The 57,671-nt window shown below is 33.9% G+C and carries 61 protein-coding genes and 1 pseudogene; 46 read left to right on the top strand and 16 right to left on the bottom strand.

What is annotated here, in order from left to right; translation table 11 throughout:
* The first annotated feature begins 35 nt into the window (after window positions 1-35).
* Window positions 36-635, top strand: coding sequence for a TetR/AcrR family transcriptional regulator (locus tag ACQKN4_RS06810; RefSeq protein WP_079560842.1), 600 nt, complete (start codon window positions 36-38; stop codon window positions 633-635).
* 68 nt (window positions 636-703) lie between these two features.
* Here ACQKN4_RS06810 and ACQKN4_RS06805 read toward each other — a convergent pair whose 3' ends face one another.
* The 3 genes and pseudogenes from ACQKN4_RS06805 to ACQKN4_RS06795 form a co-directional block, all read right to left on the bottom strand.
* A complete protein-coding gene (locus ACQKN4_RS06805; protein WP_427482965.1) occupies window positions 704-1,501 on the bottom strand; it encodes an ABC transporter permease subunit in 798 nt (265 codons plus the stop codon).
* A pseudogene (locus ACQKN4_RS06800) lies at window positions 1,476-2,385 on the bottom strand (ABC transporter ATP-binding protein). The gene ACQKN4_RS06805 and the pseudogene ACQKN4_RS06800 overlap by 26 nt, the downstream one beginning before the upstream one ends.
* Window positions 2,386-2,575: 190 nt before the next feature.
* Window positions 2,576-3,475: a hypothetical protein gene (locus ACQKN4_RS06795; protein WP_427482964.1), complete on the bottom strand. Its 900-nt coding sequence runs from the start codon at window positions 3,473-3,475 to the stop codon at window positions 2,576-2,578.
* Between the two features lie 230 nt (window positions 3,476-3,705).
* Between ACQKN4_RS06795 and ACQKN4_RS06790 the strand changes: the two genes are divergently transcribed.
* The 4 genes from ACQKN4_RS06790 (at window position 3,706) to ACQKN4_RS06775 (ending at window position 7,323) form a co-directional block, all read left to right on the top strand.
* Window positions 3,706-4,272 (top strand): class I SAM-dependent methyltransferase, encoded by a 567-nt coding sequence (locus ACQKN4_RS06790; RefSeq protein ID WP_079560845.1) that lies wholly within the window; start codon window positions 3,706-3,708, stop codon window positions 4,270-4,272.
* A complete protein-coding gene (locus ACQKN4_RS06785; RefSeq protein WP_079560846.1) occupies window positions 4,272-4,868 on the top strand; it encodes a DedA family protein in 597 nt (198 codons plus the stop codon). The genes ACQKN4_RS06790 and ACQKN4_RS06785 overlap by 1 nt, the downstream gene beginning before the upstream one ends.
* 252 nt (window positions 4,869-5,120) lie before the next feature.
* Window positions 5,121-5,822, top strand: coding sequence for a response regulator transcription factor (locus tag ACQKN4_RS06780; RefSeq protein WP_079560847.1), 702 nt, complete (start codon window positions 5,121-5,123; stop codon window positions 5,820-5,822).
* Window positions 5,806-7,323 carry an ATP-binding protein gene (locus tag ACQKN4_RS06775; protein ID WP_427482963.1) on the top strand — a complete coding sequence of 506 codons (1,518 nt, stop codon included), beginning with the start codon at window positions 5,806-5,808 and terminating at the stop codon, window positions 7,321-7,323. The genes ACQKN4_RS06780 and ACQKN4_RS06775 overlap by 17 nt, the downstream gene beginning before the upstream one ends.
* A gap of 31 nt (window positions 7,324-7,354) precedes the next feature.
* Here the strand turns inward: ACQKN4_RS06775 and ACQKN4_RS06770 are convergent, their stop codons facing one another.
* Entirely contained in the window at window positions 7,355-7,663 is a 309-nt protein-coding gene (locus ACQKN4_RS06770; RefSeq protein ID WP_079560849.1) for a hypothetical protein, read from the bottom strand.
* Window positions 7,664-7,684: 21 nt separating this feature from the next.
* Between ACQKN4_RS06770 and ACQKN4_RS06765 the strand changes: the two genes are divergently transcribed.
* On the top strand, window positions 7,685-8,176 hold the full coding sequence (locus tag ACQKN4_RS06765) for a hypothetical protein (protein ID WP_427482962.1): 492 nt from the start codon (window positions 7,685-7,687) through the stop codon (window positions 8,174-8,176).
* Between the two features lie 48 nt (window positions 8,177-8,224).
* Entirely contained in the window at window positions 8,225-9,064 is an 840-nt protein-coding gene (locus ACQKN4_RS06760) for a hypothetical protein (RefSeq protein WP_427482961.1), read from the top strand.
* A gap of 63 nt (window positions 9,065-9,127) precedes the next feature.
* Here the strand turns inward: ACQKN4_RS06760 and ACQKN4_RS06755 are convergent, their stop codons facing one another.
* Entirely contained in the window at window positions 9,128-9,988 is an 861-nt protein-coding gene (locus tag ACQKN4_RS06755) for a YitT family protein (RefSeq protein WP_079560851.1), read from the bottom strand.
* 33 nt (window positions 9,989-10,021) lie between these two features.
* Window positions 10,022-10,567, bottom strand: coding sequence for a helix-turn-helix domain-containing protein (locus ACQKN4_RS06750; RefSeq protein WP_427482959.1), 546 nt, complete (start codon window positions 10,565-10,567; stop codon window positions 10,022-10,024).
* A gap of 175 nt (window positions 10,568-10,742) precedes the next feature.
* Here ACQKN4_RS06750 and ACQKN4_RS06745 point away from each other — a divergent pair, with 175 nt between their 5' ends.
* The 4 genes from ACQKN4_RS06745 to ACQKN4_RS06730 all read left to right on the top strand — a co-directional run bounded on the left by ACQKN4_RS06745 (window position 10,743) and on the right by ACQKN4_RS06730 (window position 13,144).
* The gene (locus ACQKN4_RS06745; protein ID WP_079560853.1) at window positions 10,743-10,994 is read left to right on the top strand and encodes a PLD nuclease N-terminal domain-containing protein; all 252 of its coding nucleotides are present in this window, start codon (window positions 10,743-10,745) and stop codon (window positions 10,992-10,994) included.
* Window positions 10,978-11,880: an ATP-binding cassette domain-containing protein gene (locus ACQKN4_RS06740; RefSeq protein WP_427482956.1), complete on the top strand. Its 903-nt coding sequence runs from the start codon at window positions 10,978-10,980 to the stop codon at window positions 11,878-11,880. The genes ACQKN4_RS06745 and ACQKN4_RS06740 overlap by 17 nt, the downstream gene beginning before the upstream one ends.
* Window positions 11,881-11,884: 4 nt before the next feature.
* Entirely contained in the window at window positions 11,885-12,664 is a 780-nt protein-coding gene (locus ACQKN4_RS06735) for an ABC transporter permease (RefSeq protein WP_427482954.1), read from the top strand.
* Between the two features lie 99 nt (window positions 12,665-12,763).
* The gene (locus ACQKN4_RS06730; RefSeq protein ID WP_427482952.1) at window positions 12,764-13,144 is read left to right on the top strand and encodes a GntR family transcriptional regulator; all 381 of its coding nucleotides are present in this window, start codon (window positions 12,764-12,766) and stop codon (window positions 13,142-13,144) included.
* Between the two features lie 48 nt (window positions 13,145-13,192).
* Here ACQKN4_RS06730 and ACQKN4_RS06725 read toward each other — a convergent pair whose 3' ends face one another.
* The 4 genes from ACQKN4_RS06725 to ACQKN4_RS06710 all read right to left on the bottom strand — a co-directional run bounded on the left by ACQKN4_RS06725 (window position 13,193) and on the right by ACQKN4_RS06710 (window position 16,524).
* Window positions 13,193-13,747 (bottom strand): GNAT family N-acetyltransferase, encoded by a 555-nt coding sequence (locus ACQKN4_RS06725; protein WP_427482951.1) that lies wholly within the window; start codon window positions 13,745-13,747, stop codon window positions 13,193-13,195.
* Window positions 13,748-13,850: 103 nt separating this feature from the next.
* Entirely contained in the window at window positions 13,851-15,248 is a 1,398-nt protein-coding gene (locus ACQKN4_RS06720) for a hypothetical protein (RefSeq protein ID WP_427482950.1), read from the bottom strand.
* Between the two features lie 487 nt (window positions 15,249-15,735).
* Window positions 15,736-16,056 (bottom strand): DUF4183 domain-containing protein, encoded by a 321-nt coding sequence (locus ACQKN4_RS06715; RefSeq protein ID WP_427482949.1) that lies wholly within the window; start codon window positions 16,054-16,056, stop codon window positions 15,736-15,738.
* Window positions 16,057-16,104: 48 nt separating this feature from the next.
* On the bottom strand, window positions 16,105-16,524 hold the full coding sequence (locus ACQKN4_RS06710) for a DUF4183 domain-containing protein (RefSeq protein WP_240518178.1): 420 nt from the start codon (window positions 16,522-16,524) through the stop codon (window positions 16,105-16,107).
* A 938-nt stretch (window positions 16,525-17,462) separates the two neighbouring features.
* Between ACQKN4_RS06710 and ACQKN4_RS06705 the strand changes: the two genes are divergently transcribed.
* The 8 genes from ACQKN4_RS06705 (at window position 17,463) to ACQKN4_RS06670 (ending at window position 26,592) form a co-directional block, all read left to right on the top strand.
* Window positions 17,463-17,636 carry a hypothetical protein gene (locus ACQKN4_RS06705; protein WP_170938884.1) on the top strand — a complete coding sequence of 58 codons (174 nt, stop codon included), beginning with the start codon at window positions 17,463-17,465 and terminating at the stop codon, window positions 17,634-17,636.
* Window positions 17,626-19,335, top strand: a complete 1,710-nt coding sequence (locus tag ACQKN4_RS06700) for a methyl-accepting chemotaxis protein (protein WP_170938885.1) — start codon at window positions 17,626-17,628, stop codon at window positions 19,333-19,335. Before ACQKN4_RS06705 ends, ACQKN4_RS06700 begins: the two co-directional genes overlap by 11 nt.
* Before the next feature lie 274 nt (window positions 19,336-19,609).
* The gene (locus ACQKN4_RS06695) at window positions 19,610-20,689 is read left to right on the top strand and encodes an EAL domain-containing protein (protein ID WP_427482946.1); all 1,080 of its coding nucleotides are present in this window, start codon (window positions 19,610-19,612) and stop codon (window positions 20,687-20,689) included.
* Between the two features lie 968 nt (window positions 20,690-21,657).
* Window positions 21,658-22,335: a response regulator transcription factor gene (locus ACQKN4_RS06690; RefSeq protein ID WP_079559827.1), complete on the top strand. Its 678-nt coding sequence runs from the start codon at window positions 21,658-21,660 to the stop codon at window positions 22,333-22,335.
* A gap of 380 nt (window positions 22,336-22,715) precedes the next feature.
* Window positions 22,716-23,747 (top strand): siderophore ABC transporter substrate-binding protein, encoded by a 1,032-nt coding sequence (locus ACQKN4_RS06685; protein WP_079559829.1) that lies wholly within the window; start codon window positions 22,716-22,718, stop codon window positions 23,745-23,747.
* 18 nt (window positions 23,748-23,765) lie between these two features.
* Complete coding sequence (locus ACQKN4_RS06680; protein WP_427482944.1) at window positions 23,766-24,782, top strand: ABC transporter permease; 1,017 nt, start codon at window positions 23,766-23,768, stop codon at window positions 24,780-24,782.
* A complete protein-coding gene (locus tag ACQKN4_RS06675) occupies window positions 24,779-25,843 on the top strand; it encodes an iron chelate uptake ABC transporter family permease subunit (protein ID WP_427482943.1) in 1,065 nt (354 codons plus the stop codon). The genes ACQKN4_RS06680 and ACQKN4_RS06675 overlap by 4 nt, the downstream gene beginning before the upstream one ends.
* A complete protein-coding gene (locus ACQKN4_RS06670; RefSeq protein ID WP_079559832.1) occupies window positions 25,840-26,592 on the top strand; it encodes an ABC transporter ATP-binding protein in 753 nt (250 codons plus the stop codon). Before ACQKN4_RS06675 ends, ACQKN4_RS06670 begins: the two co-directional genes overlap by 4 nt.
* Window positions 26,593-26,683: 91 nt before the next feature.
* Here the strand turns inward: ACQKN4_RS06670 and ACQKN4_RS06665 are convergent, their stop codons facing one another.
* A complete protein-coding gene (locus ACQKN4_RS06665; RefSeq protein ID WP_368483747.1) occupies window positions 26,684-26,770 on the bottom strand; it encodes an IS3 family transposase in 87 nt (28 codons plus the stop codon).
* A 154-nt stretch (window positions 26,771-26,924) separates the two neighbouring features.
* Here ACQKN4_RS06665 and ACQKN4_RS06660 point away from each other — a divergent pair, with 154 nt between their 5' ends.
* A complete protein-coding gene (locus ACQKN4_RS06660; RefSeq protein ID WP_427482941.1) occupies window positions 26,925-27,287 on the top strand; it encodes a hypothetical protein in 363 nt (120 codons plus the stop codon).
* A 207-nt stretch (window positions 27,288-27,494) separates the two neighbouring features.
* Here ACQKN4_RS06660 and ACQKN4_RS06655 read toward each other — a convergent pair whose 3' ends face one another.
* Both ACQKN4_RS06655 and ACQKN4_RS06650 read right to left on the bottom strand, forming a co-directional pair.
* A complete protein-coding gene (locus ACQKN4_RS06655) occupies window positions 27,495-28,262 on the bottom strand; it encodes a TerC family protein (protein WP_427482940.1) in 768 nt (255 codons plus the stop codon).
* A 564-nt stretch (window positions 28,263-28,826) separates the two neighbouring features.
* The gene (locus tag ACQKN4_RS06650) at window positions 28,827-29,018 is read right to left on the bottom strand and encodes a hypothetical protein (RefSeq protein WP_427482939.1); all 192 of its coding nucleotides are present in this window, start codon (window positions 29,016-29,018) and stop codon (window positions 28,827-28,829) included.
* A 176-nt stretch (window positions 29,019-29,194) separates the two neighbouring features.
* Between ACQKN4_RS06650 and ACQKN4_RS06645 the strand changes: the two genes are divergently transcribed.
* Genes ACQKN4_RS06645 through ACQKN4_RS06635 form a run of 3 tightly spaced genes read left to right on the top strand, consistent with a single transcriptional unit; the run spans window position 29,195 to window position 30,045 of the window.
* The gene (locus tag ACQKN4_RS06645; protein WP_427482937.1) at window positions 29,195-29,488 is read left to right on the top strand and encodes a 3-isopropylmalate dehydrogenase; all 294 of its coding nucleotides are present in this window, start codon (window positions 29,195-29,197) and stop codon (window positions 29,486-29,488) included.
* A gap of 36 nt (window positions 29,489-29,524) precedes the next feature.
* Entirely contained in the window at window positions 29,525-29,749 is a 225-nt protein-coding gene (locus ACQKN4_RS06640; protein ID WP_427482935.1) for a hypothetical protein, read from the top strand.
* Window positions 29,728-30,045 carry a GNAT family N-acetyltransferase gene (locus tag ACQKN4_RS06635; RefSeq protein WP_303048852.1) on the top strand — a complete coding sequence of 106 codons (318 nt, stop codon included), beginning with the start codon at window positions 29,728-29,730 and terminating at the stop codon, window positions 30,043-30,045. The genes ACQKN4_RS06640 and ACQKN4_RS06635 overlap by 22 nt, the downstream gene beginning before the upstream one ends.
* Window positions 30,046-30,536: 491 nt before the next feature.
* Here the strand turns inward: ACQKN4_RS06635 and ACQKN4_RS06630 are convergent, their stop codons facing one another.
* Window positions 30,537-31,007, bottom strand: a complete 471-nt coding sequence (locus ACQKN4_RS06630) for a hypothetical protein (RefSeq protein WP_079559835.1) — start codon at window positions 31,005-31,007, stop codon at window positions 30,537-30,539.
* Window positions 31,008-31,729: 722 nt separating this feature from the next.
* On the opposite strand from ACQKN4_RS06630, the gene ACQKN4_RS06625 reads away from it, so the two are divergent.
* From ACQKN4_RS06625 to ACQKN4_RS06580, 10 genes are all read left to right on the top strand, one after another.
* Complete coding sequence (locus tag ACQKN4_RS06625) at window positions 31,730-32,266, top strand: RNA polymerase sigma factor (RefSeq protein ID WP_427482934.1); 537 nt, start codon at window positions 31,730-31,732, stop codon at window positions 32,264-32,266.
* Complete coding sequence (locus ACQKN4_RS06620; protein ID WP_427482932.1) at window positions 32,259-33,869, top strand: DUF4179 domain-containing protein; 1,611 nt, start codon at window positions 32,259-32,261, stop codon at window positions 33,867-33,869. Before ACQKN4_RS06625 ends, ACQKN4_RS06620 begins: the two co-directional genes overlap by 8 nt.
* A 582-nt stretch (window positions 33,870-34,451) precedes the next feature.
* Entirely contained in the window at window positions 34,452-34,778 is a 327-nt protein-coding gene (locus ACQKN4_RS06615) for a hypothetical protein (RefSeq protein WP_427482930.1), read from the top strand.
* 345 nt (window positions 34,779-35,123) lie between these two features.
* Window positions 35,124-35,483, top strand: a complete 360-nt coding sequence (locus ACQKN4_RS06610) for a response regulator (protein ID WP_094075061.1) — start codon at window positions 35,124-35,126, stop codon at window positions 35,481-35,483.
* A gap of 8 nt (window positions 35,484-35,491) precedes the next feature.
* Window positions 35,492-36,121, top strand: coding sequence for a chemotaxis protein CheC (locus ACQKN4_RS06605; RefSeq protein WP_139376935.1), 630 nt, complete (start codon window positions 35,492-35,494; stop codon window positions 36,119-36,121).
* On the top strand, window positions 36,114-37,013 hold the full coding sequence (locus tag ACQKN4_RS06600; protein WP_079559841.1) for a diguanylate cyclase domain-containing protein: 900 nt from the start codon (window positions 36,114-36,116) through the stop codon (window positions 37,011-37,013). The genes ACQKN4_RS06605 and ACQKN4_RS06600 overlap by 8 nt, the downstream gene beginning before the upstream one ends.
* Before the next feature lie 651 nt (window positions 37,014-37,664).
* Window positions 37,665-38,708 (top strand): Fic family protein, encoded by a 1,044-nt coding sequence (locus tag ACQKN4_RS06595; protein WP_427482927.1) that lies wholly within the window; start codon window positions 37,665-37,667, stop codon window positions 38,706-38,708.
* 741 nt (window positions 38,709-39,449) lie between these two features.
* Window positions 39,450-40,769, top strand: coding sequence for an HBL/NHE enterotoxin family protein (locus ACQKN4_RS06590; RefSeq protein WP_427482925.1), 1,320 nt, complete (start codon window positions 39,450-39,452; stop codon window positions 40,767-40,769).
* Window positions 40,770-40,801: 32 nt separating this feature from the next.
* Entirely contained in the window at window positions 40,802-42,034 is a 1,233-nt protein-coding gene (locus ACQKN4_RS06585) for an HBL/NHE enterotoxin family protein (RefSeq protein WP_079559844.1), read from the top strand.
* Window positions 42,035-42,063: 29 nt separating this feature from the next.
* Window positions 42,064-43,176, top strand: coding sequence for an HBL/NHE enterotoxin family protein (locus ACQKN4_RS06580; RefSeq protein ID WP_079559845.1), 1,113 nt, complete (start codon window positions 42,064-42,066; stop codon window positions 43,174-43,176).
* A gap of 100 nt (window positions 43,177-43,276) precedes the next feature.
* Here ACQKN4_RS06580 and ACQKN4_RS06575 read toward each other — a convergent pair whose 3' ends face one another.
* Window positions 43,277-44,044, bottom strand: coding sequence for a sulfite exporter TauE/SafE family protein (locus tag ACQKN4_RS06575; protein ID WP_427482922.1), 768 nt, complete (start codon window positions 44,042-44,044; stop codon window positions 43,277-43,279).
* 104 nt (window positions 44,045-44,148) lie between these two features.
* Between ACQKN4_RS06575 and ACQKN4_RS06570 the strand changes: the two genes are divergently transcribed.
* Both ACQKN4_RS06570 and ACQKN4_RS06565 read left to right on the top strand, forming a co-directional pair.
* Window positions 44,149-45,033, top strand: coding sequence for a LysR family transcriptional regulator (locus ACQKN4_RS06570; protein WP_079559847.1), 885 nt, complete (start codon window positions 44,149-44,151; stop codon window positions 45,031-45,033).
* Window positions 45,034-45,204: 171 nt separating this feature from the next.
* On the top strand, window positions 45,205-45,600 hold the full coding sequence (locus ACQKN4_RS06565) for a VOC family protein (protein WP_079559848.1): 396 nt from the start codon (window positions 45,205-45,207) through the stop codon (window positions 45,598-45,600).
* A 152-nt stretch (window positions 45,601-45,752) separates the two neighbouring features.
* Here the strand turns inward: ACQKN4_RS06565 and ACQKN4_RS06560 are convergent, their stop codons facing one another.
* Window positions 45,753-46,610, bottom strand: coding sequence for a LysR family transcriptional regulator (locus tag ACQKN4_RS06560; protein WP_079559849.1), 858 nt, complete (start codon window positions 46,608-46,610; stop codon window positions 45,753-45,755).
* Window positions 46,611-47,104: 494 nt separating this feature from the next.
* Here ACQKN4_RS06560 and ACQKN4_RS06555 point away from each other — a divergent pair, with 494 nt between their 5' ends.
* The 11 genes from ACQKN4_RS06555 to ACQKN4_RS06505 all read left to right on the top strand — a co-directional run bounded on the left by ACQKN4_RS06555 (window position 47,105) and on the right by ACQKN4_RS06505 (window position 57,425).
* Window positions 47,105-48,076: a DMT family transporter gene (locus tag ACQKN4_RS06555; RefSeq protein ID WP_427482919.1), complete on the top strand. Its 972-nt coding sequence runs from the start codon at window positions 47,105-47,107 to the stop codon at window positions 48,074-48,076.
* Window positions 48,077-48,324: 248 nt separating this feature from the next.
* Entirely contained in the window at window positions 48,325-49,569 is a 1,245-nt protein-coding gene (locus ACQKN4_RS06550) for an NtaA/DmoA family FMN-dependent monooxygenase (RefSeq protein WP_427483022.1), read from the top strand.
* 180 nt (window positions 49,570-49,749) lie between these two features.
* Window positions 49,750-50,835 (top strand): sensor histidine kinase, encoded by a 1,086-nt coding sequence (locus ACQKN4_RS06545; RefSeq protein ID WP_079559851.1) that lies wholly within the window; start codon window positions 49,750-49,752, stop codon window positions 50,833-50,835.
* A gap of 189 nt (window positions 50,836-51,024) precedes the next feature.
* Window positions 51,025-52,386, top strand: a complete 1,362-nt coding sequence (locus ACQKN4_RS06540) for an ethanolamine ammonia-lyase subunit EutB (protein ID WP_079559852.1) — start codon at window positions 51,025-51,027, stop codon at window positions 52,384-52,386.
* Window positions 52,387-52,401: 15 nt separating this feature from the next.
* Window positions 52,402-53,268, top strand: a complete 867-nt coding sequence (gene eutC / locus ACQKN4_RS06535; protein ID WP_079559853.1) for an ethanolamine ammonia-lyase subunit EutC — start codon at window positions 52,402-52,404, stop codon at window positions 53,266-53,268.
* 30 nt (window positions 53,269-53,298) lie between these two features.
* Window positions 53,299-53,760: an ANTAR domain-containing response regulator gene (locus tag ACQKN4_RS06530; RefSeq protein WP_094075062.1), complete on the top strand. Its 462-nt coding sequence runs from the start codon at window positions 53,299-53,301 to the stop codon at window positions 53,758-53,760.
* Between the two features lie 322 nt (window positions 53,761-54,082).
* Window positions 54,083-54,544, top strand: coding sequence for a hypothetical protein (locus ACQKN4_RS06525; RefSeq protein ID WP_079559854.1), 462 nt, complete (start codon window positions 54,083-54,085; stop codon window positions 54,542-54,544).
* Window positions 54,545-54,561: 17 nt separating this feature from the next.
* Window positions 54,562-54,870, top strand: coding sequence for a hypothetical protein (locus ACQKN4_RS06520; RefSeq protein WP_079559855.1), 309 nt, complete (start codon window positions 54,562-54,564; stop codon window positions 54,868-54,870).
* Complete coding sequence (locus ACQKN4_RS06515; protein WP_427482916.1) at window positions 54,870-56,138, top strand: glutathionylspermidine synthase family protein; 1,269 nt, start codon at window positions 54,870-54,872, stop codon at window positions 56,136-56,138. Before ACQKN4_RS06520 ends, ACQKN4_RS06515 begins: the two co-directional genes overlap by 1 nt.
* Window positions 56,139-56,204: 66 nt before the next feature.
* Window positions 56,205-56,618, top strand: a complete 414-nt coding sequence (locus ACQKN4_RS06510) for a DUF350 domain-containing protein (RefSeq protein ID WP_079559857.1) — start codon at window positions 56,205-56,207, stop codon at window positions 56,616-56,618.
* 366 nt (window positions 56,619-56,984) lie between these two features.
* Window positions 56,985-57,425, top strand: coding sequence for a GNAT family N-acetyltransferase (locus ACQKN4_RS06505; RefSeq protein WP_079559858.1), 441 nt, complete (start codon window positions 56,985-56,987; stop codon window positions 57,423-57,425).
* Window positions 57,426-57,671: the final 246 nt, after the last annotated feature.

Genomic DNA, 57,671 nt, shown 5'->3' with positions numbered 1-57,671 from the left:
AACGGAATAAAGTGATAATACAATGGGGGTTCTAAATGTCTATTCACGATATCATGAATTTTGAAACGAAACGAGCTATAAAACTTGCATTACTTGTACAAATAGAGAAAGTAGGTTTTGAGCGAGTAACAGTAAAAAACCTAGCTATTACTGCAAATATTAATCGAGGAACTTTTTATCTACATTATAAAGATAAATTTGAAGTGATGGAGGATTTGCAGCAGGAATTATTAAGTGGACTAGAGAGCTATGTAAAAAACGTTCAACCACTAGATGCTTTTCACTCGATAAAAATAGGCCAACTATATCAGCCATTTATTGCAGTATTTCAATTTATTAAAGAGCATGCAAGAGCTTTTCGAATTATTTTAGGAGAGCAAGGGAGCCCCGCCTTTAACAGGAGAATGAAGAAAGTTTTTAGTAATCATATTTTGGATAGAATCTCGGTGATTCGAGAAGAAGGGCTTGACCCAGAGTTTCTACAATACTTTGAGGCTTTTTTAACTTCCGCGATTTTAGGTGTTATTCAGGAGTGGTTACGCAGTGGAGATGAGAATTTAAACGTGGAGGAGTTAGCCATGATTCATTTTAGGTTATTGCGCTTCCTTGGTAATTTGGCATCTTTGCAGCAATGAGTTTTTATATTCCTAAGTTTAAGAATCTGCTTGCTACAAGATAAGCAAGCAGATTCTGACGTTTAGCTTTACAAATGCAAATCACGTTTAACAAAAACACGAATAGCTAGCATATAGCATAACAGCCCAATTACAAACAATGCTCCTAGCATCCAAATGGACGAGCTATTTTGAGTCATTAATTTTTCAGGTGCAAACAATGAGTAAATGGTGAAGTACTTAAGCTTTTCTAAAGAACCCCCCATATTACTAAGTGCTTGAATTAAATAAAAAAGAATAGGAATTCCTGTACTATATGCATAAGAGGTTCTTAAATCTTTGCTACTGCAGGATACTAAAAAGCAGTAGCCACTAATGGCAAAGTGTAAGAAAAAAAGACCGATATTTAATGTCAAAAAAGCACTTAAATCCAGTTCATTTGGAAATAGAATCCCTGAAAATAAGATGGCTATTAAAGTTGTTACCGTGAGCAGTATAAAGATACTGGCAACCAAAAAAAATGCTTGCGTGAAGACAATTTTAAAACGTGTATTCGGTGTTGCAATTAAGTATGCCATGGAACCATTATCGATATAGCCCATCATTAGTTTATTTGCCAACATAATAATAAAGACTAACGGCAAAACAAGTAATAAAAATCCATATAAATAAGTAGATAGAAATTCAATTAACGAATTGCCTATGTTACTCATCCCAAATGCTGACATCAATTCTGGCATTGTTTCAGTAAGCTTATTAAGAGTATTGCTCATTTCAGGGTTATACATATAGACAATACTAATGATATAGAGCATTAATACAGCGAGTATAATACTAAAAAGTTTAATAGTAGCTAGGATTTCATGTTTTAGCAAAGTAAAGTTCATGACTCTTTCCCTCCACTTTCGTAGTAATGCATGAATATATCTTCAAGTGATTGTGAAATGATATCGAGGTCATTGATTTTATAGTCTGCTAATGTATGCAGTAATGTTTGGACATTACCCTGAACTTTTATAATTGCTCGTGTTGGTCCAGTTTGTTCTATAGTATGTGGCTCGCCTAAAAAACGAGATAGTTCTTGCTCGCTTTGAAATTCAATTAAAAACTTTTTAGATTTTCGCTTTTTTAAGTCAGCGATTGCTTCCGTCGCTACAATCTTGCCGGCATTAAGGATTGCTACACGGTCACAAGTTTTTTCAATTTCTTCAATCATATGAGAGGACATGAATATGGTCGTTCCTTTTTCTTTTTCAGCTAAAATATAATCGATAAACTTTGTTTGTATAAGAGGATCTAATCCACTTGTCGGTTCATCTAGAATGACTATCTCTGGGTTATGCATAAATGCGCAGATGAGACCTACTTTTTGCTTCATACCCTTCGACATTTTCTTAATAAGCCCAGTAGCATTTAATTCAAAGTATTGCATGAGTTCATGAGCTCTTGTTAAATCATTTAACCCTCGCATTTGGGCAATAAATTTGATGAATTGTTGTCCAGTCATTTTATCGATGAATGCAATTTCACCAGGTAAATAGCCTACGAATTTTTGAATTTCAGCTGTAGATTGGCGACAATCTAACCCTTTAATAAAACACTGACCTTGTGTCGGCTGTAAGAAGCCCATTAAGTGCCGAATTGTTGTAGATTTACCTGCACCATTGGGTCCTAAAAATCCGAACACTTCACCTTTTTCGATTTGTAAGTCCACATTCTGTACACTATAAAAATCTCCAAACTTTTTTGTTAGATTATTGACCTCAATCATTGCCATACATTTCACCCCTTCGACTGTTCTTTATAATGATTATAAGACTAATTTTCAAAAAATAAATTACTATAAAATGCAACTCTAAACAGTGGGGCTAAATGGCTGTGCGATATAAAAAAGAACATGAATGGCTTCTTTAAAAAGACTCCATCATGTTCTACGCCAAGTGAGGGCAGCTTGAAGATATTTATTCGCCATAATAATTATTCAGTGCTACTTCTAAACGTTCTTCTAGGTGCTTCGAAATATAACCCAACACAAATTGTTCTTTTTCCATCTCAATTTGGGAGGAACGAAAAAGTTTTCTGAAATAGCCTGCATTATTCTCTATAGAATATTGCTGTAATGCTTCTGTCCGTAATGTCGACACAATTTCATTTTCAATATGACGCTCACGAATTTTTTGCACAATTTCCTTCACGCTATTCTCTTGCAGTTCTGAAATTTGTTTTTGTAAATTTTCGTTTTCTAGCTTAAGCTCAGCTGTTTCTTTTTGAATTTCTTCTACTTGAAGGTCCGATTCAGAGGATACTAATTGAATTTTTTGTGCGAGAAAATCTTGATTGATCGTCACTTGTAGGGCGCCATGTTCTTCGTCTGGGAGAATATTAAAAAGCCCAGTTTGAATCATTTGCTGAAGCACATTTCCAAGAACATCAACCTTATTCGCTAAATCATCAGTACCCATAGTTGTTGCAGTTATTTGGTGTTTAATGAGTTGATCATTGTCATCAATTCCTAGTAAAAGCTTTAAGCCTTTGACGCGGTGTTCATCTTTTAGCAGTAAAATCATTCGAAGTCTTAAGATGGCAGGAAGGTTCAAACGAATATTAGTATTAGGGCTATTCGTAGCATTATCAAAAATATACTGTTCGAACGGTTTAATATAATAGCGAAGCATCGCATCCGTTATTTCAAACCAGCTAGCGACTTCTGAAGTAGAATAATAATTTGGTTTCTCAATATGTGCTAAATAGCCGTCATTATAAAGTATTTCTTCTGAAGGTGTATTTTGTATTACGGCAAACAATGGATCATGTTGTATCATTCCGAGTACCAATTCTTTTGCATTATTTAGTTTAAGCATCCTTTCACACCCCACTTATTTTTCCGTATCAATTATTCCTTATATAGGTTTCTATTCTATTGGAAGCAATTGTATGACTATTTTGTAAAGGAAATAATCATTAGAACCAATGACCTAACAACCTTTTTTTGGACTCTTAAGAAAAATTTAAGAAATCTCCTCGGAAATCTTTAAGAAATGCTCTTTATATTAAAAGTATTCAAATAATACTTTGATCGGGGAGAAAATGTATGTTAACGTTCCTTACTGAATTTATAAAACATCCAAAAACGATAGGTGCGATTTCGCCTAGTTCTAAAAAATTAGCAAAAAAAATGGTCGGCCAAATATGTTTTGAAAATGCCCGATGTATTGTTGAGCTAGGTCCGGGTACGGGTTCATTTACGAAAGAATTAGTGAAAAGAAAAGAGCAGTCAACAAAGTTAATTCTTATTGAAAATAATAAAGTTTTTTGTGAAAAGCTTCGTGAACAATTTGAACATGAGCCGAGTATAATCGTAATACATGGATCAGCTGAGGATTTATGCGATTATATGTCAGCATTAAATATTAAAAAAATTGATTATGTCGTATCTGGATTACCTTTTACATCATTGAATCCTGCCATTTCATCACGTATTTTACAAAATGTAAAGGAGTGCTTAGAAGATGGAGAATTTATCACATTCCAATATTCACTTGTTAGGAAATCCTTTATCCAAAATTATTTTAAGGACATTTCACATGAAAAAGTATGGATTAACCTTCCACCAGCCTATGTACTCAGCTGCAAACTTGGAAATGTGAGGGCTAGCTAATGGGATTACAAGATCTTTTATCATATATTGAGCAATACGGTTATTTTGCTTTATTTTTTAGCTTATGGCTAGGAATCGTTGGTATGCCCCTTCCGGATGAGATGATTGTTATGAGTGGTGGACTTTTATCATCGTTAGGAAAAATGAGTGTGTTGAAAGCTTTTGTACTAACTTATCTTGGCGCAGTTTCAGGACTTTCCTTAGGGTTTATCCTTGGAAAGGTGTTTGGTCATAAAATACTTGATAAATTGGTGAAAAAGAACAAGGCTAAATATTTATTACAGTCAAAAGAATTAATAGATAGGTATGGTCATTTTGCTTTAGTGATAAGCTATTTCATACCAATTGTGAGACATATACTTCCGTATTTAGTAGGTATGAATAACATGTCATTTAAAAAATACGCTTTGTATTACTACACAGCAGGTTTTGTTTGGACATTGATTTACTTTACACTTGGTTTGTTCTTTGGAAAACACATTGAAAGCATTTCCACGCTTGCGACGAAATACGGTATTTACTTTGGTGCTTTCGTTAGTATTGCAGGATGTTTTTATTATTTATATACACGAAAATTAAAGTCGGTATCAGAATGAATTTATTATTTTTATATACGAAAAATAAAAAAATAGTTAAAATTAGGAACTGTAATTATGAATAGGAATATTTTGCATGAAATAGGTTGATTGGAGCGAAGACTGAACGCCCTAGGAAGCTTTGCTCTGTGCGAAAGCGAAGCGACAGCAACAAAGCGCCAAGTTGGAACGAAAATCAACCTCATGTTATGATGCTAGGTCTGATTACATACAACTGACAATTTAAAATACTTTGAAATTTGGTGGAATTAGATGACGAAAGAAACAATACTGATAGTTGATGATGAAAAAGAGATTAGAAATCTTATTGCTATTTATTTAAAAAATGAAGGCTACGATATTCTAGAAGCAAGTGACGGAGAGGAGGGCTTAAGTCTTTTAAAGAAACATAAAGTGCATTTAATTGTTCTAGATATTATGATGCCGAACGTGGATGGCATTGAAATGTGTATGAAGGTAAGGGAAATAGCCGAGATGCCTATTATTATGCTGTCAGCAAAGTCTCAGGATATGGATAAAATCGTTGGATTATCAATAGGGGCAGATGATTATGTAACAAAGCCCTTTAACCCTTTAGAGCTAATTGCGCGCATAAAATCTCAACTTCGTAGATATATCAAAATGAATCGACTAGATAGTATGAACGAAAGTGAGTTAGAGATTGGTGATCTGCGAATTAATACCGACACACATGAAGTAATCGTCAACAATGAAAAGGTAAAGCTTACGCCAAGGGAGTTTTCTATTCTTGAATTACTTGCAAGAAATCAAGGCATAGTCATGAGCGCTGAGCAAATTTATGAAAAGGTTTGGAAGGAAGAGGCTATACAGTCTGAAAATACGGTAATGGTGCATATACGAAAAATTCGAGAAAGAATTGAGACAAATCCAAGAAATCCTCAATATATTAAAACCGTATGGGGAGTAGGTTATAAAATTGAGAAAGATCATTAAGCCATTTAAATACGTACTAAGTAAACTAAAAATACTCATTGTAAAGGCTATTACGAAAGTACGAGAAAGTATTAGAGTCCAACTATTAACGACTTTTATTTTTTGTGCATTTTTAGGACTACTTGCTGCACGGGTCACGCTCCCGTTTGTTTTAAATATCAATGAAACAGCTACAGTTGATTATAGTCAAGGAATGCAGCAGATAAATTTTCAAGCGCAGCAAGTTGCAGAATTAGCTGTCAATGATAATAGTATAGAATCCTTACAGCAAATGATTGAATCAGAAAATGACAAATTAGCACTAAATCAGGGTGCGTTGAAAGTGTTAGTTACCGATGAGAGCGGAAAGGTATTGTATAAGACGAAACAAGTGGAAGAGGAACAAATCGATTTACATAATAAAATTAGAAATGTAATGGATTTTGCGATAAATCACCCACTTTATAATTATGAAATACCGGCAATCGAACAATCGCGGCAAGAATTTATTGCCTTTTATCCATTAACTTTAGATAATAAAAACTTTTATTTGTTCGTTAGTGGAATTCCCGAGGGGACGGTTATTGCAAAGTCGACAGAGGGTATTATCCCTTTATTTATTGGAATTGTTGTATTTGCTTTCTCATTCTTCTATATAACGAAAAGAAAAATGAAACAAATCGAGGCGCTGGCTAAGGGGGTTAAGGAAATCGCAAAAGGAGATTTAACCTATCGGATTGAGAAAAAAGGAATTGATGAAATCGCTTTATTAACAGAGAATGTAAATCATATGACCGAAGCTATTATGACCAATATAGAGATGGAACGGAAGATTGAAAAACAAAAAAATGAATTAATTACGAATGTTTCACATGACCTACGAACACCACTTACTTCGATTATGGGCTATTTACGATTATTAAGAGATGAAAGGTATGACACAAAGGAGCAATATGATGAGTATATAAAAATTGCTTTCTCAAAATCTGAACAGTTAAAGAACCTGATTGAAGATTTATTTGAATATACGAAGCTAACGAATGACAGCATTGTCCTTGGGCAACAGGAGGTATGTATGAATGAGCTTCTCGATCAGTTAATTGAGGAGTTGATTCCGCAAGCGGAGGAAAATCATCGTACATTTATTAAAAATTTCTCAGAGGAGAGGATTTTTGCTTCAGTGGATTCTGAAAAAATTGTCAGGGTCTTTGATAATTTATTAATGAATGCCATTAAATATTGTTCGGGTGACGGTGAGATTTTTGTTTCTCTTGAAAGAAAACAAAGTAATGTTCAAATCTGTGTTGCAAATGAAAGTGATGAATTTACATCTGAAGAGCTAACGAGCTTATTTGAGAGATTTTATAAAAAAGATCAATCTAGAACTAGTGTAGCGGAAGGCTCAGGACTTGGACTTGCTATTGCAAAGAGCATTGTAGAACTACATGGTGGCGAAATCGACGCGAAGTATAAGGATGGTATGCTGCAGTTTATCATCGAACTGCCTGTTACAGCTTTGTAAGAAAGGTAGCATTAGAGCAATGCTACCTTTTTTATGGGCGAATTAGTTGCTCAATAGTGAGAATATGATTGATATTAGAGTCGGGGAGGCTCTTTTGTAAGTGCATAAAATTATTTTTGTCCTTAATAATAATTTGAATTTCTGTATAGCTATATTGTTTTTGGACTTCTTGAACATATTCTGTAATTTTCAATAAATGATGTGGGTTTTTTATTTCTACTTCTACAAAAAAGGGCAGCGTTAATTGATGAAAACTTAAGCAACCGCGACGAATCCAAATCGCTTCATTGACGTAATAACGGATAGGTAATTGACGATTACTTGCGATAAATAAGTCCATTTATGTCTCCTTTTTTATATCATGATGTTAATAGTGATGGATAGAACCATCGAAGTGATGGATAGAACCGTCAAAGTGATGGATAGAACCATCGAAGTGACGGATAGAATCGTCAAAGTGACGGATAGAATCGTCAAAAAGACGGATAGAATCGTCAAAGTGACGGATAGAATCGTCAAAATGACGGATAGAATCGTCAAAATGATGGATAGAATCGTCAAAGTGACGGATAGAACCGTCAAAATGACGGATAGAACCGTCAAAATGACGGATAGAACCGTCAAAATGACGGATAGAACCGTCAAAATGACGGATAGAACCATCAAAATGACGGATAGAACCATCAAAATGATGGATAGAACCATCAAAATGATGGATAGAATCGTCAAAGCGACGGATAGAGAACCCTCAAAGACAGATACGCATACATCAATCGTCGTCTCTAGAAAATATTTTAACGCAATTGATTGCACTTCGTCATCTTGCAAGTTTATTGAAGAATTTCATTTCTAATTACGTCAATACTATATGTTATATTTGGCTGTAAAAGGGGACATTTTGATGAAGAAAATGATGCTATTTACATTATTGCTACTTTTTGCAGTTTGCTTTACTCCAATATTTGTTCACGCTAAGGAGAACCAGGAAGAAGACTTAGTTAGTAGATTTATGCCATCGAATGCGTCACTTATAAGCCCTGAAAAACCTTTCTCCACACGGCCAATTCAACTTTATGACTTTGACCACGATGGACAGAAAGAAATAATATTCACTTATAAAATTAAAGCAAAGGATTACCCTTCTCAGTTTGGATCAATAGTGCTAAAAAAACACAATACAGATTGGCGAAAGATTTGGGAAACCAATCTGCAAGGTGTCGATTTGGATTTTTCTGGTTTGGTAGATATTACTGGTGATGGCACAAAAGAATATTTATTTGGTGTGACAATTGGAGCGGCAATGGGAAGCAATCTGGAAGTGTTCCAATGGATCAATAACTCATTCCAAAAGATTGCTGAAGTTCCTTATCATAAAATGGACATTGTAAATGGTATACAAAAAGTCGGTCTAGCAGTTTGGCAAATGTATATTGGTGATAGCTATTTAGTGGATGTACTAAAATGGAATGGTGAAAAGTTAGTCTATAACGAAGAATTATATTCTAATTACTATCCAATCATCGAAAAGTTTTATAAAGAAAAAATTTCAAAAATGGATGCCTGGTTTTATTGGTATTGCCTTGCAGATGCCCAGATCAAAGCAAATAAATTTGAAGAAGCAACTAAATCTATTCAAAAGGGGATTGCATTAGGTAAAAAATTATCAATGAAGGATGTAATCGAAGACTTTAATGATTTAAAAGAAAGACTAGATAATAAACAAAAGCATTCGCCAAAATAAAAACGCACATTACTAAAAATCATTTAGCAATGTGCGTTTTTTTATTTGGATAGGGAGTAGATTTTAGTGAATATCACGTTTTTTGAAGTTACCACCACGTACCTCTGAAACATCAGAAATAACTACGAAGGCTCCTTCATCAATATCTTTAATAATCGATACAAGTTTATTTTCTTCCATACGGTTAATGACACAGTTTAATATATCAGTAGGTTCATTGGAGAAACCGCCACGCCCTTTTGTATATGTAACCCCACGTCCTAATCGAGCTTGGATCGCATCACCAATTTCCTCTGATTTTGCGCTGACAACACGAACATCTTTTGATTTTTCTAAACCTACTTGAATAATATCGATAACGTTTTTCGCAATGTAGTACGTTAAAGCTGAGTATAGTGCGCTCTCTAAGCCAAAAATAAAGCTTGCCCCTAAGAAAATAAAGGCATTAATAAATAATATAATATCCCCGACTGAAAACGGAATTTTACGTGATAACAACACGGCTAAAACTTCAGAGCCATCTAAAGCGCCACCATTACGTAAGACAATCCCAATCCCAACACCTAATAGCATACCACCAGATAAAACAATTAATAGTGGATCACTCGGACCTAAAATTGTTTTAACATCATGCATAAGCACTGTGGAAATAGATAGAGCTGCAATCCCAGCAGTACTCATTAATGCAAAAGTTTTACCTACTTGTTTGTAGCCAATATAAATAAACGGAATGTTTAATACAAAGAGCAGTACGCCTAATGGTATACCAAAAAGAGTTGCGCCCATAATACTAATACCCGTCACACCACCATCAATGACTTCGTTCGGAATTAATACCGCTTCAAGTCCATATGCTGCGATGACAGCGCCAATTATAATCATGATAAATTTTCTTGTGTTTTCAACTGACTTACTTCTTTTCATAAATCTTCTCCATTTCTTTACCTAAAATACTACTTAAGGTTTTGGAATAATATTTATTGCTATTGTTTTTGTCTCAGTATCTGTCTCTTTATTAGAGTCGGCCATATTATAGTATTTATTTATTAAATTATTTAATTCATTTTCAAAGTTATTGAATTGATCATTCGTTAACGTTAAATCAATAAATGAAAAAGTTGCACAATCTGCAAGACTTTCTTCTTCATTAAGTGAATGTAAATAATTTTGATATTGAGATAGTAAAGCTAATTGATAGTAGGAAACATAATTTAATTTTTGTTTGATCGTTAGTTGAGCCCAATCCTCCTTATTAAGTTTTTCTGCTCCTTCATTTACTGCATAAAATTTTTCTGTAACAGAACGTACTTTTCGCTCTTTCACAATTTTTATGATGTTTTCATCCACTAAAATTTGAATGTGCCGATACAAAGTAGCTTGAGGTACATCCTTTATGATAGAAATCATCTCCAAGGTGCTTAAGCCATCTTCTTTCTCGTGCATGAGAGCTTGTAAAATTTTCATTCTCACAGGGTGCATTAATACCTCTGCTTTATTCCGCATAAAACGATCCTCCTATCAGATGGAATCAAGGGAAGCAATCAAATGTTATCAATATGAGAACATTACCAAAAAACATACTATAGGTTTTTTTAAAGGATGTACAGTAAAAAGGGAATGAAATTTTTTACATCTTCTGTTATCATTATCAATAACGATAATGAAAGAGGGGTTAGAAATGAAATTACACTATGGTTTTGATGATTTACAGCAATTAGATTGGGCAAGTATACTTCCAATCATTTTGCCATTTATATTTGTAGGATTTGTTCTAATCATTGTTGCTTTATTCGACTTATACCGGCACCGCGATACGAGAGAAAACATACTAATGTGGACCATTATTATTTTGTTCTGTAATTCAATTGGTTCTGTTCTATACTTCATTATTGGTAGAAAGGATGTAAATAAACGTGCGCTTAGAAATTAAAAATATTACGAAAAAGTTTAAACAAAAAACAGCCGTAAATGATTTTTCAATGGTTATCGATGTTAGTGAGTGTGTCGGGTTAATTGGACCAAATGGAGCGGGGAAATCCACGTTAATTCAAATCATTGCCGATATTCTGAATGCAGACAAAGGAGAAATTCTTCTTGATGGTCAAAAGATTTCATCTATGAGAAATCAAATTGGTTACTTACCTCAGTATCCTAATTTTTTCTCATGGATGACAGCATTTGAAACATTGTCCTTTATGGGGACACTTTCTGGCATAGCAAAAAATGAATTGCAAAAAGAAATCCCTGTGCTTTTAGAAAAGGTCGGCTTAGGGAATGAAGCACATAGTCATGTCGGGACATTTTCTGGTGGTATGAAGCAACGCCTTGGCATCGCGCAAGCATTATTGCATAAGCCAGCTTTAATGATTATGGATGAACCGGTATCAGCGCTAGATCCAATAGGGAGAAGAGAAGTGTTGAATCTATTGAAAGAGATTAAACAAGAAACGACAGTTTTAATATCAACGCACATATTGAGCGATGCGGAGGAAATTTGTGAGCGCTTTGTAATGATTAAAAATGGTCACAAAATAGAAGATGCTACAAAGTCAGAGCTACTTAAACGCCATCAAGAATCAGCTATCTTTTTAATGATCAGAAAGGCAGATTTTCAATGGTTAACAATGATTGAACATTTACCATATGTGAAGAAAATCGAAGGCTGTGGAGATGGCTTCAAAATACACGTTGAAAATTTGGAAACAGATGCTAATCGACTAATACAGCATGGATTAGATTCAAAGGTGATGTTTACTAAATTTGAAGTGGGTATTCAAGACAATCTAGAAGAAATATTTTTAGAATTGGTGGTGTAATAGAATGAGTGCTTTTATTGCATTAAGCAAAAAAGAAGTACAGCAAATGGCAAGGGAATTTAAAATTTTTTGGCTCCCAATCGTATTTATTTTACTAGGGCTAACTCAGCCGATTATGATGTATTTTTTACCTGTTATTTTGCAATCAGCGGGTGGTATTGAAGGTATAATAATCGATCCTACGATGGCAAAGCCTGTGGGACAGGAGGTACTAGCCTCAACATTAAATTCACAATTTGATCAGCTAGGCATTATTATATTGGTCGTTGCCACTATGAGCATTATTCAAGGGGAAAAAGCGAATGGTATGATGGCATTTATCTTAACAAGGCCAGTATCGATATCTTCTTATTTAAATAGTAAAATCATTATCCATTATATATTGGCGGTTATATGTATAGCTCTGGGCTATGCAGTGTCCTATGGCTATTCAGCGTATTTATTTACTTCGGTTCCTATGACGCAAGCTATGTGGGCTTTAGCATTTTATTGTGTTTGGCTATTATTCATCATAACGTTTGTTGCAATGATGAGTACATTTTTTAATAGTCCTGCATTTATTGCACTAATAAGTATTGTTAGCCTATTATGTTGTCGTTTTATCGCTGGACTACATCCATTAATAGATGTTGTGAATCCTGCTAGTAATAGTATGTATGCAACAAATATTTTAATGTCGGGTGATGTGGGATCTTGGGTTGGCATCAATATTGTAGTAACGCTGCTGTTAGTTGTATTGATGATCGTGACTATGCAAAGTTTCATTGCGAAAAAGAAATTTTAACTTCTTTCAGTTAATGTTTTGGTAGAGTAAGTGAAATGTCAATTACAGAAGTCTCCACTTCTAATTAGGCGAGGAGCATATGAAAGGATACGTAAACAATTGAATGTAAAAATAGATCCAAAGAGTAATACTCCTTTTTATCAGCAATTAACCCAGCAACTTCTTTTTGAAATAGCAAAAGGGAACTTGCAAAATGGTGACCCATTGCCTTCCATTCGTGATTTAGCAGCTGAAACAAACCTCAATCTTCATACCGTTCATAAAAGCTACAAGGTGCTTCAAAAGAAGGGAATACTTGCTATAAAACCTAACTCAAAAGCAATTGTTAGGAAACCCACTAAAGCAAAGGGGATCGACCTTCAACAAATTTCTTTTAAAGTCGAACAAATAATGTGTGAAGCTTATGTTTTAAGTATTAGTGAACATCAACTACAACAGATGTTTCAAGAAAATATGCGGAAATATTTTAGTGAGCGTTAAGAGAGAAAGAGATGGCTGCTGCAATATACAGAAGCAAGCCATCTCTTATTAATTAGCATGTATTTTAGTAAACTCATCTTTTGTCATTCCAAAATAAACTTCATCGTAAAAAGTACCATTTGTATAAATCATATTTCTCAAGCGGCCTTCCTCCACAAAGCGTAATTTTTTATGTAAAGCTATAGAAGATGCGTTAAAGGAGTAAACACAAATGGTTGCTTTCTGATAGCGAAGTTCTAAGAAATAATGTTTTAAAATGGTTAAAATCATATCTTTTGCATATCCTTTGCCTCTATATGGAGGAAATATCGTTATAGCGTAATCAAAGGTTCCATTCTTTGCATCACATCCAGAAACTTCAATGGTCCCCACGGTATTGTTCGAAGCATCCTCCGCAATCCAGTAAAAATCATCACTCTCTGTAGATGCCCCTTGTGATGATATTTCATTAATCCATTCTTCAATTTGCTGATTTGTCCGAGGAAAAGCGATGGAGTCGAGGTTTTTTAGTATATCATCATCTAAATTTTCAAATATACGAATGTCCTCAGACTTAGGCGCTCTTAAACGTATTTTATCTCCACACCAATAGGATACTTTCATTGAATTACCACCTTTCTAATTTGAACAGTTAAATTATACCATGGTAATTGTTTGGGAGAGAAAAAACAAGAAACTACTAAAAGAGTTTCCTGCTTTTACAATGTTATATTAAAAATACCGCCACAATGGTTGTAATCACAAGACCAATTGCCACGGGCAATAAATTACGCCTCGCAAGCTCGAAGGGACTAACATTACAAATCGCAGCTGCTGGGATTAATGCCCAGGGAATAATCGTTCCTCCTCCAACCCAGATCGCTGTTATTTGCCCTAAAGCTGTTAAAGTTGCAGTACCTCCATCAATAGCATTACCGAACAAACTACCGACTGAACCTGCTAAAGAAATACCTGAGAAACCAGAACCATCTAAGCCTGTGATAGCGCCAACGACTGCTAAAGTGACGACTGCAATTTCCTTCGTTAATGGAACTACCGCAGCTAGACCCACACCAAGATCGTTGACGATACCATGCGAAGCGGCTGGTAAGTGATCTCCAATAATTTGTGTAAATCCGGAATCTCCTAGATAGAAAAAAGCTGCAATGGGAATAACCGGTCCGAACACTTTAAAACCGAATTGGAATCCTTGAATTAAATAACTTGTTGTCTTTTCAAGCCCTTGTTTTTTGTGGGCTACAACGCAAAGCAACAGTAGGATAAAGACAGAGGTTCCTCCTATTAAAGCTGTTGCATCTCCACCTTGTAATTTTAATATAGACATTGCAATGACATCGAGTATAAAGGCAATTGGAATAAGTACTGCAAAAAAGCGTTTTTGTCCGAGAGTTAGCAGGTTTTCAGGAATTACTGGTTCTACGTCTTCATTTGTATCGTTTGTAGCGTATAAATTCACTGATCCACGCTTCATATCCCGTCGTAATAAGATATAGGCTACTACTGTAGTAACAACGCCCATTGTAATAACAAGGGGGATACTAGCAGTCATTACCTCACTAACCGGAATACCAGCAGCATCAGCAGTTAACTTCGGAGCTCCTTGTATAACAAAATCACTCGAGAGAGCAATTCCGTGACCAAATAAGTTCATCGCCATCGCAACTCCAAGTGCTGGTAAGCCTGCACGTAGAGCAACAGGTAACAAAACCGCCCCTAACAGTGCCACAGCCGGTGATGGCCAAAAGAACCACGAAATAAACATCATTAACAGACCAATCGTCCAATAAGCGAGCGCAGGTGATTTAATGATTTTCGTAAAAGGAGCAATCATGACCTCATTAATACCAGAAATCATCATAACCCGACTCATGGCGACGATAATAGAAATAATAAGAATGATCGATAACAGCTCTGTAATGGCATAAATAAAACTGTTAAAAACACCACTAATAGATGCAGTTAAATCGCCTGTAGCAAAGATTGCTAGCATGAAGATGCCAAGTACACAAATGAGGGTGGTATCGCGACGTTTAACCATAAAGCCAATGATAAGGACAATAAAAACAACGTAAATCCAATGGAGAGCTGTGAATTCAATCCCCATACGTTTCCCCCTCAATATTCAATCTGATTCTATAGAATATGAAGGGGGAAAAAAGTTGGTGATGATTTCGGGGAAGTTTGACATAAAAACCCAGCTAATTATATTTCAGGACAACCGTTAAAAATTACCAATCATTATACGATTTTCCATCCAAAAAGGTTTCTTATAAAAGATATTTTAAGGTTATTTTAAGATTACGGGGTTAGGGAAAGTTCAAAAGTTTAATAGTAGTGGAATCTTGATGGATGGGAATTCTAAGGCTGGATGGCAACACATAGAAACAAAATGAATGATATCTCAGTACTTCTACCTTAATTGGATACTGACATTATAAAGGTCAGATAGGTTAAAAGTATAAACTACCTCTAATCGAAGCTTTTGATAGGTAATTAAAAATAAAGGGTCACTTGAAAAAAACGTGACCCTTGTACAAAAAGTAGAAGAAAGGCTAGACATTTTCAATTTGCGATTAGTTAGAAATTAATCATTAAGTTTGTGTAACTATTTCTACAGCTTCTACTACTAATGGAGTTCCGGCTGAGATTGTGCCATTAACACCGTTAAAAGTTAACTCTGTTGCAGAAATTGTATATGATCCACCTTCTTGTAATACACCGTTGATATAGAAATTATAGTAGCCGTGTGTTACTACTGGAAAAGCAGTTGCAGCAGTTCCACTATCATTTAGAAAGGCAGTTGCAAGGATTGTAGTACCATCAGCAACTGTTAAATCTGCTGCTAACACATCAAAAAATCTTGTGGAAGTACCATTAACGTTTACATGAATATTAATAATTGAAAGTGCCATTTTTTCACCTCCTTTCATGGGAAAAAGAATAATTAGCAGCTTCTCATATCACATTTGTTGGAAACCAAATGATTCAATAATGATTGGAGTTCCGGCAAAAATAGTTGCATTAAATGGATTAAGGATTAACGAATTTGGGATTACTTTATAAGCACCGCCTTCTTGCATCACAGCATTGATGTAAAGATTGACATATCCATTGGGATTAAAAAGTTTGAATTCTGTTACTGGATCGCCATTATCATCTGTAAATAAATTAGCAGGAAGAGTGGTTCCGTTTGTTAAATCAATATCTTCTGTAACAATATAGAAATATCTATTTATTGTTGGAATAATAGTTCCTTCAGGGATAACCACTGGCGGAGGTTGAATAGAACATATGTCAACAGCTTTTATACGGGGCAAAAATACTCGGTTATTTTCACAACAACTGTCACAAATCAAATTTTGTGGATCCATTTGTTTCATTATTTGTCACCTCCATTTCCTAATATGTTGGTAACCCCGTAAGTTATAGGCGTTTGTTACTTATTAATTAATAAAGCTAATTCACAAATATTTTATGAATTAATGTTGGAAGGTGATTGGTAATATGTCTATTAAAGAGAAATAAATAATTTTTTTTTAAATGAAAAGATGGGATTTTTTAAATACCTAAAATCAAATGAAAGCTATGAAAATGGAATTTTGAAGAATACGGGGAGATAGATTTTTACCTTGTTACTGACCAATCTGAGTTTAGAGCTAAGGGGAAAAAGTTGGTGATGGTTTTGAAAAATCTCACCTTAAGTTGAAATGTTATATGAATTGATAATTGGAAAAGTATAAATAATATATAGGGTAATTAAGTGGCATCGTACACTAAGACACATGGGGAAATATTTTATCTCAAAGTGGCTTCCATCAAACCCTACTGCTATCCTGGCTATTGTAGCGCTGTACAGGCTACACTAAGTTGGACAGATAAAATAAGGGGTTGTAAACTTTTATGCCAAACAAACCAAGTAAAAATTCAAAAAGGTTCCTTTGATACCGTTCGGTACTGAAGTGATCCCTAGAAGTTAGACGCGGTTATTTCATTTGGCAGCGGTTTGGGCATGAGTTCGATACTCGTGAAAATAACATGCGCATCTGTAGTAGTTTTTTAGATATATATAGCTCAATATCCAGAAGAAGCTATACAAAGAATAGGTGATTAACAACTGTTGAAATATGAAATTTAATATAAATAGTTTTATTAAAGTTGGTTATTAATATAATACTTAATTGTGATTTTGATGTGCTTAAAGAGAAAAAGAAGTGATTATATATAGTAAATTTACTTGAAATATATTATTATAGGTAATTTTTTTGTAGATTTGTGTAAAGATGTGTCATATGATAACTTGATAAAAAGGAGGAATATTATGAAAAAACTGAAAAGTAAGAATTTAACATTAATAGCCATTACTTCTATAGGTACTTCGTTTGCGATGACATCACCAATTTCTGTAAGTGCTACACAAAACACCGGCGAAAAAATCTATGCAATGCAAACGAAATATGAATTCAAAAAGGAGAGTATTAACCTTGCTTCGTAATCTATCCATTTTTAATAAACTAGTTCTTTTAATGTCTATAGCAATTTTAACGGTTGCTCTTATCCAAGTAAGTGGATATATTACTATGAAAAAATTGGAGAATAATACAGAGAATATTTTTATAAATCGTCTAGAACCAGGTATTGTTTTGTCGGATTATAGACTTAATAATCGGATTATTGTATCAGATATGTATCGTTCTTTACTTTTTACTGATGAAACAACTATTACTCAAATTAAAAATGAAGTAACTGATGCGTTTCAAGATAATGAAAAGAATCTTAAAATACTTGAGGCAGCCAATATGCAATCGGATGAGGATAAAATAATAAGTGAATTGATTCTGCTATATCCAAACTTTAAAGAAAGCATGGAGCAAGTCTTTCAGTTAAGTCTTGCTAATAAGAATGAGGAAGCAATAAACCTCTTTAATTCAAGTGCCGAGCCTGTACTTGACGAAATTATGTCAAAAGGTTTAGAGCTGACAGAATTGAATAAAAAAAATGCAAGTATATTGAATATGGAAAGTAAGGCCGAGGCAAGTGAAGGGGTCACGAACTCTCTAATTATATCCATTGTATTAGGAATTTCGTTTGTGGCAATCGGTTTTATCGGTGTACGAAAATATCTAATTTCTCCAATTGAAAAATTAAAATATGCTGTTCAACGAGCAGAGGCTGGAGAATTAAATTTTAGTGTAGACTATGATTCAAAGGACGAGCTAGGCGTCTTAACGTCTACTTTCAGCCACATGATTGCTCAATTACGGGATCTAATTGGTCAGGTGCAACAATCGTCCGAACAGATGGCAGCATTTTCGGTTGAGCTTTCGGCAAGTGCGGAACAAACGAGTGAGGCAAGTGAACATATTGCATCTGTTACGTTAGAGGTAGCAAGCGGCTCAGATGACCAGGTTAGAACGATTATAGAAACATCGGATGGTGTAGATCATATGGTAGAAAATGTCCGAACAATAGCTAAAAATTCTACTAACGTATCAGAGGCAGCTACACAAGCAAAACAACTTTCTGTAGATGGAGATGATATTATTCAAACTGCAGTTCTACAAATGAACTCGATTCAGACATCTATTGGTAGTTTAAGTGATGTTATTAGTGGTCTAGGTGAGCGTTCAGCTGAAATTGGAGATATTGTTGAAGTTATTACAAGTATTGCAGCACAAACCAATCTACTGGCATTAAATGCAGCGATAGAAGCAGCAAGAGCAGGCGAACATGGGAAAGGCTTTGCGGTCGTTTCGGAAGAAGTGCGAAAATTGGCAGAAGAATCATCGGAATCGGCACTGAGAATTTCTGAGCTTATTATAAGAATTCAAGGAGAAACGAAAAAAGCGGTAGACTCCATGCAGTTCACTACGAATGAAGTGAGAACGGGTATTAATAATGTGAACAGCGCAGGTGAATCATTTGAGAAAATTCTACATGCCATCAACGAGGTATCAGTTCAAATTCATGAAGTGTCTAGTTCTGTAGAGCAGATGGTTGCGGGTGCAGGTCAAATGTCCAAATCCATGGAACAAATGAATGGAATCGCCCAAAGCACCGCAGAAGGGACACAAAATATTTCAGCGGCTACGGAAGAACAATTAGCCTCTATGCAGGAAATTACTGCATCTACTTCGGCACTTTCTAAAATGGCGGAAGACTTACAAGAAAAAACGAATATGTTTAAAGTATAAGGATGCCGAATTATAATCACTAAGGATAACAATCGGCTAATATTTGTTTAAAAAGTAAACTCGTTTGCACAACTTGTCTTAAAATCAGCAGAAGAATGATTGAGATGACTTTTAGAGCTGGTGTATTTTATATTTTAAAACATTAATTGATATTACAGGTAAACTTCACATTAAATTCATGCTAACTACAGATTAGCTTTATAAAATATTTAAAAAAGAAACTAATTTTTTGATAGAAAATGGAGGAGTAAACCGCCCTATTGGAGGAATTAGGATGGAGACTGGGATAACAAAATTTGAATCAAATCGAAAGTCTGTGTTAAAAAGTATTGAAGATAAAAAATCTTTCGCCTTAGTATATATTACTATTTCAAGTTGGCATAATTTGAATACTTCTAAATGTATAGATGTGGTTAAGAAGAAATTAGCTATGTATCAAACAGAAGTTGAATGTTATAGAGTATTTGATAAGGAATATATATTAGTCTGTAATGTTCAGTCGCAAGCTCATTTGATTATTCAAGATTTATCAAATATTGAATATTTGAAGATACATTATCTATCTGTTCAAGATAGAAAACTTCCAGCGTTAAATTACGTTAGACAAGTCTATTTGCAAAACACGAATAGTAATGCGATAAAAGAGTACATTTCACATAAAGGTTTATTAATGGATGAGTTTGAAATCGTTTTTCAACCGATATTACACAATAATAGACAAGTATCCTTTGAAGCGCTAAGTAGATGGAAATGTGAAGAACTCGGTCCAATGTCACCAGGTATATTTATGCCGATTTTAGATATAGAGAATTTGGTAGAATTAACCAAAAATATTATTAATAAAGCTGTGGATTTGTTGAAAAGGTATAATGATATAGTTTATGTCTCTATTAATCTAACAGCTTCATTAATAAAAGATATATCTTGGCTAATCGAGCATCTTAATGAAATTAATTTTAATAACAATAGCCGAATTGCTTTTGAAATAACCGAGGAAACCCTAATGGGGATAGAAGTAAGAGAAAATTTAAAAATTATTCGTGATCGTGGTCATATTATATTTATTGATGATTTCGGCTCAGGGAATCTGAATTTTCAATATATCTCTTTGTTCCCCCTTGATGGGGTGAAGCTCGATAGGTTGTTTATTAGTGGGCAATCAAATAAAAAGGTAATTGAAATGCTAACAAAGTTTATCAAAGCTTTAAATCTAAAGGTTATCATAGAAGGTGTAGAAAGTGTTGAGCAGTTTAATTCCTTATCAGAAGCCGAATATGATTCTATACAAGGTTTTTACATATCTAAACCACTAACTATGAATGATTTGTCAATATTTATGAATGAGATTAGATAAACTATTACTATCTATTATTTAGTTTAAGTATAGGAATTACATCTGATTTTATAATAAAAAGAAAGTAAATACACGGGTCAATAGTTCTGAAGTAATTCTTTAGGAAAAATTATCTAAATATTCAGATATATGTAATTTTCCTTCCTGTAATTTATTTAATATATTGTTGTCAAAAAGAATTGTGAGAGTTATCTTAGGAAGATTATTAAAATGTTTGAAAAATGCATGTTAAAAATAGATATACATTAATCAAGAACACGATGTTAGATGCAAACTAGAGCCATATCAAAACAAGGTATGGCTTTTTGATATTTTTTGAGAGGTTGAGTCTGACATAGAAAGAAGAAAAGGTAGTGACACTGCAATGATAAGGACAATAAAACAACGTAAATCCAATGGAGGGCTGTGAATTCAATCCCCATACGATTCCCCCTCAATATGCGATCTGATTCTATAGAATATGAAGGGAAAAAAGTTGGTGATGAATTAGAAATATTTCGACCTAGGTGAAAGGCAGTATGGATTGATAATTGAAAAAGAATTAATAGAATAAAAGCGGTGGAATATGAAAATCGTTATTCTAGTGATTTTACTTATCGATAAAGGCGAAAGCAGACCACTTGGTACATACAGATTAAACCACCAGTTATACAGGTGATTCTGGTTTTTATTGACAATGATAATCATTATCGATATTGTGAAAGTAGACTAGAATCCAAATGTCCACCTATTCGGATTCTAGCGGTTATTTGATCAATTTATACTAGCATGAAGATGCTTAATACACAAATGAGTGTGGTGTCGCAACGTATAACCATATCCAATGCATTTTATACATATTCGTTGTAAATTATCCCAAATTTATCCTTATGAGTTGTTATAATAGTTTTTAGAAATTTAAGATTTATAAATCCGATATTCTTTTTTGTGATAAATAATTTTATGAATGAAGCAGAGGTGAACTATAGGTGAAGCAGGTGTTGGTAATTAAGAATGAACGGTCATTAGCAAAGAAGATCGTAAGCGGTCTAAAGCAAGAGGGCTATTTCATTTTAACACTTCACAATGAAAAAAAAGGTTTAAATATAGTATATGAGCAAGATTGGGATATTATCGTATTGGATTGGGATTCGTTAAGTATATCTGGACCGGAAATTTGCAGACAAATACGGGCTGTTAAAACGACCCCAATAATCATAGTGACTAACAATGTGTCCAGCAAGGACTGCATAGCAGGATTACAAGCAGGAGCAGATGATTATATAAGAAAACCATTTGTGAAAGAAGAATTAGTAGCAAGGATAGAAGTTGTTTTAAGAAGAGGGGACTGTATCCAGCCAATCGAGAATGACTACTTTAGATTTAAAGATCTCTTCGTTGATGCATCCCGCAATATTATGACAAAAGGTGGCGAAAATCTTCCGCTTACTAAGCGCGAATATGACTTACTTGTATTTTTAATCAAGAATAAAAATACAATATTGAGCCGTGAAATGCTTTTGAATCAGGTTTGGGGATATGACGTGGCAGTAAATCCAAATGTAGTGGATTTATATATTGGGTATTTAAGAAAAAAGCTAAAGTGCGAGAAGAAAAACAGATATATTCAAACAATTCATGGCAGGGGCTATTCAATGATTGAATAGTCTACAGTTTGTCCCAGTAATTAATATTAAACATAATCGAAAAAAACGAGTAAAAACAGTTTCAACTAGTTTGCTCGTTTTTTTGTTCTATTAAATCAGATAACCAAGCAGTTTCTGGAAGATATTGAAGAAAAGGAAACTATAAAAAGATTACTTCAGGTATTACTTTTTTGTATCCAATACTTAATGTGAAAAATTAACTTTATTTATTATCTTACATTTTTCACAAGATTTTCACAGAATTAAAGACTATACTGATTCACAGAACGGTTAATTGAAAATGATTATCAATAGCAATTGAGATGGCTAGCAATTACTATCCAATTCAATCTATAGACTTCATCGTTTTCGAAATAAATTACATAATAAGGAGTATGAGTATGAAGAAATCTATGTTTTTAAAATTTGTTGGTATTATCGCAGTTTTGACATTGATGTTAGTAGCTTGTTCAGATTCAAGTAATAAATCTAATCAAGAGTCAAAGTCTAATGAAGATAATGGAAGTAAAGAGGTTGCTAAACCTGCGACAGTAGAAATCACTGATGCCCATGGAACTGTTACTGTTCCTGTAAACCCAAAGAATGTAGTCGCTTTGGATAATAGAACTTTTGAAACTTTAGCTGATTGGAAAATTGAACTAGCAGCTGTTCCAAAGGATGTAATGCCTGCGGATTCACCATACGTAAGTGATGAATCAGTTCAAAATATTGGAAATCACCGTGAACCAAATCTTGAGATTATAGCGGCTGCAAACCCTGAACTTGTAATCGTCGGTCAAAGATTTGCAGACTATTACGAAGAGATCAAAAAATTAGTACCAAATGCAGTTGTTATTGATCTTAATGTAGATGTTTCTGAGGAAGCTGCTACACCTGGGGAAAACTTAGTAAATGGACTTAAAAATTCTACAATTGCTTTAGGGCAAATTTTTGATAAAAATGAAGAAGCTAAACAAGTGGTAGCTGATTTTGATAAAGTTATTGAAAATGCTAAATCTGCTTATAATGGAACAGATAAAGTGATGAGTGTTATCGTTGGTGGTGGGGATATTGGTTTTGCTGCTCCTCATTCTGGACGTGTTTGGGGACCGATGTATGAAATTTTCGGTTGGGCACCAGCATTAGAGGTTGCCGATTCTAGTTCAGATCATAAAGGTGATGAAGTTTCTGTTGAAGCTATTGCACAAAGTAATCCTGATTGGCTTTTCGTATTAGATCGTGATGCTGCAATATCTGGTGAAAAAGATGCAGTTCCTGCTCAGGATGTTATTGCTAACGCACCTGCTCTTCAAAAAACAACTGCTGTTTCTAAAAAACATATTATTTATGCACCAGCAGATACTTACACAAATGAATCAATTCAGACGTATATAGAGTTGTTTGAAAACCTTGCAAATACTTTAGCTAAGTAGTGTAAAGGAGTATAAAAAGTGCTGAAAAATGTAACTTCTAGGGTTGAGATAAATTCTCAACCCCAGTTTTATAACTACAATAAAATATGGACAAGACCTTTTATATTAGCGATTATAGTTGTTATTATTTTAGGTATTATATCACTGTTTACTGGAGTTTATGATATACGTGGACAAGAGGATGGAATGGAGATGTTTTTCATAACTCGTGTTCCGAGAACAGTTGCATTAATGCTTACTGGAGCTGCAATGTCAATGGCAGGACTCGTAATGCAACTGATTACACAGAATCGTTTTGTTGAACCTACAACAACAGGGACTATTGAATGGTCAGGTTTAGGGCTGCTTTTTGTTTATTTATTATTTCCTGCCCCGACTTTAGTTCTAAGAATGACTGGTGCAATCATTTTTTCTTTTATAGGAACTATGATTTTCTTTTTATTTTTAAAAAGAGTTAAACTTCGTTCGTCTTTAATTGTCCCGATTATTGGATTGATGCTTGGAGCAGTCATTTCTGCAGTGTCCACTTTTTTTGGGCTCCTTTTTCAAATGACACAAAGTATTGAAACTTGGTTTGTAGGTTCTTTTGCGCCTGTTCAGGTGGGAAGATATGAATATTTATGGCTAATTGTTATCGTTACTTTGTTTATTTTTATTTATGCGAATAGATTGACTTTAGCTGGACTAGGAGAAGATGTCGCAACAAGCCTTGGCGTTAATTACAATAGGATTGTTCTTGTGGGGACTGCCCTTATTTCTCTTGCAGTTGGAATTGTTGCAGCTGTTATTGGAAACTTACCTTTCTTAGGTCTAATTGTCCCAAACATTGTTTCAATGTATAGAGGCGATGATCTTAGGAGTAATTTACCTTGGGTATGTTTGATAGGAATGGGGACTGTAACTGCCTGTGACATCATTTCTCGAACAATAATAATGCCTTTTGAAGTACCTGTTTCTTTAATACTTGGAACAGTGGGGTCAGTCGTGTTTATTACTATTTTATTGAGACAAAGAAAGCCAAGGAGGCACCGATGAACACATTGGAATATAGAAATAAAGAAAATGTTGAAATCGATTCTGGCCTTCATAATGAAAATAGATCAGCTAGGGCTTTTCGTTCTAAGAAGGAAGAAAGACGTTATTGGATTTTGCTAATAACATTGATTGCTTTGGGGGTCCTTTCTTCATATGGACTTTTAGTTTATAACAATCCAGTTCCAGTAGACTCACCTTCTTTTATCCCAGTTGTTATGAGAAGGATAGTAGCTCTTGTTGCAATGATTATTGCTGCAGTTTGTCAGAGCTTGTCAACGGTTGCTTTCCAAACGATTACGAATAATAGGATTATAACTCCTTCACTTTTAGGTTTCGAAGCACTTTACTCAACCATTCATACTAGTACAATATTTTTCTTTGGTGCTAGTGCATTGATAAATTTTACTGGGATTGGATCATTTTTATTTCAAGTTGTTATTATGGTCTTGATGAGTTTGATACTTTATGGGTGGCTCCTTTCTGGTAAATACGGGAATTTACAACTTATGCTTTTAGTTGGAATTATTATTGGCACTGGGCTAAATTCTGTGTCAACTTTCATGAGAAGACTACTTGCGCCTTCTGAATTTGATATTTTACAGGCAAGATTGTTTGGTTCTGTTAATAATGCGGATTCAGCATATTTTCCTATCGTAATTCCTATGGTAATAATTGTAGCACTATTACTTCTTGCTCATTCTAAAAATCTAAATATATTGTCACTAGGAAAGGATGTTTCTACTTCATTTGGAGTTAAATATCAATCTAGTGTAATTTATACGCTTGTATTAGTTGCTATTTTGATGTCAATTTCAACAGCTCTGATTGGGCCACTTACTTTCTATGGCTTTTTAGTAGCAACTTTGAGCTATCAGGCGGCATCAACTTATGATCATAGATATATTTTTCCAATGGCTCTTGCTATAGGATTTTTGATATTAACGAGTGCATACTTTTTGATGTATCACGTATTCCATGCTCAAGGTGTAGTTTCAGTTATTATTGAATTATTTGGTGGAATAATATTTTTAACTGTAGTTTTAAGGAAGAGGGCTTTATGATAAAAATTGATAATGTTAAAAAGTTCTATACTGATGAGGTAAAAATAGGACCTTTGGATATTGAAATACCAAAAGCGGGTGTTACTTCTTTAATTGGACCAAATGGCGCTGGAAAGTCTACAACACTTTTGATGATTGGAAGACTTTTGGATATGGAGGAAGGTCAAATTCAGGTGGCAAATATGGATATTGCTGAATCCAAATCAAAAGACTTAGCAAAAATTTTAACTATATTGCGTCAAGAAAATCATTTTGTAACTAGGCTTACTATTAGACAACTAGTTGGATTTGGACGATTTCCTTATTCAAAGGGAAGATTAACGAAAGAAGATGAGGAAATTATTTCTAAATATATTGATTTTTTAGATTTGACTAATTTAGAAGATAGATATTTAGACGAGCTTTCAGGTGGTCAAAGACAAAGGGCATATGTGGCAATGGTTTTATGTCAAGAGACTGAATATGTACTTTTGGACGAGCCTCTGAACAATCTTGACGTTGCTCGTTCTGTTCAAATGATGGAGCATTTGAGACGTGCGGCGAATGAATTTGGAAGAACAATTCTGACTGTTATGCATGATATCAATTTTGCTGCCAAATATTCTGATAGAATTTGTGCTATGAAAGATGGACAAATTGCCGCTTTTGGGACTGTAGAAGAGGTTATGGACTCAGAAATTTTGACAGATATTTTCGAAACAAAAATAGAAATTATCGAAGGTCCTTATGGGCCACTGGCTGTTTATTAGTGACAAAATTTTAAAAAAAGAAGCAGCTTAAAAAATGAGTATGCCAAAAACTAATAGAGAATTAAACTGTAGCTTGCATAGTTCATAACTGCTACTCTAGTTGAAGTTGCTGTCTGTATTTTACAGGCGGCAGCTTTTTTATATGCCATTGCCTACGAGAAAGATTGAAGTATGTCATAACGAGAAATTTAGTGAATTAAATATACTCTGATGTTTTTCAAGGAGTAATATAGAAAAAGGGTTACAAAACCAAAGTAAATAATTAGAAAAAACAAAACTAATAATTGAGGAGAGAGTGAAAAGGAATCTGCTTATGCAGTTTTTATTAGAGGATGGATTTATTAAATTATATTGAAAGTACTCGACCGTATAGTGCCATCATCATTTTTACTTGTTGCGAGAAAATGGCTATGATTTTGGTGACCCTTATTTATAATCTTTCTTTATTTAGCAAAAGACATAGTGTCTTATTTTGTATTGGACAAATAAATGTTTATTTTACAGAATCTCCAGACGATACATTTTGGCGAATATATGCCAATTATGCAGCGATGAATATCGTCTCTATGATTGTGTGGACGAAAAAATATGATGAACAATCTTTTGATGATGCATTGGAAAGAATCCATCTCATTTTAGCAAATCATGATTATTTTAATTTGGTTCAACCATTACGGTATAAGTCCATATCTTGAACTAGATGAGTTGCTGTAATAACGGAATCTTTCGTTTCATGTGGTTGAGCACCTTGCCAAAATTTATTTTGTAAACGTATAAACTGAGAGCACAATCTAATCTATAATTGCACTCTTTTATTGGAATAAAAAATATGCTCAAACTACAAAATGCAAATACATTAACTCCCGTTAACTGCTCAAGAAACGAGGTTTAATTTATAACTTTTACCCATTTGATTTTGACTTATTCCTAGGTGCAAACCACCCGATTAGGGCAATACCTACTAATACGCCATAGAAAATCATAGTCCAGGCAGTACCGTGAGGGAAGTGAGGATCTAAAATACCTATATCCTCATGGGCGAGCGTTATTATAGCTAGTTTGACACCAACCCATGCAACTATTGCATATGCTGTTATTTCTAATGCTGGACGTTTTTCAAGTAGTTGCACAAACCAAGTTGCTGCGAATTTGATTAGGACTAGTCCAGCAATCCCTCCAAGAACAACAACAATAAATTGCGCTCCATCCATACCTCCAAAATTACCTAAGGGAGAATCGGGAAGACCGAGAGCTAAAGCAACTGCAGCTAGTATTGAATCGATTGCAAAAGCAAGGTCTGCTAATGCAATCTTCCCAACAGTTGGACCAAAACCTTTACCAGCGGCTTCCTTTTCATCGTCCTTGTGAATATTCTTATTATCTTTCCCAAACAGTGCCTTAATGACATGTTTTAATCCTAGATAAAGAAGATAGGCTGCTCCTATTGCTTGAATCTGCCAGACATTCGCAATAAAGGATATCGCAAAAAGTGCAGTAATTCTGAAAACTATAGCCAAAATGATTCCGTAATTTATTGCTCTTTTTTTCTGTTCTTCGGGTAAATGCTTGGCAATAACTGCAAGTACAAGAGCATTGTCTGCCGATAATAATCCTTCTAACCCAATTAGAATTAGCAATGCCCAGGCATACTCTAACCATATTGACTCCATTTAAATAATCCCCAACCTTTTAAATATAATGACAGGTATAGTCTCGATAATTATAGAATTTCCTAATTAGCAACTAAGTATACTTAGAGAACATTGAAAAGAAAACAAAAAAGTGTGTTTAGATTATAAAGAGAATTAAAAATTGGAGGGATATCTGGACTGATCCAAAGATAACGGTTGCCTTATTAAAAAGATGGCAAATAAACGGAGGACTTTATAGAATTTCAATTTCCAACAGAAAAGAAAATTTTGTTTTAGAAGTTGAATTTATTAGTTCAGCAGGTAATGTCCAATACTTAGGGAATGTTCTAATTTAGCGATTAAGACATACTCATACTTTATCTTCAGATTTAAATCGAGTATTACACAATAATAGAAAGATTGAAAGGCTTAGGAGTTATTCCTAAGCCTTTTTGAAGGTTTTCAATGATGAAAATTATAAATATAACATTGGCGACCTCATTAATACCCGAAGTCATCATCACCCGATTCATGGCGAAGATAATAAGAATGATTCGACAACAGCTCTGTCTGGTAATATGTCTCTCCGATATTGTCGGTAGATTAGACACCCATTTTTCTACGGGTATTGCTTGTTTTTTTCGTTTGCTGACTTTTCATTTTTTTTGTTGAAAGGTCGGCATGCTTTTTTCCTTTATTAGCAGTGGAACTGTTCTTTTTGTTTTCAAGCTGCTTTTTCACTGCCTCTTGCAGGCTGAATTTTTTTGGTACTTCAGATTGATTATTCTCGGTCATAGGAAATGCTCCTTTTTGAATATGATAGTTAGTCCAGTATAATCTATTTTTTATTATTTGTGAAACTTTCCACTTTAACTTACAACAAGTGAAGACATTTTTTTACTAACAGAGCAAAATAGTTCAAGAAGGTCTTCGGTTTTAATGGTAAAATATGTTTATTTAGGAGGGGTTAAATGGATAGTATTTTCTTAATACTTATGGGCTTTTTTATTGTTAGTGCAAATATTATTGGATTTATATCCTATAAGAAAAAGAAAAATCTATATTTTGCTGCTTTTACAATATTATTACTAGCGGTTTTCTTTGGTACAATAGGAAGTTTATTAGCGCTATTTATTATCCGAGATGCTTTTGCAATATTTTATGGCATGCAACTAGGATACTTTTTAATAATGAATAGTATGATTGTTTTTATTATTGCAATTTCAGTAACTTTAGTAAAAAAATATAGTGGCCGAAAAATGTGATTTACGAATCTTCAACTAACTAATAAAGGGGAAATTATGAAGATTGAAAAAGGGACGAAATATAATACAGTCGAAATTGAATCTTTATATAATGATTTAAATGATTATCTTGATTCCCATATAAATTACCCTGGATGGAAAAAAGGAGTATATCCTGTAAAAGAAACTGCGATGAATGGCGTACAGGAAGGGAATTTATATGTGATTAGAGATGCTAAACAGATTGTTGGTACTGTCATATTACGACAGAACAAGGATTAGGTTATTCTAAAGCTAATTGGAATATTGATTTAGATTATAAAGATATATTAGTTATATATACTTTTGCTGTACATCCTACTTATCTCAAAAAGGGAATTGGGAAAAGACTAATGGATTTTATTATTCAGTATAGTAAAGAAATGAATATTAAAGCTATTCGTTTGGATGTATATGAAAAAAATAAACCTGCTATAAAACTTTATCGAAAATATGGGTTTGAGTACATTGATACAATAGATTTAGGATATAGTGAATATGGTTTAGATAATTTCGAACTTTATCAGAAGATTTTATAAGTTCTAGTTTTAAAAGGCAGTTAGTCTATAAAGATTGACTGCTTTTTTGTTGTCTAGAAGGTAGTGTAGAGCTATTTCTTTCAGTATGTAAGATAGGTTGAGTTGTGAATCAAATCATCTAAACAAACGGAGTGCGTTAGGCAGCTCGTTTTTTCTTATTGAAAAAACGAGGCAGTACTTTTTATCAATTTCTAAAATTGATTAAGTAGCCTTCTTTATGGTCGTTGTGACGGTTGGACGTTTCAACTAAAGACTTGAATATTTATTACCTCGAATTCATTCTAGCAGGAACTAATATGCTACAAGTAAAATAAGCTGTGCTTCAGTAATTTATATGCTAGTGCGAATGATTGATGCAATTGCTATATATGATTAATAGGTGACCAGTACAAACGTTAATCGTAATAATAAAGTGACGCTAGAAAATGTTCAAAGAATTTTATAAAAATGAAAAAACCGTATAAACTAAAAGTTAATACGGTTTTTAGTGTTTATTGATTTTTTTTATCAAAGAATAAATTTAAATCTGTTTTGTCAGTATCTTCAGCTAAAGCTGCGTGGATATACTGGTTTAATTCTTGTATTTTTGCTTTTTCAAAAAATGGCACACTTATATAATATGGTGTCCCTGATTTTTCTATGCTTAATATTGTTTGAATTCCACTTCCGGCAATTCCGATACCAATAATTAACCAAAATAAACCACCGATAAGGCTTCCATCCATAGATGAAAATCCAAGTGAAATAATAAATAGACCAATTATTATTGCTTTAAGATTATATTTTGAGGATAACATTGATCCCGAAATATTCTTTAGAGGTATATTTTGTTCATCTTTTCCTGCTGGAATAAATCCTAGAATTGTGTTTGATAAATTGGTTTTTACAAATCTGTTATCAATTTCTACGGCTCCTTTCACCCAAAAAAATAATAGACTTGTTGAAAAAATAATTTTTTTCATGTTAAAGCTCCTTCTTTATTATATAAAATATAGAAATACTATTATATTTTCTCTCAATTTTATATTTATGTAAATAGTTTTAGTGAAAATTTACTATATTTTTTTGTTCAGGGAGATAAATATAGTGCTCTTAGTTGTGGTTTTGTTTGTGGTAGATTGATTCTTAAGGCTGTTTAGTATAGATTGTTGCCCTTTCCAAAGTACTGATTATGGTGAATGCAATGCATTTTCAGAATGGTTTTCAATGAAAAAAAGTTATGAAATAACTTACAACCATATCTTATATATAGTATAACTCGTATTGATTAATTCGGTGCCAATAGATTATGTATGTTTTGCCGAATATATTATCAATGATGAAATGATACTTATTGGGATTTGAAAAATAGACTTGAACCTATATCGGGTGCGAAAAACAACTACAATTTAAAACCTTTGACAATCATAAATCTTAAAAAACTATGTTAAACTACCAATTAAAATCTGTATTTGAGACACACATTAAACACTTTTTAGGCTGCTTGATTCCCATATATAATGGGCGTTAAGTAGCCTAATTTTTCTTGTACCGTTTCTCATGTTGATTTGAAATTTAGTTCGATAAGAATTTTTTGTGAATTTCTGGGCATTTAACGAAATTGAATAAAAGTTTTTTTGAAAAAATGAACTATTTATAATGCTAAATTGTTACTTGTGTAGAAATCGGAAAAGGAGGTGGGATTGTGGAACAAATTAGCGATGAGAGGGTATTGTTTCAAACATATTATAAAGACGTTTTCAGAGCTTGCTATTACATGCTTCAAAATAAATACGATGCAGAGGATCTTTGTCAGGATGTATTTGCAAAAGCTTTGAGTGAAGATTTTCAAGCTATACAAAATCAAAAATCTTGGTTGCTTAGTATTGCTATGAATATGTCTCGAAATTATTTAAAGAAAAAGAAAAGACTGCTATTAAAAGAAAATTTTGATTTCCTATCATTTATACGAGTTGACAATACCCAAAATATTGAGCGAACAATACAGCTCAATGAAAATAAAAGTGAGTTAGTCGATTTAATGAACAATCTGCCTGTTCGCATACGGAAGGTAATGGTATTGAAATATGTGCATTATTGTAAAGATAGAGAAATCGCTGAAATTCTAAAAATCCCTGAGGGGACGGTTAAATCGAGACTTTATAAAGGTAAAAAATTAATGAAAAAGTTTATCCAAGTAGATGAAAATTTGTTACTCGAATGGAGGGATCATCATGAGTAATATGGACGATTTAATAAAAGAAAAAGTGAAGTACGATGAAGTAGAATATCCTAATGAGAATGAAATGTGGAGTAAAATCATCCGTAAACAACGAAATCATAATTATAAAATTAAAAAACATAGCTATAAACCCAAAATTATATTAACTGCCATTATGTTTACAATTGTTTTATCAGCCACACCTGTATTTGCTAAATATACAACAGAAATCTTGGACTGGATGCGAAATATGAATAGAACAGGCGTTATTACTTCTTTAGAAAATGGCTTTGGACAGGAAATCAATAAAACTGTAGAAAACGAAGCTGGTGTATTAAATATTCATAATGTAATTTCAGATCAAAATGGGACTACTATTAACTTTAGCTTAGACATTGATCACGATTATCCAATAGATTATGGAGACTTCGAACAAGCATTACTCAAAATAAATGACGAAAAAGAAATACAGATGGAAACAAGTGCAGTATATAATCAGGAATCGGATAAATTAGTAGGGATCCTACATACAAATGAGGAAATCCCACATAACAGCCATGTTACACTTCAACTTGGTGGTGTAAAGGAGATACAGCTGAAAAGTGTAGAGTTAAAAAATGTAGTTCAATCGAACGCGTTCCCTGAAAAGATTACTATTAATCAAGATGGAGTATCACAAATAGAATTTACTTCAAATGGATATCAAAACGGGCAATATACATTGGATTATCTTATCGACCTGGAAGAGTCCAATAACATAGAAGACGCATATGTATCTTATAAAATTCAAAATGAAACCATTGCGAGTTTTGGTGTCACTCATAAACGTCCTCAAGCAAATGTCATTAAAAGAAGTGATTCACTAGAGATACAAAAAGAAGCGGTAGAAAAATTAGGGATATTTTTAAGTTATACTGATACAGTAAGTTATAAACCAGAAACGTGGAACCTGGATTTTAAATACAATCAAGATCTTGCTAAAAAGTCTACTTTTGTTATGGATATAGACGAAAAAGTTGAGGTAGGCTCACAGCAACTTCAATTTAACGAGCTTGTGATTACACCGAGTAATGTGAAGCTTTATTTTGATGAAAAATATACAGATTCTAACTCTAATATAGCTCATTTCAATTATCGTCAGATTAAATTACGAATTGGTGAACAAGAATTGTCAGGAAATTATTTTGATGATTATCTTTCCTTTGAAACACAGGAGCTAATAAAAGATATTACGAATAAAGAAATTTCACTTACTTTAAATGATGCGAAGGTTTCTTATGAAGCTGAAAAGCAAGACAAAGTAGAGCTAACAAATATTTCTGATGTGCCAAAGACTATAAAAACAGAATTAAACGGGTATCCAATTGATATTACCTACTATACAAAAGGTAATGATTTAATTGTTGAATCAGAAAGTAAGAACGAGCAATTTGGTGGTATCACACAAAATGTTATTTATCAGAATGGCAAAAGAATCTTTGCTGAAACTCGTTCTAATGATGGGGTGTTAAGAACACATAACCAAGTAGAAACATTTAAAAATATAAAGGAAAAAGATATTACATTAAACTTCTTCCTTTATACTGTCAATGAAGATCGAGCTAAAACTATTGTTTTACATTAACTCGTTTTAACTTCTTTCAGTACGTGTTTGAAAGTGAAACGGCAGTTACAAGTGTTTTCGTAGCGACAGTACACGACTGATTGATGTTTTATGGCAGTTTAGTGAAACTGTTTGTACGACATCCAAAGGTAACGCTACTTTAAGGCACTTGATAATAAAAGGATGATTCAATAGAGTATAGAAAAAGCGTGTTTTGAATAATTCAAAACACGCTTTTCTTTTCCTTATATAGCATTAAATTCACTCCTCTCAGTTGCTGCCATTACTATTCATTGAAAAAGTAATAATAATATATTATAAAGGAGCAATAAAAAGATAGGAACTTAGATCTAATGAAAATTGAAATTAGTGATATTACACAAATGCGATATGAAGAATTTCTTCAGTTTAAGATGTTAGGAAACCCTAATTATGTATTTGATATTATCTTTCCGGACACGATGAGTTTGCACATGGAAACGATTCAAATTTGGATGGAGAAAATTGATGCATTTCCAATATACTTTTGTATTCAAATTATAAATATTCATACGAATGATTTTGAATTAATTTGTAATGAAAACAGTTTAGATTTTGAATATATTGGAAAATTCGAAGGTTGCTATTCTTGAAATTTTAAATAGTGAATCATTTTCTGTTATTTTCCCTTTTATAAAATTAACAGGTAGTATGGAAGATTTAGTTTTTTGGTCTTCTAGGAGGGACTGCTTTTCAGTTGATAAAAAGAGACGTCCAAGAGGATTGTTTGATCTTGTAAATATAAACTTCGATGTTGAAACGACTGTCTTTAGTCTAATTCAAGCTGGTACTTTGTTAGAAGTTTATTCTAACAGTTCTTTTTTTAATTCATATGAAGATATTGTTAACTCGCTACCAGATTTCTCAATACCAATAAAATCAGAAGAATAATAAATAAAAAATACACCTATTGAATGATGCTATTCATCTAAACGTGAGTAATAAATTATTTAAGAATAATATTTTTCTCAATGTGGAACCTTATTAGGGTTAAATTATTCTGCACCATTTACTCGAATTTTTGAATCTGTGCTCTAGGACATCGCTTTTTTAACTCAACGATGAACTCGAATGTATCCTTTAGTGAAATCTTGATACCTTTAAGAATAGTTAGCAAAAAACTTTTTATAGATATTTCACCAACATTTAGAGAACTAGTTAAATATTTTTCAAATAAAGAATAATTGTGATATTATTTTAAGAAACATGATTTTAATAGCGGAGGATAAATTTTTTATGAAAGTACTTGTAGTAGATGATTCCGTGTTTTCTCAAAAAACAACAATACAAACATTAAAATCTATTTACCCTGATGCTGTTTATGAAACAGCAAATGACGGTGTTGAAGGTATTGAAGTATTTGCAACTTTTCTACCTGACCTTGTATTTATGGATTTATTAATGCCTAAGATGAGTGGACAAGAGGCAATTAGACAATTATTAGAGAAATATCCAACGGCTAAAATTATCGTGCTTTCAGCTGACGTACAATTGGCGGTTCGTGACGAGGTTTTATCTGCTGGAGCGTTAGCATTTATTAATAAACCGATAAATGTTGCGAAACTGAAGGAGATAGAATTATTGATAGAAGGGTGATTTAGTTGTTGACAACAACACAAGAGGATATATTGAAAGAGCTGTATAATGTATTTGTCGGTGAGGCAGCTAACTTATTATCAGAAATTCTTCAAAAAAGGATTTTTTTGTCAGTACCAGAGATAACTTTACTAGGGTTACAAGAATTAAAGTCTGGCAATCAAGAAGAGCTGACTCCTGTAATAAATGGTACAGTACTATCTACCTCTTTAAAGTTTGGTAATGTCTTTTCTGGTAGAGCAGATTTTATTTTTCCGGCAGAGCAAATTAAATATTTGACTGCGCTTTGCTTAGGGGAAGAATATACAGAAGAGATTGAAGAGCTTTCATTTAATGATGAGGATTTTGATGTTGTAAAGGAAATAGGCAATATCATTCTAAATTCTATTATGGGTGGTATGGGAAGCCTGCTGAAGATGAAACTAGAGTACGATGTGCCACAGGTAATTTTACATAATGAAGGAGAGTTTTATAAAACACTGACTAGCTCCGGGGATAGCAATGTATTATTACTTTATGTAAGTTTTGATGTAGATGATTCAAAGGTTCTAGGCATCATTTTAATTAAGTTTTCATTAGAATCAATCGAATTTTTAATTCAAAAAGTGGACGAGATTAGTAGGGATTTGGATGAATGATTTATATGTGGCAATCGTCAATCAGCTAGATAATGGCATTATTTTATTGGATGAGCAATTGAACATTCAATTATGGAATAAATGGTTAGTCAAGTACACAGGTAGAAGTGAAGAAGAGGTTAAAGGTTTACCGATCACAACAGTTGTTCCACGTTTTGATAAAAAGATTTATGCCTATATGTTTGAAAAGGCTTTGTCGGATAAACAAAAAAGCTTTTGCTCAGCAGCGATGCATCAATATTTTGTGGAAAATAAGTGTGAAAAGATGAAGCCACCTCGTCAAAATATTTTAATTCAACATATACAAATAGAACATACATCGTATTTAATGATAGAACTTTATGATGTATCTAATCACTATAAGCGCATTCAAAACTTAAATAAGTATTTAAAAAGTTCGATTGATTTTTCCAAAAATCTGGAGCACTTTGTTTATTATGATAGTTTAACGAATTTACCGAATCGTAAATTTATGTTAGATCGTTTAGAGCGTTTAATCGAAGAAGAGGATCAGGTATTTTCGCTATTTTTCATAGATTTGAATGGCTTTAAAGCAGTAAATGACCAGTTTGGACATCTACAGGGAGATTTATTACTGCAAATGTTTGCGGAACGGTGCAAGCAATTTACTCAAAAGCAGGAAGTTTGGGCACGTCTTGGCGGAGATGAATTTGTGTTATTAGTTGAACATATCACTACGGCAAATGAAGTTGAACCGTATACAGAAAAAGTACACGAGTTATTACGGGAGCCGTTTAGCATCGAGGAACAGCAAATTGTGATTTCAGCAAGTATCGGCTGTGCGCGTTTTCCACAAGATGGGGCTACAGCGAAGCAATTATTGAGTGTAGCAGATAATCAAATGTATCTTCAAAAAGCAAAAAAAGCATAAATAAATAGATTGTCGAGCTTCATCAAGGTACAATTTTGGCATAATGCGGCACTCTTGGTTTTGATACGTATCAAAACCAAGAGTGCTTTTTGTTTTGATTAAGATCGATGTTACATATTTAAAAGGTGATATTGTTTTATGATTACAGAAAGTTTCAATGAATTAATAACAAGCGGATTCCATGTCTAATTAAGATATGATATCCGCTTGTCTCTTTCATTATAATGCTAAAAAAGGACGAACAAAATGCTAGTACACATAAATAAAGGTTCTGCTAGCAATTGATTTACACAGCAAAAGGACACAAAATAGTTATCTAATTAATAAACGTAATAAAAATGTCGGAAAATAACACAGAAATGTCACAAAAATAATAAAGATATCAGTACATTTAAAAGATAATATTCCGATATTTAATAATATCTAACGTCTATATTCATGATACATCCATTATTTAGAATAAAAAAGTAATTTCAAAATCCAGAGTAACTTTATACAAAAATTTGAATAATAAATTAATCCTCTTTTTTAAAAAAGTAAAAGCTCTATTAAACCAAATGTTATTTGAATAGTAATACTAGAATAACATTAGGAACTCCCGAAAATATTATTGTAATAGAGCAATTGAGAAATAGTGGCAGGAGGAACAAAATGAGAAATTTTTTCGAAGATCAGTACATAAATATTGATCAGCAACTAATAACCTTAGTCAGTGAAATTAGTGAATATAAAGGTATGTTGACCGCTTATAAAGAGCAAAGACCTGATATATTCACTAGCCTTGAAAAAGCTATACCCCTACAGTACATAAAAAACTATATTTCAGTTTATGAGGACATAAAAGTTTCAAATAAGCGATTAAAAGAAATTATTTTAGATGATATGATACCCCAATCAATTTCGGAAGATGCGATTTTTTGTTATTATGAAACTATGACTCTTGTACATAAACAATCTCGTACTTTTTCTATAAGTCCAGATACTATACAAGAATTGCATTTTCAATTAATTCATTATAATACCTCTGACAGCGCGAAATGGCGCCAAAAGCCATTTTCTATTCCAGGAATTCCTGAAAAAGGGATGCACACGATTTGTTATCGTCCTCTTCCACCTGAAAATGTTCCACAGGCTATAGAACAATTATGCAACCAGTACAATTTATTAAACCGCAAAAAAGAGATGCCTACACTTATATTGATCGCTCGTTTTATATTCAATTTTTATTGCATAATCCCTTTTAGTCAAGGTAATGGTAGATTAACATTAATGTTCTTGCAATTACTATTAGTAAAAAGCGGACATACATTTGTAAAATACGTTTGTTTAGATGAATATATAAAGAAAAGAGAATCTGAATACTATGAAGCTATATTTAAATCATCGGTTAATTGGTACTGTAATGGACACAATATGAACTTTTGGTTAAAAGAGTTCTTGATGATTATTTTAGAGGCTTATAAAGATTTACATAGCAGAGTACTGGATTCTATATGTAAACATACTAAGGTAGAACGAATTCAGAATTTCATTCATAATCAACAACAACCTTTTACAAAAGATTGCATTCGGAGCATTTATCCAGATATAGCCGAAAGTACAATTAGTAAAGCTTTAACTGATTTACAATTATTAGGCGAAATTAAGCTTATCTCAAAAGGAAGAAATGCGCGCTGGATGACAGTTCAATCTTAGTCTATACCTTTTTAGGTAGGCTAATAAGTTTTTACAAAACTAAATAAAAATCTAATTAAAGAACCGATTGCCAATCTTCAATAAGCAATTGGTTCTTTACATTTCAATCTAGAAACATGAAAAATCTCAAAAGTGCCTTGTAACTACAAAGTCAATGATACCCCTCAATAATGAAAATTAAGTAGGTACCATCTCACAGCTAATATCTATTACCAGAAGAGTCTTATTGGGAATCAATATATGTAAACTTCAACTTATTTCAGCGGGTATCCAAACACCCGCTAAAATATAGGAACTCAGTCTAAGAAAACCACGCTATGGCATTACCGAAATGACCGACAACCTGCTGGCCCATGCCTAAGTACAAAGCCGATTCCAGACATAATTAAGCCAAGGAATAATTAATAGAATTATTCCAATTCACATAATTCATCCATTATTAACAAAAATATGTCATTATTTAGTCGTCAGACGACTGAACTTCGTTATATTGTGACACATTCAGATGAATATTGTTAATATTAATCCATTTTCAGACTCGGAATTACAGTGAAATAACCTATTTTAGCGTGAAATAGGTTAATTCCGTCGTTATTTGCTAAAAAATGTGTACATGACTAAAATTTACATCATAGGAAATAGAAAGAATTTTTCCTAAACTCAAGTAAATTGGGGGTGCTCAAACTAAATAAAAAATCGTAGGAATTATTTTGAAAAATATCATATAGGGAGGAAAATGGAATGAAAAGGAAATTAATTACAGGATTAATGATAACATCCATTGTTGCTACAGGAGTTGTTCCTGTACATACTTTTGCAACGCCTATTGCTCAAGCAGAACTTCAAGAAGAGAACATGACTCTTTCTTCATCTTTAAGAAAATTAGGTGCACAATCTAAGTTAATCCAAATGTATATAGACCAATCTTTAATGAACCCGAATGTACAGCTAGATGAAGTACCAGCTTTACATACAGATCAATTCCTAATAAAACAAGATATGAAAGAATGGACATCGGAACTCTATCCAAAGTTAATTCTAATTAATTCAAAAAGTAAAGGATTTGCCACTAAATTTAATAGCTATTATCCAACATTAAAGGAATATGTAGATAATAAGGAAGATAAGGAAGGTTTCCTCGATAGGCTAGAAGTCCTTCAAGAAATGGTTATGACAAACCAAGAAGGTATTCAATATCAGATTAATGAATTAACAGATCTTCAATTACAGCTTGATAAAAAACTTAAAAATCTCGATACTGATGTGGCAAAAGCTCAGGAAGTACTTAGTTTAGAAGGAACAGGGAAGATAGACAAGCTAAAAGGTGAATTACTAGATACTAAAAAATCAATTCAAAATAATTTGCAAGAAATAGCGTTTCTACCGGGAGCTTTAAATGAACAAGGACTAAAAATATTCCAAGAGATCTATAGTCTTTCAAAAGATATTATTGAACCAGCTGCTCAAACAGCGGCAGCAGCGTATAACAAAGGAAAAGAAATTAACAACGCTATTTTAGAAGCAGAGAAAAAAGCAGAGCAAGAAGCAAAAGAAAATGGTAAAACTGCTTTAGAGATTGAAGCTGCTAAAAAAGAAGCGCGGGAATCAATAGAAAAAAATAATAAAGGTGAAATTGCAGCTGCAGCAGCTACAAAAGCGAAAGAGCATGACCTTATGAAAGTAATTGACTCAGAAAGAATCAAGAAAACATATAGTACCTTCGCTGAAGTAAATAATCTAAAGGCAGAACAACGAGCGTATTTAAATGATTTAGAGCAGCAAAACCAAAAATTATATGATTTAACAACGAAACTATCGATAGCAGATTTACAACATTCAATGCTTCTACTTATGCAACATGATTTACATACATTTGCTAGCCAAGTGGATGTAGAACTTGATCTATTGAAACGCTATAAAGAAGATTTGAATTTAATAAATAGTAGTATCACAAAGTTAAGTACTGATGCTGATACTGCTAACAATTTATCTCAAAAAGATACATTAAGACGATTAAAAAATTGTATTGGTCAACTTGAAGAACAAGTTCATAAATTTTGATAGTTTATCGAAAAAATTAGGAGGGATTAGATTTGAAGAAATTTTCATATAAGGTGTTAACCGTGGCCACTTTGGCAACGGTTATAACTGCAACTAACAGTGGTACTATTCAGGCACTTGCGCAAGAACAGAGCGTTCAAGAACAGAAAATTGAGAGTTATTACACATTAGGACCTGAAGGACTGAAGAAAGCGTTAGCTGAAACAGGTTCTCATATTCTTGTAATGGATTTGTACGCAAAAACAATGATTAAACAACCAAATGTAAATCTATCAAATATTGATTTAGGTTCTGAAGGGGGAGAGTTAATCAAAAATATTCACCTTAATCAGGAACTGTCGCGAATCAATGCGAATTATTGGTTAGATACAGCGAAGCCAAAAATTCAAAAGACAGCACGTAATATTGTAAATTACGATGAACAATTTAATAATTATTACGACACATTAATAGACACTGTAAAAAAGAAAGATAAGGAAGGGCTAAAAGAAGGTATTGGTGATTTAATCAGTTCGATTGATACAAATTCAAAAGAAGTTACAGAAGTCATAAAGATGTTAGAAGCCTTCAAAACAAAGCTATATACAAATACTATAGATTTTAAAAATAATATTGGTGGTCCAGATGGGAAAGGTGGATTAACGGCAATATTAGCGGGCAAACAGGCATTGATTCCACAACTTCAAGCTGAAATTGAGAATCTACGTTCCACTCAAAAAGCACATTTTGACAATGTACTAGCATGGTCAATTGGTGGTGGATTGGGAGCAGCTGTTTTAATTATTGGAACTATTGCAGGAGGGGTAGTAATTGTTGTGACAGGCGGAACAGCAACTCCGCTAGTTGTCGGCGGCCTTACAGCTCTCGGTGCAGCTGGTATTGGTTTAGGAACAGCAGCTGGTGTTACAGCATCTAATCATATGGACTCCTACAACGAAATTTCCAATAAAATCGGAGAATTAACGATGAAAGCCGATTTCGCTAACCAAGCAGTTATTTCACTTACTAACGCCAAAGACACTTTGACATACTTATATCAAACAGTGGATCAAGCGATCATGTCTCTAACGAATATTCAACAACAATGGAATACGATGGGGGCAAATTATAAAGACTTATATGATAATATCGATCAAATGCAAGACCATAAGCTCTCTTTAATACCTGATGATTTAAAAGCGGCTAAACAAAGTTGGAATGATATTCATAAAGATGCGGAATTTATTGCAAAAGACATTGCTTTTAAACAAGAAGATAAAAATTGAAAATAAAAAACATATAGGAGGAATATTAAATGAATAAAAAATCTCTTTACAAAGTACTCGCTGTATCGACGTTTTTAACTTTGACAACAACTTCTGTAGTCTCTCCAGTAGCAGCATTTGCAGAGACAAGTAAAATTGAGCAAACAAGCAATAGTGATACGTCTCTTTCAGCAAATGAAGTGAAGATGAAAGAAACTTTGCAAAAGGCGGGGCTTTTTGCAAAATCTATGAATGCTTATTCGTATATGTTAATTAAGAATCCAGATGTGAACTTTGAAGGGATTAAAATTAATGGATATCCGGATTTACCAGGTAAAATTGTACAAGATCAAAAGGATGCTAGAGCACACGCCCTTACATGGGATACAAAGGTAAAAAAACAGCTTATAGATACATTAACAGGTATTATTGAATACGATACAAAGTTTGAAAATTATTATGACATAATTGTAGAGGCAATAAATACAGGAGATGGAGAGACGTTAATAGAAGGGATTACAGATTTACAAGAAGAGATTCAACTAAATCAAAAGTATGCTCAACAATTAATAGAAGAATTAACGAAATTAAGAAATGATATTGGACAAGATGTTAGAGCATTTGGCAGTAATAAAGAGCTTTTACAGACAATTTTAAAAAATCAAGGGGTTGCAGTTGAGGATGATCAAAAGCGCCTAAATGAAATTTTAGAATCAGTAAACTACTATAAGAAACTAGAGTCTGATGGCATAATAACAATATCTGTGCCTTCTATTCCTACGTGGATTGCTGGTGGTGTTATGCTGGGGATAGCGAGAGATCAATTAGGTCAATTAGAACCGTTATTAGCACAATTAAGACAGACAGTTGATTATAAAACAACATTAAATCGTGTAGTTGGAATTGCACATAGTAATATTAGTGAGATGTACAATGCACTCGATGATGCTATTAATGCCCTTACTTTTATGTCTGCACAATGGAATGATTTAGACTCTCAATATTCAGGAGTATTGAGACATATCGAGAATGCATCTGATAAGGCGGAACAAAATAAATTCAAATTTTTACTACCTAATTTGAATTCAGCTAAAGACAGCTGGAAAACATTAAAAGTGGATGCAGATACATTAAAAGCAGGGATAAAAGAGTTGAAAATATAACTCGTTGTCACTCCTGCTAATTAATAAAATAAGAGGAAATAAAAGAGCGAGAAGTTAGTCCTTCTCGCTTGCTTTGCGTGCCCACTAAAACGTGCGTGATCTAGATTAATAAATCTGATACGACCTGAACAATTAGCAAGAAAAAAATGATTGGTAATAAAATTTGAATCCATCTTGTTTTGATATAAGGGATGATCTTTAAACCTAAGAATGAGCCAACGATAGAGCCAATTGAAACAGGAATGGCGATTCCCCAATTAACTATGCCCGTAAAGTAGTAAAAGAGAAAGGCACCTGTACAACTTGAAAACGTAATCATTCTTGTTAACTCAACTGCTTTTATATAGGTATATTGCTTTTTAAGGTGATAGGTTACATTCATTAGAGCTGAGCCTGGTCCAAAACCACCATCATATATTGAAACCGCAAATGGAATAAATTTATTAATTGGTTGTTCCTCTGTCTCTTTAATATCCTTTACCATAAATTTATTACTGCAAATCACAATGAAAAATGCGAAAATTAAGAAAACACAAGCTGCAATATTCATGATTTGTTCTGATAATCGAGTCGCTAAAAATGCGCCCAATACACCTCCTAAACTAGATATCATCATTAAAGATGTGAATTTTTTTAACGATAAATGACCTTTAATTATAAACGACACGACATTTGATAGAGCTGAAAGTCCTGTCGCGAATTTATTAACAGCTACGGTTGCATGAATCGGAATGCCAATAAGTAACATTGCGGGTAACAAAACGAAGCCTGCAGCGCCGAAAAGAACACCAATGACTGCTGCGAGTAAGCCAATTGTAAATAAAATAAATCCATTTACTGAAAACCATTCCTGTAGTAAAATTTCCATCAAATCACCTCTACACCTAAATTACTGCTAAACAATACATAAAACAAATATATAAAAATTGCTTATTCATAAATTAAATTTATGGATAGGGAGGAGTGAATGAAATGAATTTGCATGCATTAAGGATTTTTACAAATGTAGCAAAGCTTGGTGGAATTACTGCAGCGGCTAATAAAATGCTGCTTAGTCAACCAGCTGTCACAATTCAAATACGGAAATTAGAGAGCGAAATAGGGGTAAAATTAATTGAAGGAAAAGGGCGTGGCATTCAATTAACGCCTGAGGGGAAGTTTTTGTATGAGCAGGGAATACGTCTATTTTATTTAGAAGCACAAATTGATGAAAGGCTCGGTAAATTTTTAGCGAAAGAAGAAAAAATACATATTGCTTCTTCCTATATACCGATAAACTATATACTCCCGTCTATTATAGCAGCGTATAAGCTTGCTAATCCTTACATTGAATTTTTTGTGTCGCTAGGTAATGTAAAATCTGTGGAAGAGCAAGTTCTTAATTATGAAGTAGATTTTGGTTTTGTCGTGCAAAATAAAATGGGTCACCCTGATTTACAGTTTGAAAAAATAGTAGATATCCCTTTTTGGTTTGTTGTGCACCCATCACATTCTTTGGCAAATCAAACTGTCTCCATTTATGAATTATCGAATGAGGACTTTATTTATCGGGAACGTGGTAGCTCGACGCTTGATTTATTGGAGTCAGTTTTCTATACGTATAATTGTCCATTACCTAAATTAGGACTTCAAATGCAAGGCTTACATGAATCGATTAAAGTAGTGGAAGCAGGGTACGGTATGACTTTAGCACCGTCCTACAGTGTAACTGAAAGTATATCAAATGGAAAACTGGCTAGGGTGTATGTAGAACGTGCAAATATTCAGCAAAGTTTATTTATATGTACACGCAAATCAGATATAGAAAAGCATCCATTTATTCAGTATTTAAAAGAGCATTTAAATGCTATTAACTAACTAGTTTAAAAGAAATAGAACCAAAATCGGGAACTAGTATTTGAATGCTTATTCGCGATTTTTTTCATAGAATTGCTCTCTTTTTTATTTCCATTCCTTGTCATAATAATATATAGTAATTGTACTCAAACACAGTGAGTAAATTAGTTCTTTAATAATAAGGAGGATATCATGGGGAGATTAGTTCATTTTGAAATTCATGTAAGTGACATGGAACGAGCAAAGAAATTTTATGGAGAGGTTTTCGGATGGTCATTTCAAGATTGGAGTGATTATGCAGGAATGCCTTACTTTGGAGCGGTGACTGGTAATGCAGACGAACCAGGAATCGATGGTGCTTTAATGCAACGTCAAAGTGCTTCTCCAGAACCAAATCAAGCTTTAAATGGATTTGCTTGTACAATGGGTGTGGAAAATTACGATGTAACGGAAGCTAAAATTATTGAGAATGGCGGCACGGTTGCAATGCCGAAATATGCTCTTCCTGGAATGGCGTGGCAGGGATACTATATTGATACCGAGGGCAATATATTCGGTATTCATCAGCCTGACAAAAATGCAAAATAGCACCATTATAATTTAAAATTATGTTTTTAAATTCAAATATAATTGAATAACTCAGAACGCTTGGTACTAGAAACCAAGCGTTTTTTGTCACTTCACAGATATTATTAATAATGATTGGCAGAAGAAAAGACGCGTAAATGATAGAAGTAACCTTATTTATGCTGATGCTCAGCAATTGTTTTTAAAAAACATTCCATCGAATTTGTCATATATGCATCTTTTCGTCGAATAAAGACGGTTGAAATAGTACCGTATTTTTTAGGAATTGGATGACAATAAACCTTGCCTGTAGTAGAAAGATGTTCAGCGGCTGATTGTGGTACAAGTGTAACCCCAAGACCGATGGCAACACTGTTTAAAATTGTCTCTAAAATATTAAATTCCATAATTCTTTTTGGCAATAAACCCTCATTTTTGAGCCAAAGTTCTAGCTTGGAACGATAGCCACAACCTTGATTAGAAACAAGGATAGGTGTAGTCATAAATTCTTCTATGCGAAAGGATTTGTTTTGTGAGATGAGAACGAGATTCTCGGTAAATACATCATATTGTTCTAAAGCAGGATGTTTAATCGGCCCAGTTATAAATGCACCATCTAATTGGTGATCCGCTACTTCTTTAATAAGTTCCTCAGTTAAACCAGCTTGTAGTGTTAAGTCGACATTCGGATATCCTTTATAGTAAGACGCTAGAATGGTAGGTAATATACTTACTGTTTCGACTGTACCGATTTTTAAAGTACCAGTTGGTGTATCACTATCTAAAAATACTTGTTTCATTTCCTCGACATCCTGCAAAATTTTATTAACGTAAGCAAGCATTTTTCGCCCTTCTGGATTTAATGTCATCCCTTTCTTATGGCGATAAAATAGCGGCGTTTTGAGCTCCTTTTCTAATAGCTTTATACGTGCAGTTACATTGGATTGTACATAATTTAATTCTTTTGCAGCATGGCTAACGCTCCCGTTATTTGCGACGCTTTTGAAAATCTGTAAATCTCGTAGTTCCATCTAGCTTTCCCCCCTTAAAACCTATCATTATAAATGATAGTTAACATCACTTTCAATCATTTTACGTGATGTATTTTCTTTTTTATAATTCTCATTGTGCATTTAATTTCTTTCAGGGATGTCCAAACATTCGCTGAATTAGAGGAACTCAGTCTAAGATCGCCACGTCCTGTGGCAACGACTGAGTGACCAACATCATGTTGGCCCAAAGTCTCCGGCGGATGTCACGTGATCGGAAAGGAGTTCTGAGGGGATGTTAGCCTAAAACCATCGCATCTATGCGATAACGGCTAACTGACCTGCATCGGTAAAAACGCCACGTCCTGTGGCATTACCGCAATGACCGACATCGTGTCGGCCCTCGTGTTGCTGACGCTACGTTAGCACTGCGCTTTCGCACAAAAAACATCTGCAGCCCTATGCACAAAGCCGATTCCGGACGCAATTATGCCTTGGCATAATTGATAGTAGTTATATAGAAACGAGGAAAAACAGTGAGAAGAAATCAAGTAGTAGTAGGCGTGATCGCATGTTTAATTGCAAGTATGTCATGGGGAGCCATGTTTCCAGTAGCAGATCATGCACTTGAATATATAAATCCGCTCTATTTTTCAACTATTCGATATGGAGTGGTATCGATTGTATTAGTCATTTTATTATGGATGAAAGAAGGGAAGAAAGCATTTCGTTTAGAAGGGAAAGGTAAATTGCTCGTCTTTTTTGGGACGATGGCATTTACAGTTTATAATGTACTTGTTTTCTTAGGCCAAATGTTAATGGGGAAATCTGGCGTTATGGTAGCGTCGATTATGGAAGCACTCATGCCGATGATTTCGATTGCAATTCTTTGGGGCTATAAACATGTGAAACCGAAGAAGTATATGATTAGCAGCATGATCATTGCTTTTGTTGGAGCTATTTTTGTTATTACAAAAGGCGATATGGGTTTCTTTCTTACACTAAAACATAATCTAGTTTCGCTCGCACTCATTTTAATTGGTGTTGTAGGGTGGGTTATCTATACAATGGGCGGTCAAACATTTAATGATTGGTCTACGCTCCGTTATTCTACATTAACATGTGTATTTGGCACAGCTGTAACAGGTATCATCACAATAATCATGACGATACAAGGGGTTGTATCAGTCCCAAGTACGGAAACGATTTTTGCTATTAAATATGATTTATTGTTTATGATGACATTGCCGGGTATTGTAGCATTGCTTAGTTGGAATTACGGTGTGAAAATCCTATCATCCATTAACGGGATTTTATTTATTAATTTCGTTCCAATAACTACATTGGTCATTATGATGATACAAGGATACAACATAACAATTTTTGATATAGTAGGGACCTTACTTGTTATTTCGGCTCTTATTTGGAATAACATCTGTCAGCGTAGAGAAGAAAACACGATTTTGCAGGTTATGCATGAGGAAGAAGAATTGCGGCAGGCTGTTTAATATTCAATACTTGTATTTTTGCACATTTTTAGTAAAAATTTTTTTATATAAGAGAGCATGTTTTTATTAATTTAAAAAACATGCTCTCTCTTTATTGGATCTGTAATAGATTATTTTCATTGTTTAATATATGGATACACTCTTTATTTCATTGCCTTATTAGAAAATAAACTTTATGATGGTAATGATAATCGTTTTCAATTAGAAAAGGAGAGTGTAAATTGACAAAAAGACATCTTATAATTGGGATGCATTTAGCAGTGAATGGTGAGCAAGGCAAAAAAGGTGCGTTAATTGATGAACATATTGCATTTGCAAAGCGTGCTGAGGCAGCGAAATTAGATTTTGTATTTAAGGCAGATTATTTAATAGCGCATCCAGAATTAATAGCTAAAATGAAAGGAACAGTAGGGCTAGATCCAAGTTTTTTAATGGCGACGGTGGCAAGAGAAACTAAACAAATTGGTTTGGTAACAACAGTTTCAACATCATTTAATCCACCTTATATTATTGCGCGCCAATTACAATCCTTGAATTGGATTAGTGAAGGGCGTTTAGGTTGGAACCTAGTAACTTCAATTGATGGAGCATCTAATTTTAGCAACGAGTTGATGCCTACGTCAGAGGAGCGTTATGCAAAGGCAACAGAATGTAAGGATGTTGTACAGCGACTATGGCACAGCAACCCTTATGAAATATTAGAGGCAGATGGAGATTTAGAGAAAATTAAAGAGCTTGTGAAGCCAATTAACCATGATGGAGAGTATTTTCATGTAAAGGGACCATTAAATATACCTATGCATCCAGCAGGTGATATTCCTCTATTCCAAGCAGGAGCATCGGATACAGGTCGCCAATTTGCAGCAGCAGTTTCAAATGCTATTTTTGCTGCCACGCCAGATATAGAAGTGGGTATTGAATTACGTAATGACTTGCGCAAGCGAGCTGTTGAGTTAGGGCGTTCAGCAGATGACATACGTTTATTACCAGGATTGTATTTCTTTATTGGTGATACATATGGGGAAGCATTAGAAATGCACCGTAAAGCACACGAGCATTTAACAATTGAACGTCGCTATAATGCCCTAGAATCCGTAAGTGGAATGGATATTCGTCATTTAGCTCTAATGGATTGCGTAACAGCAAATATGTTACCGCCTGAAAATCAAAAAGTACGTAGTAAAACGCATGCACATCTCGTGCGCCGATATATTATAGAAAATGAGCCAACTGTTGAAGAATTGTTAGAACGTCCAGAGGTAATTGGCTCTGCACATCTTGTAGCAATTGGTACACCACAAGATATTGTGAATCAAATTGTGAATTTTTATGAAAAAGGAGCAATGGATGGCTTTATAGCTGTGCCGGGTGGTCCTGCAAAATCTTTAGATTTATTTTTTAGCGATGTTATTCCGAACTTAGTAGAACGTGGTTTATTCCGAGCTGATTATGAAGGTAACACATTGCGTTCACACTTAGGATTAGATGTATAATGAACGATCGAAACAATCGAAAGTAGAAAAGAAAAGGGCAAGACGGTGTGAATAAATACGCTTGGTCCTTTTCTATTATTTATACTGAATTTTGTTTGATATTCTCTAATAGATGTATCGCATGGAACACATTTTTTGTTATAGTGTTTGAAAAACTAGAGAAAGGGAAAGTGCGTTATTATGATGGGAATTTTAGATTTAGAACGATTAACAAATTTATCAAATGAACAGTGTGAAATTATTTTAGATGTAGCCCAAAACCTTCAAATAATAGCTGACCTTTCTCAAGCAGATATTTTTATCAACTGTCTTTTAGAAGAAGATAACGCCTCTTTAATTGTAGCTGAGGCAAAGCCTACTACTATAGCATCTTTATATAAAAAAAGTTTGCTAGGGAAAATAGCATTTGAAGAAATGGAGCCAGGTGTATTATTTAGTTTGAAAACCGGGAAACCAATTTTTGGATCAAGAGGAATTACGGAAGAGCGTGGAGTCATGCAACAAGATATTGTTCCTATAAAAGACCTTTATGGGGAGACCATTGGGGTATTAATAAAAGAAAGAGATATTTCACAGGTAGTGCAGAACGAAAGAAATATAGAGAAGCTTATGAAAGCGACTAATAGCGGAGACAAGCAAGGTGTCTTTCAAGCCATTGTCGTTCAGGAAATTCATCATCGTGTTAAAAATAATTTACAGGTTATTTCTAGTTTATTGAGATTACAAATGCAACGTACTCACTCGGAAGAAGTGGCTGAGGTATTTAATGACAGTATATCTCGAATATCTAGTATGGCTTTAGTTCATGATTACTTGGCCCAGCGTGGAATTGAGGAAGCTGATATTAAACTTTTAATACAACAAATTTCTACTTTGTTAGTTTCCTCGTCTATTATTCCAGATCAACATATTGCTGTGTCTGTAGAAGGAGAGTCGATATTCTGTCCTTCAGATAAAGCAACAGCTGTAGCACTGATTGTTAATGAGTTAGTTCAAAATAGCATTAAACATGCTTTTCCTTCAAGTAATTTCGGGAGAATTGCTATTAATTTGAGACAACGAAAGCAAATGGTTAAGATTACAGTAACGGATGATGGATGTGGAATTGGTAATCCTTTTTCGATAGGCGATCTTTCATCTTTAGGATTACAACTTGTAGAAATGTTAGTTGAAGAGAAGCTACAAGGCGTTTTTTCATTCCCTATTTCTGAGAAAGGGACAAAAGTTTCAATAACCTTTCCGATTGTATCTACCGAGGCTAAATAATACTAATCAGGGAAGCTGATATTGTTTTCGAACTATTTACAAAATATTTGCTAGTAGTGTAGAATGAACTAAAATAATAGCTAAGGCAAAGGCGCCTTTCACGCCCGAAGAAAATTTCTTCAGGGATACGTGGAAGCGCTTTTTTTGTTTAATTGCAATCTTTAACATAATAAAAAGGGGTGTTAAATGATGAAATTGTCTTGCGTAGTAAAGGGAACTCATTATACGTTTTCGTCAGTAAAGGAGGTACTTGCAAAAGCCAGTGAAGCAAAATCCGGGGATGTGATGGCTCGTGTAGCAGCAGAATCATCACTAGAGCGTATGGCAGCAAAAGTAGTACTTAGCGAGATGCAACTGAAAGAAATTTATGAGAATCCGGTTATTCCATATGAGATCGATGAAGTAACACGCTTAATTTATGATGATATTAGCAACACGATTTATAAAGATATTCAAAATTGGACAGTCGGTGAACTAAGAAATTATATTCTGTCATCTGATACAGGTACAGATCAGTTATTGAAACTTTCAAGAGGACTAACAAGTGAAATGATTTCAGCAGTTGCTAAACTAATGTCAAGCATTGATCTTGTTCTTGCTTCACAGAAAATGAAATATCAAGCACATTGTAATACGACAATTGGAGAGCCTGGTCGTTTAGCATTTCGTTGTCAACCCAACCATCCAAATGATGTCCCGGAAGGCATTTTGTATTCAATAAAAGAAGGATTATCCTATGGAGCAGGTGATGCAGTTATTGGTATTAATCCGAATGTGGATACAATTGAATCTGTCAAAAAACTTTTGACACTTTCACATGAATTTATTGAGAACTGGAAAATTCCAACACAAAATTGTGTATTAGCCCATATAACAACACAAATGGAGGCTTTAAAACAGGGGGCGCCTATCGCACTAATGTTTCAAAGTTTAGCAGGTACACAAAAAGGGAATGAAGCGTTCGGTATATCTTCAAAAATTCTTGATGAGGGTTATGAGATGATGGCTCGATATGGTACATCTGCTGGCCCAAACTTTATGTATTTTGAAACAGGACAAGGTTCGGAAGTATCTTTAAATGCTGATTTTGGGGTAGATATGCAAACGCTTGAATCAAGAAGTTACGGTTATGCACGTCACTGGAAGCCTTTCATGGTGAATACTGTTTCAGGCTTTATTGGACCGGAGACACTCTATGATGGTCGCCAATTAATTAGAGCGGATCTCGAAGATGGATTTATGGGGAAATTACATGGCTTACCAATGGGTATTGCACCCACTTACACAAATCATATGGATGCCGACCAAAATGATCAGGAAGTTGCAGGTATCATAACGGCAGTTGCAGGTGCAAATTTTTATATGGGAGTACCGGGTGGAGATGATGTCATGCTGAATTATCAAGATACAAGCTATCACGATGATGCTAGTTTGCGTGAGATTCTAGGATTACGACCACTTCGAGAGTTTGAAAAATGGTTGGAGAATATGGGCCTAATGGAAAATGGGAAGTTGACAAAACGAGCAGGAGACTTATCAATTTTTGATTGAGGAGGGGGAATCAAAATGGATATTCAAGAAATTCGAGATATTGTTCAAAGAGTAGTAGAAGAAGTACAGAAAAACATGAATTCGCCAAAAAACGATACCGCTCAAACTAAAGAAGAAGTCATACATTTTCCAGAAGGACGTATAAAAGGGGTAGACAAGCCGCATAACGCGGCATCCATTGAACGAGCACAAAGTATTACACCTGCACGTATAGGTATTGGTCGAACTGGCACTCGAATGTTGACGACAAGTTATTTGCAATTTTTAATTGACCATGCAGCCGCACAGGATGCTGTATTAAGAGATGTCAGTGATGATTTTCTTCAAAAGATGGGTTTACACAAGCTGGAAACACAAGCAAATGATATGAAATCTTACTTAATGGATTTAGATGCTGGCCGAAAGTTATCAGATGAATCTATGAAGTATCTTGAACAAAATGGGGATAAAGGAAAAAATGTTCAAATTATTGTTTGTGATGGATTGAGCTCCTCGGCAGTAGAAGCCAATGTAGCTGATTTACTACCTGCTTTAATACAAGGATTAAAATTAAAAAATATAAGCGTTGCAACTCCATTTTTTATTAAGCGGGGGCGTGTGTGGGTGCAAGACGAAGTGGCTGCTATTGTTAATTGTGACCTTGTTATTTCGTTGATTGGCGAAAGGCCAGGTTTAAATACAGATGAAAGCCTGAGTGCTTACATGATTTATCGGCCGACCGAAAAAACAGTTGAAGCCGATCGGACGGTCATTTCAAATATTCATAAAGATGGGCTGACTTCACTTGAAGCGGGTGCTTATTTATCTGATTTAATCGAACAAATGCTTTTAGCAAAGTGTACAGGCGTTTCATTTGCGCAACAAAGGAATATCAACATATAGAAAACTTCCTGCAAGAAAGGTTGTGGTGTGATGAAAAAACGGATTCTAATTGCTGAGGACGAACCAATTATCAGGCTGGACTTAAAAATATTGCTTCGGAAAAACGGTTATGAGGTAGTCGGGGAAGCAGGAAATGGTGATCGAGCGATCGAGCTCGCTTTTAAATTAAAGCCAGATCTTGTGTTAATGGATATAGAAATGCCAAAATTAAATGGGTTAAAAGCAAGCGAAGTTATTGGGCGGCAGTTAGATATACCAGTGTTGTTGATTACTGCATATAGTCAAAAAGAATTTATAGAGAAGTCTAGGCAAGATAATATTATGGGCTATTTAGTGAAGCCCGTTTCTGAAGGCAGCTTAATTCCCGCAATGATGATTGCATTACAACAAGCTAAGAGGACACAAACATTAAAACAATCTTTACGATTAACACAAGCAAAAATTCAAAAGCGAAAGATGATTGAACGAACAAAAGGGCAACTTGAAGGATGAGGTTTTTTATAAAACGCTACAGTTAAAGCAAGTGATGAAAATATTTTTCTACTATAACAAACTTAATCTCACTTAAACTAGAAAGGTTAAAACTTTCTATATTTAGGTGAGATTTTTATATTCAAAAATAATACAGGTCATTGTGGTGGAGTACTTGAATGTATAAAAGTTTCTCTCTACTTAACCTAATGATACATAAGGTTAAGTTTAGTAGAATAATATGAAACTATTTATAAATCTCAGTCGTATAAAAAAATAAGGAGCTTCTGGATAGAGAAATCTACGTGAATATAAAAACAATATTTATAAAGGGAAGTGTGTTATGCAATTCGAAGGTGCAATGTTAGAATATCGTTTGCAAAAAGGTAAAGACAAGTTTGAACCAATCTATTATTATACTAATATTGACTTGCCACAAATTTTAACAAGAAGAGAATGCGAATTTTTTATTAAAGAAGGTAAGACTTATAAACAATTGTCTTCTGCTATTGAAGATGAATTATTCGTGATTTATGTAGAATTGTATGAAGAAACACCAATGGAAATGCAAGAGCTCTTATGTGAAGGTATTAAACTTGAAATTCGTGAGTTAAACGCCTATAAAAATCATCCGTTAATAACATTTGAATATATGGCGAATCATTTAGATATTTTAAGCATGATCGGCAGTATATATACATATATCGAAGACAAGGAATGGGAGCGGGACTCAGCTGAAATTGATGAAGACCGAGGTGTGTATGTTTTATATGTTACGCCAACAGGATATATGCTTGCAACATAGGAAGGTGGATTTTTAGCATGAAGAAAACAAAGAAGATGATGACAGGAGCATTAGCAGCGGCGGCTTTGGTAACGTTAACTGCTTGTGGAGAGGAAAGGGGCTATGCAGAGCCAGCAGGGACGGATTGCGATGATTGGGATTGGGATAAGGAGACAGGTACGTATTATTGCGATGATAATGATTCAACTTATGCGCGTAGTTACTACCATGGTGGGAAATATTATGGAACAAAAACATCATTACAAAAAAGTGCTGACTATAAAACATATGTATCGAATTACAAGTCAGGAATAGGCAGTGGTTCAAAAGGCGGTTTTGGAGGGTAATGATGAACCGATTTCGAGAAAATCGACAACATTTTTTTAGCCAAATAAAGGATTTTTGGCATGACATATATGGGATGGAATATGCTCTATTTGATATTAAGAGAGAAAATGCAGAAACGATTAATAGGATTCGCCAAGCAACTGACCAGATAGGCCATATTTTTTATAAGTCGGCTGCTTTGTTGCGTATGGTAGATGATGAGACACTTTTGCGCCTTGGATTTCCCACTGAAACTCACTCCTTCATCCGTTTGCAAACACTACCAGTTGAAAGTGTCATTGCTCGTTTAGATTTAGTAGTGACCGATGAACAAGTAAAATTGCTTGAAATAAACGCAGATACACCTACATTTATAAAAGAAACTTTTTTTGTGAATGGAAAAGTGTGTGAACAGTTTGAGATGCAAAATCCAAACGAAGGCTGCGAAGACCAGTTAAAACAAGCAATTTTGAAAGCTGTAACGTCGTCGTTTCGTACGAGGAGAAAATATGAAGCTAGCAATATTGTTTTCGTAGCACACTCGGAACATGAAGAAGATAAATTGACAACAATGTATTTAAAGGACCTCTCTGGATTACAAAGTCAGTATATGGACTTTAGTCACCTACAACTTGTAGATGAGCCAATTCTAGAAAATGAAGAAGTTGTCCTACCACAAGGTCTTTATGATAGAAGCGGAGAAAAAATCGATGTTTTATATCGACAGACGTATCCTATTGAACATTTGATATATGATGAAGATCCAATAACGAAGGAAAAAGTGGGTCAATCGTTAATGAAGCTAGTGGAACAGCAAGACTTAGCCATTGTGAATCCACCTTCTGCTTTTTTACTACAATCTAAGGCAATAATGGCACTCATTTGGGGGCTACATGAGGAACGACATTCTTTTTATACACCTGAAGAACATAACGCAATACATAAATATTTTTTACCAACTTATCTAGATCCAGATGTTTTTTTACAACAAGGACAAAGTTTTGTGAAAAAGCCTTCATTTGGTCGCGAAGGAGACACTGTTGAGATTTTTTCAAATACAGGTAAAAAAATTGCGGAAGATATTCATAAAACATTTAAAGATGAACTTCCTGTTTATCAACAATTTATAGAGCTACCACAAACTATGATTCAAACAGAACAAGGTCCCAAACAAGCACATTATATGTATGGTTGCTTTTATATTAATGGTAAGGCAAGTGCAATTGGTATTCGCGCAGGGGGACAAATTACAGATAACGGATCTTATTTTCTACCAATAGGCTATTAGAAAATTGTAAGAATTTAAGCGTAAAGTAAAACAAACTGAAGCACGATAAAAGGAGTGTGTATTGGAATGGGATATTTCTCATTAGATAGTTTTTTAAATTTTTTATTATATACAGGGACAGGGTTAATTCTCATTTTGATTGGGATTGTTGCATTTGCTTTTACAACAAAATTTTCAGAGTGGAACTTAATTAAAGAAGGCAATATGGCAGTTGCATTAAAGCTATGGGGAAAAGTGATTGGATTAGGCATCACATTATATACAGTATGGTCTTCAAGTGTTCATATACTTGATGCTTTTATTTGGGGGTTAATCGGAATTGCTACACAAGTAGTTGTGTATTTGATTATTGAATACGTGTTAACACCAAAAACAAGCTTGGAGAAAAAAGTGGAAGAAGGAAATACTGCAGTAGGCTTCAGTTTATTTGCAGTGGGCATTACGGTAGGATTAATTATAGCAGGAAGTTTATCGTATTAATAAAGTATATTTGATAAAACTATAATAATGCATTAAAGGGAGCATGTTTTTATGAATGAAAACATGCTCTCTTTATATTTAATGTTCACATCTGACGCCGCCTAGTCGGAATGAAAATCAACGACACGTTATGGTGATGAGTAGAAATATAGAAGGGATATTTCCTTGTATGCCGAAATAAACAAGAGTACAAATAGAGAGCAATATTTCTATATAATTGTACAATTTAACGGTGACTACCATCTTATAAGGAGTGATGTAGTATGTATATAAAAATAACAGGTTGTTTTATTAGTAGGGGAATACTTATTTAGTAGAGAGTTCGTGATCAAGGATTTCTCTACTACTAGAGGAGGAATCGGAAATTTGATTAGTTTAAGATCAATTGATCAAAGTAATTGGGAAGCTTGTATTCAACTGAAGCCTAAGCAAGAACAGGAAGCATTTATTGCTTCGAATCTGTATTCAATTGCAGAAAGTAAATTTTTACCACACATGAAGATCAAGGCAATCTATTGTGAAGATATACTTATCGGTTTTGCAATGTACGGGATCGATTCGGATGATGGAAACTATTGGGTGTATAGATTTATGATTGATGAGCAATTTCAAGGACGTGGACATGGCAAGAGCGCAATGGAATTGATTATTGAAAACATCCGGAGTAGAGATGATCGGACTGACGTCATCTGGCTCGGGTATCAGCCAGACAACGAGCAAGCAAGAAAACTATATGCCAGTGTGGGTTTTAAAGAGTCAGGAATGGCACCTTGGGGAGAAATGCTAGCAAAATATAGTTTTCATTAGAATGTCTAAATGAATAATAAATGTTGCGTAACTAATGTTTACTTTGCTCCCATGTCGCAATAGTTTGAATTACAATTTATAAATCTATGTCAATATAAAAAAGTAGCATTTTACACAATGTAAAATGCTACTTGGAAAAAGGAAAACTATGCTGTTTTCTTTTGTTTGGATACGGGAACAGAACGATTTAACTTCTTTTAGTGGGTGTCCAAACATCCGCTGAAAAAGAGGAGCTCAGGCTCAGAA

Origin of the sequence: Lysinibacillus sp. NPDC093692, from assembly GCF_050280125.1 — a bacterium.
Taxonomy (GTDB): Bacteria; Bacillota; Bacilli; order Bacillales_A; family Planococcaceae; genus Lysinibacillus.
Note: the sequence above shows the minus strand (reverse complement) of the source record. Positions and strands in the feature narration are given on the sequence as shown.

What these genes read in the sequence shown, in the direction of transcription:
- ACQKN4_RS06810 (WP_079560842.1), top strand. Translation starts at nt 36, where the DNA reads ATGTCTATTCACGATATCATGAATTTTGAAACGAAACGAGCTATAAAA.
- ACQKN4_RS06805 (WP_427482965.1), bottom strand. Translation starts at nt 1,501, where the DNA reads ATGAACTTTACTTTGCTAAAACATGAAATCCTAGCTACTATTAAACTT.
- ACQKN4_RS06795 (WP_427482964.1), bottom strand. Translation starts at nt 3,475, where the DNA reads ATGCTTAAACTAAATAATGCAAAAGAATTGGTACTCGGAATGATACAA.
- ACQKN4_RS06790 (WP_079560845.1), top strand. Translation starts at nt 3,706, where the DNA reads ATGTTAACGTTCCTTACTGAATTTATAAAACATCCAAAAACGATAGGT.
- ACQKN4_RS06785 (WP_079560846.1), top strand. Translation starts at nt 4,272, where the DNA reads ATGGGATTACAAGATCTTTTATCATATATTGAGCAATACGGTTATTTT.
- ACQKN4_RS06780 (WP_079560847.1), top strand. Translation starts at nt 5,121, where the DNA reads ATGACGAAAGAAACAATACTGATAGTTGATGATGAAAAAGAGATTAGA.
- ACQKN4_RS06770 (WP_079560849.1), bottom strand. Translation starts at nt 7,663, where the DNA reads ATGGACTTATTTATCGCAAGTAATCGTCAATTACCTATCCGTTATTAC.
- ACQKN4_RS06765 (WP_427482962.1), top strand. Translation starts at nt 7,685, where the DNA reads ATGATGTTAATAGTGATGGATAGAACCATCGAAGTGATGGATAGAACC.
- ACQKN4_RS06760 (WP_427482961.1), top strand. Translation starts at nt 8,225, where the DNA reads ATGAAGAAAATGATGCTATTTACATTATTGCTACTTTTTGCAGTTTGC.
- ACQKN4_RS06755 (WP_079560851.1), bottom strand. Translation starts at nt 9,988, where the DNA reads ATGAAAAGAAGTAAGTCAGTTGAAAACACAAGAAAATTTATCATGATT.
- ACQKN4_RS06750 (WP_427482959.1), bottom strand. Translation starts at nt 10,567, where the DNA reads ATGCGGAATAAAGCAGAGGTATTAATGCACCCTGTGAGAATGAAAATT.
- ACQKN4_RS06745 (WP_079560853.1), top strand. Translation starts at nt 10,743, where the DNA reads ATGAAATTACACTATGGTTTTGATGATTTACAGCAATTAGATTGGGCA.
- ACQKN4_RS06735 (WP_427482954.1), top strand. Translation starts at nt 11,885, where the DNA reads ATGAGTGCTTTTATTGCATTAAGCAAAAAAGAAGTACAGCAAATGGCA.
- ACQKN4_RS06725 (WP_427482951.1), bottom strand. Translation starts at nt 13,747, where the DNA reads ATGAAAGTATCCTATTGGTGTGGAGATAAAATACGTTTAAGAGCGCCT.
- ACQKN4_RS06720 (WP_427482950.1), bottom strand. Translation starts at nt 15,248, where the DNA reads ATGGGGATTGAATTCACAGCTCTCCATTGGATTTACGTTGTTTTTATT.
- ACQKN4_RS06715 (WP_427482949.1), bottom strand. Translation starts at nt 16,056, where the DNA reads ATGGCACTTTCAATTATTAATATTCATGTAAACGTTAATGGTACTTCC.
- ACQKN4_RS06710 (WP_240518178.1), bottom strand. Translation starts at nt 16,524, where the DNA reads ATGAAACAAATGGATCCACAAAATTTGATTTGTGACAGTTGTTGTGAA.
- ACQKN4_RS06705 (WP_170938884.1), top strand. Translation starts at nt 17,463, where the DNA reads ATGAAAAAACTGAAAAGTAAGAATTTAACATTAATAGCCATTACTTCT.
- ACQKN4_RS06695 (WP_427482946.1), top strand. Translation starts at nt 19,610, where the DNA reads ATGGAGACTGGGATAACAAAATTTGAATCAAATCGAAAGTCTGTGTTA.
- ACQKN4_RS06685 (WP_079559829.1), top strand. Translation starts at nt 22,716, where the DNA reads ATGAAGAAATCTATGTTTTTAAAATTTGTTGGTATTATCGCAGTTTTG.
- ACQKN4_RS06675 (WP_427482943.1), top strand. Translation starts at nt 24,779, where the DNA reads ATGAACACATTGGAATATAGAAATAAAGAAAATGTTGAAATCGATTCT.
- ACQKN4_RS06670 (WP_079559832.1), top strand. Translation starts at nt 25,840, where the DNA reads ATGATAAAAATTGATAATGTTAAAAAGTTCTATACTGATGAGGTAAAA.
- ACQKN4_RS06665 (WP_368483747.1), bottom strand. Translation starts at nt 26,770, where the DNA reads ATGACATACTTCAATCTTTCTCGTAGGCAATGGCATATAAAAAAGCTG.
- ACQKN4_RS06660 (WP_427482941.1), top strand. Translation starts at nt 26,925, where the DNA reads ATGGATTTATTAAATTATATTGAAAGTACTCGACCGTATAGTGCCATC.
- ACQKN4_RS06655 (WP_427482940.1), bottom strand. Translation starts at nt 28,262, where the DNA reads ATGGAGTCAATATGGTTAGAGTATGCCTGGGCATTGCTAATTCTAATT.
- ACQKN4_RS06650 (WP_427482939.1), bottom strand. Translation starts at nt 29,018, where the DNA reads ATGACCGAGAATAATCAATCTGAAGTACCAAAAAAATTCAGCCTGCAA.
- ACQKN4_RS06645 (WP_427482937.1), top strand. Translation starts at nt 29,195, where the DNA reads ATGGATAGTATTTTCTTAATACTTATGGGCTTTTTTATTGTTAGTGCA.
- ACQKN4_RS06640 (WP_427482935.1), top strand. Translation starts at nt 29,525, where the DNA reads ATGAAGATTGAAAAAGGGACGAAATATAATACAGTCGAAATTGAATCT.
- ACQKN4_RS06630 (WP_079559835.1), bottom strand. Translation starts at nt 31,007, where the DNA reads ATGAAAAAAATTATTTTTTCAACAAGTCTATTATTTTTTTGGGTGAAA.
- ACQKN4_RS06620 (WP_427482932.1), top strand. Translation starts at nt 32,259, where the DNA reads ATGAGTAATATGGACGATTTAATAAAAGAAAAAGTGAAGTACGATGAA.
- ACQKN4_RS06610 (WP_094075061.1), top strand. Translation starts at nt 35,124, where the DNA reads ATGAAAGTACTTGTAGTAGATGATTCCGTGTTTTCTCAAAAAACAACA.
- ACQKN4_RS06600 (WP_079559841.1), top strand. Translation starts at nt 36,114, where the DNA reads ATGAATGATTTATATGTGGCAATCGTCAATCAGCTAGATAATGGCATT.
- ACQKN4_RS06595 (WP_427482927.1), top strand. Translation starts at nt 37,665, where the DNA reads ATGAGAAATTTTTTCGAAGATCAGTACATAAATATTGATCAGCAACTA.
- ACQKN4_RS06590 (WP_427482925.1), top strand. Translation starts at nt 39,450, where the DNA reads ATGAAAAGGAAATTAATTACAGGATTAATGATAACATCCATTGTTGCT.
- ACQKN4_RS06580 (WP_079559845.1), top strand. Translation starts at nt 42,064, where the DNA reads ATGAATAAAAAATCTCTTTACAAAGTACTCGCTGTATCGACGTTTTTA.
- ACQKN4_RS06575 (WP_427482922.1), bottom strand. Translation starts at nt 44,044, where the DNA reads ATGGAAATTTTACTACAGGAATGGTTTTCAGTAAATGGATTTATTTTA.
- ACQKN4_RS06570 (WP_079559847.1), top strand. Translation starts at nt 44,149, where the DNA reads ATGAATTTGCATGCATTAAGGATTTTTACAAATGTAGCAAAGCTTGGT.
- ACQKN4_RS06565 (WP_079559848.1), top strand. Translation starts at nt 45,205, where the DNA reads ATGGGGAGATTAGTTCATTTTGAAATTCATGTAAGTGACATGGAACGA.
- ACQKN4_RS06560 (WP_079559849.1), bottom strand. Translation starts at nt 46,610, where the DNA reads ATGGAACTACGAGATTTACAGATTTTCAAAAGCGTCGCAAATAACGGG.
- ACQKN4_RS06550 (WP_427483022.1), top strand. Translation starts at nt 48,325, where the DNA reads ATGCATTTAGCAGTGAATGGTGAGCAAGGCAAAAAAGGTGCGTTAATT.
- ACQKN4_RS06545 (WP_079559851.1), top strand. Translation starts at nt 49,750, where the DNA reads ATGATGGGAATTTTAGATTTAGAACGATTAACAAATTTATCAAATGAA.
- ACQKN4_RS06540 (WP_079559852.1), top strand. Translation starts at nt 51,025, where the DNA reads ATGAAATTGTCTTGCGTAGTAAAGGGAACTCATTATACGTTTTCGTCA.
- eutC (WP_079559853.1), top strand. Translation starts at nt 52,402, where the DNA reads ATGGATATTCAAGAAATTCGAGATATTGTTCAAAGAGTAGTAGAAGAA.
- ACQKN4_RS06530 (WP_094075062.1), top strand. Translation starts at nt 53,299, where the DNA reads ATGAAAAAACGGATTCTAATTGCTGAGGACGAACCAATTATCAGGCTG.
- ACQKN4_RS06525 (WP_079559854.1), top strand. Translation starts at nt 54,083, where the DNA reads ATGCAATTCGAAGGTGCAATGTTAGAATATCGTTTGCAAAAAGGTAAA.
- ACQKN4_RS06520 (WP_079559855.1), top strand. Translation starts at nt 54,562, where the DNA reads ATGAAGAAAACAAAGAAGATGATGACAGGAGCATTAGCAGCGGCGGCT.
- ACQKN4_RS06515 (WP_427482916.1), top strand. Translation starts at nt 54,870, where the DNA reads ATGATGAACCGATTTCGAGAAAATCGACAACATTTTTTTAGCCAAATA.
- ACQKN4_RS06510 (WP_079559857.1), top strand. Translation starts at nt 56,205, where the DNA reads ATGGGATATTTCTCATTAGATAGTTTTTTAAATTTTTTATTATATACA.